Origin of the sequence: Lysinibacillus antri, assembly GCF_003977595.1 — a bacterium.
In the GTDB taxonomy this organism is placed as follows: domain Bacteria; phylum Bacillota; class Bacilli; order Bacillales_A; family Planococcaceae; genus Ureibacillus; species Ureibacillus antri.
Genome location: NZ_RYYR01000002.1, coordinates 172,332 through 217,120, shown reverse-complemented (window position 1 = coordinate 217,120; position 44,789 = coordinate 172,332). Strand labels below are relative to the sequence as shown.

At 36.5% G+C, this 44,789-nt stretch carries 38 protein-coding genes, 1 pseudogene, 1 riboswitch and 1 other annotated feature; of the genes and pseudogenes, 29 read left to right on the top strand and 10 right to left on the bottom strand.

From position 1 onward, the window contains the following. Nucleotides 1–58: 58 nt before the first annotated feature. The 8 genes and pseudogenes from EK386_RS20415 (at nucleotide 59) to EK386_RS02705 (ending at nucleotide 10,300) form a co-directional block, all read left to right on the top strand. Nucleotides 59–919, top strand: a pseudogene (locus EK386_RS20415) (AbrB family transcriptional regulator). A 346-nt stretch (nucleotides 920–1,265) separates the two neighbouring features. Further along, nucleotides 1,266–2,213 carry a dipeptidase gene (locus EK386_RS02735; RefSeq protein WP_126657478.1) on the top strand — a complete coding sequence of 316 codons (948 nt, stop codon included), beginning with the start codon at nucleotides 1,266–1,268 and terminating at the stop codon, nucleotides 2,211–2,213. 265 nt (nucleotides 2,214–2,478) lie between these two features. Further along, nucleotides 2,479–3,864, top strand: coding sequence for an isochorismate synthase (locus EK386_RS02730; RefSeq protein WP_126657477.1), 1,386 nt, complete (start codon nucleotides 2,479–2,481; stop codon nucleotides 3,862–3,864). Further along, nucleotides 3,857–5,572, top strand: a complete 1,716-nt coding sequence (gene menD, locus EK386_RS02725) for a 2-succinyl-5-enolpyruvyl-6-hydroxy-3-cyclohexene-1-carboxylic-acid synthase (protein WP_126657476.1) — start codon at nucleotides 3,857–3,859, stop codon at nucleotides 5,570–5,572. Before EK386_RS02730 ends, menD begins: the two co-directional genes overlap by 8 nt. After that, nucleotides 5,569–6,381, top strand: coding sequence for a 2-succinyl-6-hydroxy-2,4-cyclohexadiene-1-carboxylate synthase (gene menH, locus EK386_RS02720; RefSeq protein WP_126657475.1), 813 nt, complete (start codon nucleotides 5,569–5,571; stop codon nucleotides 6,379–6,381). Before menD ends, menH begins: the two co-directional genes overlap by 4 nt. A gap of 12 nt (nucleotides 6,382–6,393) precedes the next feature. Continuing rightward, nucleotides 6,394–7,212, top strand: coding sequence for a 1,4-dihydroxy-2-naphthoyl-CoA synthase (menB, locus tag EK386_RS02715; RefSeq protein ID WP_126657474.1), 819 nt, complete (start codon nucleotides 6,394–6,396; stop codon nucleotides 7,210–7,212). A 256-nt stretch (nucleotides 7,213–7,468) separates the two neighbouring features. Next, a complete protein-coding gene (locus EK386_RS02710; protein ID WP_126657473.1) occupies nucleotides 7,469–8,758 on the top strand; it encodes a sensor domain-containing diguanylate cyclase in 1,290 nt (429 codons plus the stop codon). Between the two features lie 105 nt (nucleotides 8,759–8,863). Beyond that, on the top strand, nucleotides 8,864–10,300 hold the full coding sequence (locus EK386_RS02705) for an o-succinylbenzoate--CoA ligase (protein ID WP_126657472.1): 1,437 nt from the start codon (nucleotides 8,864–8,866) through the stop codon (nucleotides 10,298–10,300). 479 nt (nucleotides 10,301–10,779) lie between these two features. Here the strand turns inward: EK386_RS02705 and EK386_RS02700 are convergent, their stop codons facing one another. From EK386_RS02700 to EK386_RS20165, 3 genes are all read right to left on the bottom strand, one after another. Further along, nucleotides 10,780–11,754 carry a metal ABC transporter solute-binding protein, Zn/Mn family gene (locus EK386_RS02700; RefSeq protein WP_126657471.1) on the bottom strand — a complete coding sequence of 325 codons (975 nt, stop codon included), beginning with the start codon at nucleotides 11,752–11,754 and terminating at the stop codon, nucleotides 10,780–10,782. A 106-nt stretch (nucleotides 11,755–11,860) separates the two neighbouring features. Further along, nucleotides 11,861–12,094 (bottom strand): membrane protein insertion efficiency factor YidD, encoded by a 234-nt coding sequence (gene yidD, locus EK386_RS02695; protein ID WP_126657470.1) that lies wholly within the window; start codon nucleotides 12,092–12,094, stop codon nucleotides 11,861–11,863. Further along, nucleotides 12,091–12,258: a hypothetical protein gene (locus EK386_RS20165; protein ID WP_158674365.1), complete on the bottom strand. Its 168-nt coding sequence runs from the start codon at nucleotides 12,256–12,258 to the stop codon at nucleotides 12,091–12,093. Before EK386_RS20165 ends, yidD begins: the two co-directional genes overlap by 4 nt. Before the next feature lie 265 nt (nucleotides 12,259–12,523). Here EK386_RS20165 and EK386_RS02690 point away from each other — a divergent pair, with 265 nt between their 5' ends. The 4 genes from EK386_RS02690 (at nucleotide 12,524) to EK386_RS02675 (ending at nucleotide 14,662) form a co-directional block, all read left to right on the top strand. Then, on the top strand, nucleotides 12,524–12,973 hold the full coding sequence (locus EK386_RS02690; protein WP_126657469.1) for a Dps family protein: 450 nt from the start codon (nucleotides 12,524–12,526) through the stop codon (nucleotides 12,971–12,973). Between the two features lie 88 nt (nucleotides 12,974–13,061). Beyond that, nucleotides 13,062–13,376 (top strand): transposase, encoded by a 315-nt coding sequence (locus EK386_RS02685; protein ID WP_126657468.1) that lies wholly within the window; start codon nucleotides 13,062–13,064, stop codon nucleotides 13,374–13,376. A 55-nt stretch (nucleotides 13,377–13,431) separates the two neighbouring features. Beyond that, on the top strand, nucleotides 13,432–13,899 hold the full coding sequence (locus tag EK386_RS02680; protein WP_126657467.1) for an NUDIX domain-containing protein: 468 nt from the start codon (nucleotides 13,432–13,434) through the stop codon (nucleotides 13,897–13,899). Further along, nucleotides 13,883–14,662 (top strand): alpha/beta hydrolase family protein, encoded by a 780-nt coding sequence (locus tag EK386_RS02675; RefSeq protein WP_126657466.1) that lies wholly within the window; start codon nucleotides 13,883–13,885, stop codon nucleotides 14,660–14,662. The genes EK386_RS02680 and EK386_RS02675 overlap by 17 nt, the downstream gene beginning before the upstream one ends. A 234-nt stretch (nucleotides 14,663–14,896) precedes the next feature. On the opposite strand, the gene pckA is transcribed toward EK386_RS02675, so the two are convergent. Beyond that, nucleotides 14,897–16,480: a phosphoenolpyruvate carboxykinase (ATP) gene (gene pckA / locus EK386_RS02670; RefSeq protein WP_126657465.1), complete on the bottom strand. Its 1,584-nt coding sequence runs from the start codon at nucleotides 16,478–16,480 to the stop codon at nucleotides 14,897–14,899. Between the two features lie 185 nt (nucleotides 16,481–16,665). Further along, a riboswitch (SAM riboswitch) is annotated at nucleotides 16,666–16,779 on the top strand. A 254-nt stretch (nucleotides 16,780–17,033) separates the two neighbouring features. Here pckA and metK point away from each other — a divergent pair. Then, on the top strand, nucleotides 17,034–18,230 hold the full coding sequence (gene metK, locus EK386_RS02665; RefSeq protein WP_126657464.1) for a methionine adenosyltransferase: 1,197 nt from the start codon (nucleotides 17,034–17,036) through the stop codon (nucleotides 18,228–18,230). Nucleotides 18,231–18,603: 373 nt separating this feature from the next. Here the strand turns inward: metK and EK386_RS02660 are convergent, their stop codons facing one another. Next, nucleotides 18,604–19,116, bottom strand: a complete 513-nt coding sequence (locus EK386_RS02660; RefSeq protein WP_126657463.1) for a gamma carbonic anhydrase — start codon at nucleotides 19,114–19,116, stop codon at nucleotides 18,604–18,606. A 117-nt stretch (nucleotides 19,117–19,233) separates the two neighbouring features. Between EK386_RS02660 and EK386_RS02655 the strand changes: the two genes are divergently transcribed. Together EK386_RS02655 and EK386_RS02650 are read left to right on the top strand one after the other, a co-directional pair. Then, entirely contained in the window at nucleotides 19,234–20,037 is an 804-nt protein-coding gene (locus EK386_RS02655) for an alpha/beta hydrolase (protein WP_126657462.1), read from the top strand. 169 nt (nucleotides 20,038–20,206) lie between these two features. Further along, a complete protein-coding gene (locus EK386_RS02650; RefSeq protein ID WP_126657461.1) occupies nucleotides 20,207–21,763 on the top strand; it encodes an alanine/glycine:cation symporter family protein in 1,557 nt (518 codons plus the stop codon). A 42-nt stretch (nucleotides 21,764–21,805) separates the two neighbouring features. Here EK386_RS02650 and mnmM read toward each other — a convergent pair whose 3' ends face one another. Next, nucleotides 21,806–22,387, bottom strand: coding sequence for a tRNA 5-(aminomethyl)-2-thiouridylate-methyltransferase MnmM (gene mnmM, locus EK386_RS02645; RefSeq protein ID WP_126657460.1), 582 nt, complete (start codon nucleotides 22,385–22,387; stop codon nucleotides 21,806–21,808). Next, nucleotides 22,387–23,343, bottom strand: coding sequence for a tRNA modification radical SAM protein MnmL/YtqA (gene mnmL / locus EK386_RS02640; protein WP_126657459.1), 957 nt, complete (start codon nucleotides 23,341–23,343; stop codon nucleotides 22,387–22,389). Before mnmL ends, mnmM begins: the two co-directional genes overlap by 1 nt. Nucleotides 23,344–23,509: 166 nt before the next feature. On the opposite strand from mnmL, the gene EK386_RS02635 reads away from it, so the two are divergent. Next, a complete protein-coding gene (locus EK386_RS02635) occupies nucleotides 23,510–24,706 on the top strand; it encodes an MDR family MFS transporter (RefSeq protein WP_126657458.1) in 1,197 nt (398 codons plus the stop codon). 50 nt (nucleotides 24,707–24,756) lie between these two features. On the opposite strand, the gene EK386_RS02630 is transcribed toward EK386_RS02635, so the two are convergent. Beyond that, complete coding sequence (locus EK386_RS02630) at nucleotides 24,757–25,335, bottom strand: transposase (protein ID WP_126657457.1); 579 nt, start codon at nucleotides 25,333–25,335, stop codon at nucleotides 24,757–24,759. 300 nt (nucleotides 25,336–25,635) lie between these two features. Continuing rightward, nucleotides 25,636–25,849: a binding site (T-box leader), on the top strand. Nucleotides 25,850–26,049: 200 nt separating this feature from the next. Here EK386_RS02630 and leuS point away from each other — a divergent pair. From leuS to cysI, 8 genes are all read left to right on the top strand, one after another. After that, complete coding sequence (gene leuS, locus EK386_RS02625; protein WP_126657456.1) at nucleotides 26,050–28,464, top strand: leucine--tRNA ligase; 2,415 nt, start codon at nucleotides 26,050–26,052, stop codon at nucleotides 28,462–28,464. 140 nt (nucleotides 28,465–28,604) lie between these two features. Next, complete coding sequence (locus EK386_RS02620; RefSeq protein WP_126657297.1) at nucleotides 28,605–29,813, top strand: IS91 family transposase; 1,209 nt, start codon at nucleotides 28,605–28,607, stop codon at nucleotides 29,811–29,813. Between the two features lie 12 nt (nucleotides 29,814–29,825). Then, complete coding sequence (locus EK386_RS02615) at nucleotides 29,826–30,077, top strand: hypothetical protein (protein ID WP_126657296.1); 252 nt, start codon at nucleotides 29,826–29,828, stop codon at nucleotides 30,075–30,077. Between the two features lie 379 nt (nucleotides 30,078–30,456). Beyond that, nucleotides 30,457–31,236, top strand: a complete 780-nt coding sequence (gene cobA, locus EK386_RS02610) for a uroporphyrinogen-III C-methyltransferase (protein ID WP_126657455.1) — start codon at nucleotides 30,457–30,459, stop codon at nucleotides 31,234–31,236. A gap of 15 nt (nucleotides 31,237–31,251) precedes the next feature. After that, a complete protein-coding gene (locus EK386_RS02605; protein ID WP_126657454.1) occupies nucleotides 31,252–31,986 on the top strand; it encodes a sirohydrochlorin chelatase in 735 nt (244 codons plus the stop codon). Between the two features lie 15 nt (nucleotides 31,987–32,001). Further along, entirely contained in the window at nucleotides 32,002–32,154 is a 153-nt protein-coding gene (locus EK386_RS02600; protein WP_126657453.1) for a YezD family protein, read from the top strand. A gap of 23 nt (nucleotides 32,155–32,177) precedes the next feature. Beyond that, nucleotides 32,178–34,007 (top strand): assimilatory sulfite reductase (NADPH) flavoprotein subunit, encoded by a 1,830-nt coding sequence (locus tag EK386_RS02595; RefSeq protein WP_126657452.1) that lies wholly within the window; start codon nucleotides 32,178–32,180, stop codon nucleotides 34,005–34,007. Nucleotides 34,008–34,020: 13 nt separating this feature from the next. Beyond that, nucleotides 34,021–35,748 carry an assimilatory sulfite reductase (NADPH) hemoprotein subunit gene (gene cysI, locus EK386_RS02590; RefSeq protein WP_126657451.1) on the top strand — a complete coding sequence of 576 codons (1,728 nt, stop codon included), beginning with the start codon at nucleotides 34,021–34,023 and terminating at the stop codon, nucleotides 35,746–35,748. Between the two features lie 323 nt (nucleotides 35,749–36,071). Here cysI and EK386_RS02585 read toward each other — a convergent pair whose 3' ends face one another. Next, entirely contained in the window at nucleotides 36,072–37,325 is a 1,254-nt protein-coding gene (locus EK386_RS02585) for a BaiN/RdsA family NAD(P)/FAD-dependent oxidoreductase (RefSeq protein ID WP_126657450.1), read from the bottom strand. Between the two features lie 313 nt (nucleotides 37,326–37,638). Here EK386_RS02585 and EK386_RS02580 point away from each other — a divergent pair, with 313 nt between their 5' ends. From EK386_RS02580 to EK386_RS02570, 3 genes are all read left to right on the top strand, one after another. Beyond that, complete coding sequence (locus EK386_RS02580) at nucleotides 37,639–39,249, top strand: putative polysaccharide biosynthesis protein (RefSeq protein ID WP_126657449.1); 1,611 nt, start codon at nucleotides 37,639–37,641, stop codon at nucleotides 39,247–39,249. A 12-nt stretch (nucleotides 39,250–39,261) separates the two neighbouring features. Beyond that, on the top strand, nucleotides 39,262–39,975 hold the full coding sequence (locus tag EK386_RS02575; protein WP_126657448.1) for a pseudouridine synthase: 714 nt from the start codon (nucleotides 39,262–39,264) through the stop codon (nucleotides 39,973–39,975). A 153-nt stretch (nucleotides 39,976–40,128) separates the two neighbouring features. Further along, nucleotides 40,129–41,613 carry a GGDEF domain-containing protein gene (locus EK386_RS02570; RefSeq protein WP_126657447.1) on the top strand — a complete coding sequence of 495 codons (1,485 nt, stop codon included), beginning with the start codon at nucleotides 40,129–40,131 and terminating at the stop codon, nucleotides 41,611–41,613. Nucleotides 41,614–41,770: 157 nt separating this feature from the next. Here the strand turns inward: EK386_RS02570 and EK386_RS02565 are convergent, their stop codons facing one another. After that, a complete protein-coding gene (locus EK386_RS02565; RefSeq protein ID WP_126657446.1) occupies nucleotides 41,771–41,992 on the bottom strand; it encodes a DeoR family transcriptional regulator in 222 nt (73 codons plus the stop codon). A gap of 485 nt (nucleotides 41,993–42,477) precedes the next feature. On the opposite strand from EK386_RS02565, the gene pepV reads away from it, so the two are divergent. Continuing rightward, nucleotides 42,478–43,866 carry a dipeptidase PepV gene (pepV, locus tag EK386_RS02560; RefSeq protein ID WP_126657445.1) on the top strand — a complete coding sequence of 463 codons (1,389 nt, stop codon included), beginning with the start codon at nucleotides 42,478–42,480 and terminating at the stop codon, nucleotides 43,864–43,866. Between the two features lie 19 nt (nucleotides 43,867–43,885). Further along, nucleotides 43,886–44,749, top strand: a complete 864-nt coding sequence (dat, locus tag EK386_RS02555; RefSeq protein ID WP_126657444.1) for a D-amino-acid transaminase — start codon at nucleotides 43,886–43,888, stop codon at nucleotides 44,747–44,749. Nucleotides 44,750–44,789 lie beyond the last annotated feature (40 nt).

The window sequence follows — 44,789 nt, the reverse complement described above, 5'->3', positions numbered from 1 at the left end:
TATAAAATAATAGCCTTCAATCCAAAAAAAGCAGTGGATTGAAGGCTATTCGCCGTGCGTGCCGGAAGGTGCGTTATTTTTTATTTCGGGCTTACGTTCCTTTTTATTTTATCTATTAAAGCTACCGATTCCCTGGTTACTTGGAAGTTTAGTATTTGTTTTTATGTTTCAATTTTTTAGTAAGATTCCGGTGAAGTGGGATGTGCGATTTAGAAATTATGGATTGATGGTTGTTGGCTTTTCAATTGGTCATATTTTTACATTGGAAATATTAAAAAATATTTTATGCTTGTTTCCGTTTATGTTATTGTCTAATATTTTACTCATTTTGTTCAGTATTTTAATGGCGTACGTCTTACATTTATCTAGTAAAGTCGATTTTTCAACGATGCTTGTTGCCAATGTTCCTGGTGACCTTTCTCAAATGATTTTATTTGCTGAGGAGACGAATCGTTTAAATGTCCCAATTGTTACGTATTTTCAAGTCCTTCGAGTATTTTTAGTTGTTTTACCGATTCTCTTCATTGTTACATTACATAGTTCTGGCAATATACCGATTGAGTCAGCTACTACTGTATAAGCTATGGATTTACTTTGGCTTATTCTTTTTTTCTCAGTTAGTCCTATAGCTGTGAAAATGGCAATGAAACTTTATATCCTAGTCCCTTATTTTGTTGGGTCATTAATTTATATGTTACTGTTCAGTCTTTTTGAAATACAAGTACCGAAAACGCCTGATAGTATTGTTTACATTGCAAAACTCTGTATTGGGAGCTATATTGGATTGAGTTTAAAAAGAGAAGCAATTCAATTTTCTACTAAAATCGTTTTTCTAGGAATCGCTTCAACTGCAATTTTCATTTCATTTACATACGTGTTCAGCTTCCCCTTACACGTTTGGTTAAATGAACGTTTTTAGGTTTAGCACCTGCGAATTAGACCAAATGGGAGTTGTTGCTGCATCGATGAATGAAAATATAGCACTCGTCACAATATTTCAACTTTCAATTTATATAGTATGATGTTTAGAACGACCATTCCCAAATCGTTCTAAAACATCGTATTTTTATTTTGTTCCAATTATAAAATGTCACACTAAGAACAAATGCAAATAACATAATAATAATAGTGCCCTAAGGAAATTGTTGATGCTTCGTATGATATAGTAGAAAAGGCAAATCAATTCGAATGTATATGTTTTGATTTTGAGGGACTAGCTTTCAAAATTAGATGATTTTCATAAGTAGAAAGTGGTGACGAATTGAATGGAAGTAATTGATCTACATTGTGATGTATTGGAAAAATTAACTCGTTTTGAAGATGCACAATTTCGCAACGATCCTCGCATTCAAGCGAATCTTACAAACCTTATAAAAGGGCAAATCAAAGTTCAAGTTTTTGCGATTTTTATTTCACCGGATGTACCCCAAGAAAGAAAGTTTTTAGAGGCGGCGCGCCAAATTGAAGCTTTTCATACAAAAGTGTTATGTGAGCCGGAAATGGTTCATATCACGGATTGGCAACAAATTCAAACATTACAAGAGGGGCAAATCGGTGCGGTTTTGAGTTTAGAAGGTTGTGATTGCATTGGAGAAGACCTTACGAAACTAAAATTGTTACTAGATGCTGGAGTCAAATTAGTTGGGTTAACGTGGAATTATGAAAATGCAGTTGCTTATGGGGCATCGGAGAATCCAAAAAGAGGATTGAAGCCCTTTGCAAAAGAAGTGATTCAACTATTAAACGAACGGGATGTCATCATTGATGTTGCCCATTTAAATGAGCAAGGTTTTTATGAATTACTTCCAATGGCAAAATATCTTATTGCGAGTCATTGTAATGTAAGGGCTCTTTGTGATCATCCAAGAAATTTAACAGATAATCAAATTATACAATTAATTCAAAATGGCGGTAGAATGCATGTCGTGTTTTATCCCCCTTTTATTGAAAAAGAAAAGGATACTACGTCCATTGAGAAGCTTGTTGAACATGTTGCCCATTTAGCTAATTTAATAGGAATTGAACATATTGGATTTGGATCAGATTTTGACGGAATTGATCCTTTATCAGTAACCAATTTATCGAATGCCGCCGAATATCGGTACTTAATGCATTCTTTAACAAAGCAATTTACCAATATGGAAATCGAGACTATAGCTAAAAATGGATTTTTAAATTATGTTGCCAAAATTGGAACGCGCATGGATTTATAACATGCGTTTTTTTCTTTTGGAAAATATATTTAAATTACATATGAAAAATCGTATAGATTGTAGTGTTATCAATATTTTATAAGCAAAAAAAATGATATGATAAAAGAGTTGTTTACTAATCAAATAAACTTTACTAGAACTGTTTTGGCGGATAGAATTTTGTATTCTTTACAAATATCCGCATAAGCTAATCATCATCGAAATCGCTAAAAGATGGTAGATAGTTTATTATAAAAAACGATTGCTGAATATGGAGGGAATTTTCATGCATCAAAAGTGGTTTCATACCACTGAAGTAGAAGTGGGAACAGTTAATAGGGCACAAACCTTCTATATTGAAACGATTGAAGTTAGCCGCTTATCTGCACTTGCTTTTTTTGCTGCAGGGGAGAATAAATATAAGGGAAAACGTTTTTTCTGGCAAAACCGTGAAAAAACATTAACATTAGTCGGGCTAGGCCATGCTTACATAATTGAAAATAATGAAGATAACGAACGATTTGATTTAATTGAGGATGAATGGAAGGCGCTGACGAAAAACATCGTAAAAGAAGCGAGTGAACTGCAACCAATTCTTTTTGGTGGTTTTTCGTTTGATCCGAAAAATGATAAAAAAGGCGAGTGGGAAGGTTTTCCGCAAAGTCATTTTGCTGTAGCAACGTATCAACTCGTTCTTCGTAATGATAAAGCCTATGTTAGCATCCATTTAGTGACTGAAAACGAACATAGCTTAGAGGAGTTTGACCGTTTACGTACGGAGCGCGATCATTTAATTCATGCGGCACAAGTAAGAGAATTAAAAAACTACGAAAAGCCTGTCATGACGAAATATGATGAAGTGAACAAAGATAAGTATTTGCAATCAATCGATACAGTCACTTCTTTAATAAAAGATAACTGGGCTCAAAAGGTTGTCATTGCAAGGTCTCTTGAAATGCAATTTGCACAAAGCGTGTCATCTCCACAAGTGTTGTCACAAGTGATGAATGAACAACCGGAAAGTTATTTATTTGGATTAGAACGAGATAATCTGTTGTTCTTTGGGGCTTCCCCAGAAAGATTAGTCAAAGTAGAAAATGGCTATGGCTATTCATCTTGTGTAGCAGGATCCATTAAGCGAGGTAAAACCGCCGAGGAAGACAAACAACTAGGAGATAGCTTATTACAAGATCAAAAAAATCTTGGAGAGCATCGATATGTGGTCGAGATGATTGCTGAAACATTTGCAAAAAATTGTACGCAATTTAAAGTACCGAAACACCCGAAACTATTAAAAATTCGTGATATTCAACATTTATATACACCGGTTGAAGGGAAGCTTTCGAAAGACGCAACAATTTTACAGCTGGTGAAACATTTACATCCAACTCCTGCTTTAGGTGGAGTCCCTCGAATGAAAGCACTCGCGATGATTCGTCAATATGAATCCATGAACCGTGGACTATATGCAGCTCCAATTGGATGGGTTGATTCAGAAGGCAATGGAGAGTTTGCCGTAGCCATTCGTTCTGCAGCATTGGTAGATAATTGCGCCTATTTATATGCTGGTGGTGGAATTGTGGCCGATTCAGAACCGAATTCTGAATATGAAGAAACACTCGTAAAATTTCGCCCAATGTTACGCGCACTAGGAGGTCAGCTGAATGAATGAACGTGAAATCTTAACGAATTATGTTTATAAAGTGGTCGCATCCCTTATGCAAAATGGGGTGCAAGATATTGTGATTAGTCCAGGGTCTCGTTCAACGCCATTAGCCTATGCCTTTGCTTCGACGAAAAACTTAAATATTTATCGACAAGTGGATGAGCGTTCGGCAGCATTTTTTGCTCTTGGTATAGCAAAGGCAAAAGGACAACCTGTCGTATTATTATGTACGTCTGGCACTGCAGCTGCAAACTATTATCCGGCAATTGTAGAAGCAAAATATGCACGAGTACCATTAATTGTGATCACAGCAGATCGCCCACATGAGCTTCGAGAAGTGGGTGCGCCTCAAGCAATTAATCAAATTAATTTGTATGGTGAACATGTGAAATGGGCAGCTGAGTTTCCGATTCCGGATGAAGCCAAACAAACTTTACCTTATATCGAGCGACATGTTGCCCGAGGTGTGTCAATTGCCAAAACTGCTCCATATGGTCCGGTTCATTTTAATGTTCCATTCCGTGAACCACTATTAATTGAGTTTAGTAGCGAATTGCCAAATCAAACGTTCAAAAGTGCTTTTGTAGGGGACATTTCGCCTTCAAAAGAGGCTATACAATTATTATCATCGGTTATTAGCGAAACTGAAAAAGGGTTTGTCATCATTGGTGAGCTTGCTCTTGGTACAGATCTACAGCATATGTGGTCCTTTGTTCGAAAATTACAATGGCCAATTTTAGTTGAAAGTTTATCAAATATGCGTACGAACATCCCGGAAGATTGTCAGCAGTATATTATTTCGACATATGATGCATTGTTAAAAAATCAAAGCTTTAAAAATAAAGTCGTACCAGATACGGTCATTCGTTTTGGCGCACAACCTGTATCCAAATTTTTATCGATTTTTTTAACGGAAACGATGCCGAAGAACTTTATTGTCGTTGATGAAGATCCAATGTTCCGCGATTCAACGGCTGTATCGACGCATTTCATTCATAGTTCATTAGGGCATTGGCTAAATGATGTACAATTTAACAACTCTCTAGAAAGTAACTATTTAAATGAATGGCAAAAAGCTGAAAAAATTGCGACGAAGCACATAAAAGAGTATGTGCAATACGAAACCGATGAGGGAGCAGTGGTTCGTAAGCTTTTAGAAAACTTGCCAACTCAAAGCGACATTTTTGTAAGTAGCAGTATGCCAATCCGTGATATTGATACATTTTTAACACCAACTGAAAAAGATATTCAAATTTTTGCAAATCGTGGTGCTAATGGGATAGATGGTGTGATGTCCACGGCGCTTGGTTTTAGTCAAGGAAGACCAAACCGCGAAATGTATTTATTAATTGGAGATCTAGCATTTTTACACGATGTAAATGCATTAATTGCGACACGTTATCAACAATGTAATATTACCGTCATTGTGTTAAACAATGATGGTGGCGGCATTTTCTCGTATTTATCACAGTCGAGTGTGGAACAATATTATGAAGAGTTATTTGGTACGCCAACAGCTCTGCAATTTAAAGATGTGGCAAACATGTACGACATGGAATATATCCAAATTGACTCTTACAATGAGCTAAATATATTCTTTGATAAAGAAAATGAAAAACCTTTACGACTAGTGGAAATCTTTACAGACCGCCAACAGAATGTAACAGCTCACCGTAAACTTTGGCAACAAATTCATGCGGAGTTAGAGCAATGAAGTTACGTGTGAACGATATAAATGTCCATGTTCACATATGGAATGAACAAGCGGATCAAACAATTGTTATGTTGCACGGATTTACAGGAAGCGTTTCAACTTGGGGGAAAATAGCTGACCTTCTTCCGAAAACATATCGAATCATTGCGATTGATTTAATTGGTCATGGTTTAACGGATGCGCCAGAAGATGTTTCAAACTATTGGATGGAAGAGCAAATTACACTACTGCATGAAACGTTCAAACAGCTGAATCTTTCCACATACACATTGTTAGGGTATTCAATGGGAGGTCGTGTCGCACTATCCTATGCCGCGACGTATCCGAGCCAAATCGAACAATTAATTTTAGAAAGTGCTTCTCCTGGTTTAAAGACAGAACATGAACGACAAGCACGACGATTATCGGACGATGAATTAGCAAATAAAATCATGCAAAATGGCGTACAATCATTTGTTGAAAAGTGGGAAAATATCTCTCTGTTTGAATCACAAAAAAAGCTTCCAAAAGAAGTTCAAGCTGAAATTCGTCAGGAACGCCTAGCACAATGTGAAATTGGTTTAGCGAATAGCTTGCGCGGTATGGGGACAGGTTCGCAACAATCCCTTTGGACAAAGCTAGTAGAAATCGATATTCCGGTAACATTAATTACAGGAACACTGGATCAAAAATTTTGTAATATTGCTCAAGAAATGAAAAAATTACTACTAAATGCAAAACATGTAGTAGTTCATGAAGTTGGTCATGCAATTCATGTGGAAAATCCGACAACATTTGCTACAATAGTAAAGGATGTCATTAACAAATAGGGGGTAAAGAAAATGACTCGTGAATGGACAAGCTTACATACTTACGAAGATATCAAGTATGAGTTTTATAACGGAATCGCAAAAATTACGATTAACCGTCCAGAAGTGCGCAACGCTTTTCGTCCAAAAACAGTTGAGGAAATGATTGATGCATTTTCTCGTGCAAGAGATGACAAAAACGTTGGTGTCATCATTTTAACAGGTGAAGGCGAAATGGCTTTCTGTTCAGGTGGAGACCAAAAAGTACGTGGCCATGGTGGCTATGTAGGAGAAGATGAAATTCCTCGTCTGAACGTATTAGACTTACAACGTTTAATTCGTGTAACACCAAAACCAGTTGTTGCCATGGTAGCAGGTTATGCAATTGGTGGAGGTCATGTATTACATGTAGTTTGTGACTTAACAATCGCTGCTGACAATGCTCGCTTCGGCCAAACAGGTCCAAAAGTTGGTTCGTTTGATGCTGGATACGGTTCAGGCTATTTAGCACGTATTGTTGGACACAAAAAAGCGCGTGAAATCTGGTACTTATGCCGTCAATATAATGCACAAGAAGCTTTAGACATGGGCTTAGTTAATACAGTTGTGCCTTATGAGCAATTAGAAGATGAAACAGTAAAATGGTGTGAAGAAATGCTTCAAATGTCACCAACTGCCCTTCGCTTCTTAAAAGCGGCAATGAACGCAGATACAGATGGACTAGCTGGTTTACAACAATTTGCAGGAGACGCTACACTTCTTTACTACACAACAGATGAAGCAAAAGAAGGTCGCGATGCATTTAAAGAAAAACGTACACCAGACTTTGGTCAATTCCCAAGATTCCCTTGATGAAAAGTTGAAGTTGTCGAGGAGCTAACGCTTGGAACTAGACAATAGGAAAAGCGGAAGGCGTTCGCTCAGCTCCGAAAAAAACTGGGCACTTTCCCATCAAAATTAGTCGTCTCATACATGAGGCGGCTTTTTTAATTCCGACACAAACCGATTTTAATATGATACTATAGAAGGAAATAGAACTTCTTACTTTTTCAAGCTAAGATGTTACTTGCATTTTAAGCATCATCAGCTTAATTAGGAGTGACTGAATGTGAATCAATCCCCTAAAGATCCATTAAGAACAAGTGACTCAAATATTGATTACAAATCACTGTATGAACTCAATACAGATGGAATATTAACGATTAATGTTCATGGTCAAATATATAATGGAAATAAGACAATCGAACAGTTAAGCGGCTATAAAATTGATGAATTGAAATGTAAAAACTTTTTGGACTATGTGATTGACGAAGATAAAGAAGAAGCATCTGACTGTTTTCAAATGGCAATAAACGATGCTTCAAAAGAATGTAGATTTACATTTATTCATAAAACAGGCGAACCCATTCCATGCATAGTTAAATTTATACCAATGGAAGTAACCGATATAGATAAAGGATTATTTTTAGTAATTAAGGATGTACGTCTGTTTGATCAATTATCAAGTAAATATCGTGAAAGTCAGTTAAACTTTAAAATAATTGCTGAAAACGTTCAAGATGTCATTATTTTAATGGACGATCAAAAAAATTATTTATATGTATCTCCTTCAAGTAAAACAATGTTCGGCTTTGATCCTAAAAAGATTAATCAAGAAAAAGAACCGTTCTTTAATATTCATCCCGATGATATTTCTAATCTAGCTAACAATTTTAGAGATGCAATGCAAACTGGAAAAACGTTTAACGTCACTTTAAAAGCGCTACATGAAGAAAAGGGATGGGTATGGACACATATAATGGGAACACCTGTATTTGATGAAAATAATCTATTCCGACATATGGTATTAGTAGCAAGAGATATCACACTGCATAAAGAACATGAAGAGCGTTTAACCTATTTAGCTTTTCATGATGCATTAACAGGTTTACCAAATCGACGTTATTTTGAAAATCAATTAAAGCAATCCATAGACAAGTTAAACATAGAAGGGCAACCATTCACACTAGTCGTATTTGATATTGACGATTTTAAACTGATCAATGACACGTATGGCCATGATGTGGGTGACCAAGTCATTAAAGAGTTCGCAACCCGGATTAAAACAATCATTGGACAAGACGGAATTGTTGCAAGACTTGGCGGCGATGAGTTTGTGGCCATTCTTTATAAAATATCAACAAAAGTAGATGTAGAGAAAATTATTAATAGGATTCAGCAAGAGACAGTAAATGAAATAGTTATGGAAAAACAGTCGGTAACCATCACTTCAAGTATTGGTGCGACAATTTGTACGAAAAAGGATATGGACAATTCTAATTTCTTCAATAGTGCCGATGTTGCATTATATAATGTAAAGGAAAAAGGAAAAAATAAATTCCATATTAATTATTCCTAGATCAAAGCGTGAAAAACTGTTCCGATATAACAGGGGCAGTTTTTTATTTTTGAACACTTAGTATATATTCGGTAAAATAAAAGTACTCAGTAATGGAGGGATCTTATGTATCCAAACTGGATATTACGAAGGGCTTATTTAACTCCCCATCGTACGGGCTTAACTTTTGAAAATGAAAGTTGGACCTTTGAACAAATTAAACAAATTTCCATAAAACGAACATATCAACTTGCGGGATTAGGCATTAACCATCGACAACGGATTGCAGTATTAGGGCCAAGTAAGCCAAGCCTAATTTTTATCATGTATGCATGTATGCACCTTCAATGTGAAATGGTCATGTTAAATCGAAAATTATCTAAATCTGAATTGCAATATCAAATAGAAGATTCGCAAGTAGAGATGGTGTTAGTAGAGGATGAAGATGCTCACTTACTACCAGCGAACACAAATCACTTATTATTTTCAAAAATACTAGAGAGTGCTGAAGAAGCTGTGGAAATTAGTGAAGAGTGGCCAAGCAATCAAACGACAACCATTATGTATACTTCCGGTACTACGGGATTTCCTAAAGGTGTACGCCAAACCGTTGAAAATCATCAATCCAGCGCGGTGTCTTCTGTTTTAAATATTGGATTATCCCATGATGATGTTTGGCTTTGTGCAGTACCGCTATTTCATATAAGCGGTTTTTCAATTCTTGTACGCTCGTTGTTATATGGAAATGAAGTGAAACTCTATCAAAAATTTGACCAAGATGGAGCAGTTCGTGATATTTCTGAAGGAAGCGTAACGCATATGTCGGTCGTTGCAGTTATTTTAGGTAGAATATTGCAAGGTCTAGAAGAGAAGCAGTTAAAAGCATCTCCTCGATTTAAAGTGATGCTTCCTGGTGGAGGACCTGTTCCTGTGAATTATTTAGAACGTGCGCATAAACTCGGCTTAGCTGTATGTCAAACATACGGGATGACAGAAACTTCTTCACAAACGGCTACGTTATCCAATGCAGATGCGCTAAGAAAAATCGGGTCAGTAGGAAAACCGCTCTTTTTTAATCAAATTAAAATTTTAGATGCAACATCACCTAGAACTGAAGGGGAAATTTTAATTCGTGGTCCTCATGTAACGCCAGGATATATTGGTCGGTTTGCTGAAAGAAGTTCTACAATTAATGGATGGTTACATACGGGAGATATCGGTTATTTTGATGAAGAAGGCTATTTATATGTCGTGGATCGTCGTTCGGATTTAATTATTTCAGGCGGTGAAAACGTTTATCCCGCAGAGGTCGAAAATGTGTTAATGGGTCATCCGGCTGTTCGTGAAGCGGGTGTCTGTGGAATTGAACATGAGGTGTGGGGACAAGTACCTGTAGCGTTCGTCGTATTAAAACATGACGTAACGGAAGAGGAATTAATTGCTTTTTGTAAAGAAAAGCTTGCGAAATATAAAATTCCGAAACAGTTTTATGTTGTACAAGCACTCCCACGAAATGCTTCAAATAAATTAATGCGAAGAAAATTGAAAGAGTTAATGAATTAAAGAGGATGAACAAAACAAAAACACATCATTTTTCTATTGAGAAAAATGATGTGTTTTTGATGTGGAGAAAATTGATTTCCGTTACGGGGACGCTTTCAACGGGTCCGGCTTGAGTCCCCACTTTACTTCAATCAACAAGATACTTAGAACAGTAGGATATAATAACACGCTGGTAGTATAATTCAAATTAAGAAAGCGCGGCCTACCACTGTAAGCCGCGAATAACTATAGAAAGCTTAGTTGGCATTATTTTATGTGAGAGGACCTTTCACAAAGCACAAAGACAAGTCGTAGAGACAACTACAAGTTGGCTCTGCGGCTTGTGTGCTTAGTCCTCTCACTACGTCCCCTTTTTTTTGAAACCCCGTTAGTATCTATTGATAGAGAGGATTTTTATCATTTTTAAAGCTGCTATCACAATTTATAAGCACTTATTAGACACTTTCGACGGTTTTATATTCGCTTGCTTTCCGCTTTTCTTAATGCAATGCTTGTTTTAATGTTTCGATATTTTTTTCCATTAGGGTGAAGTAGGTTTCGTTATTTTTAATATCTGCTTCTGTTAAGATGCTTAAGTTATTTAACTGTAATGTATCGGCGCCAATTTCGCTTTGGATTACGGATGCTAGTTTAGAGGATACGTTTTGCTCGAATAAAATATAGTCCACGTCTTTCTCTTTGGCTAACTCTACAATCTCTGTTAATTCCTTTTGTGATGGCTCGCTTTGTGAATTTAACCCGGCAATGGCGATTTGTTCTAAGCCATATTGACCAGCAATGTAGCCAAATGATGCATGGGATACGAAGAATGTTTTATTCGTTGCTTCTGCTGCTAATGTTGAAAAAGATTCATCTAACGAATCTAGTTCTGAGATTAATAGATTGTAGTTGTCGTTAAACAGTGCTTCTTGTTCAGGTAGAGCAGTGACAAGTTCATTTTTAATGGCTAATGCTAAGTCTTTTGCTATAACAGGGGATAACCAAACGTGGGGATCGATATCGCCATGGTCATGGTGTTCCTCCTCATGCTCTTCTTCTTCATGCTCATTTGCTGCAGATGTATGTAAATTTTCTTCAGCAATGCTGTCTGCAGTAGCGACAAGTTTCACATCTTCATTTGCTAGTGTTTGGTTTGCCTTTTCAACAAAACCTTCTAATCCCAGTCCGATATAAAAGAATAAATCTGCATCGGCTAAAGACATCATATCTTTTTGCGTCGGTTCAAAAGTATGTTCATTTGACCCAGGTGGATAGATGGAAGAAACCTCAACATGTTCACCACCAATGCGTTCAGCGAAATAACTGAGTGGGTAAACGGTTGTATAAATTGAAAGTTTAGTAGGTTGGTTTTTAGTATCAGCGGTTTCAATTGTTTTTTCAGTTTCAGTACTATTACATGCAGTCAAAATAAGCGCTACAACTGCAAATAATAGGAAAGTAGATAATTTTTTCATTATCGTGCACATCCTTCTAAATAGTAATAATTACGATTTGTATTTTTTCAACATTTTCAATAATACAGGAAGACTTTAAAAAAGACAATGAAAAAAACCTTCGAATCTATTTTTTTTTCGAAGGCCATTTTTCAGGTACTGGATCAAAGCCACCCGAATGGAAAGGTTGGCATTTTAATATTCGAATTGTAGTTAAAAGAAATCCTTTTATGAAACCATGTTTTTGAAAGGCTTCCAATCCATACTGTGAACAGGTTGGATGAAAACGGCAGGATGGAGGAGTCATGGGTGAAATAAATTTTCGGTAAAATTGAATGAGCCAAATAAACGGATACTTCATTTTTTCAATTCCTCATTGGGTTGAAATCTTTGTCCTGGCTTTGGGTCAATCGTTTGAGTGAATGTGCCTTTTCTTTTATTAATAATGAAAAGAACTGCACCAATAATAATTAGTAAATAAATAATTCCTACTAAAACAATGATTGATAATGTTGTTGCTTCCATTAACTTCACCTCTACTATAGATACTATCATTATAAGGCATCAATCGACAATGAAAGGCGCTCAATTGTGAAGTTTGTTTGCCAAAACGAAAAAAGATGTTTAAATTCATTCATAACGGTAATAGTATTATTGTTCAATCGAAATAAATCCAGTTTAAATTTTTATATTTATCCAAAAATAGTAATGTTTAGCATTCCCTAATGTTATATAATTTTATTGATAATGGCTTTCATACTATATCAAAATAAATTTGAGGTGACAAAACATGGCAAATAAAACATTAATCGAACAATTAAATGATTTAGTCGCAACATGGTCAGTCCTTTATACAAAACTACACAATTATCATTGGTACGTAAATGGTCCTTCCTTCTTTACATTACACACAAAATTTGAGGAACTTTATAATGAAGTGACATTAAATTTAGATGAAGTAGCAGAACGTATTTTGTCTAAAGGCGGAAAACCTGTTGCAACAATGGCTGAGCATCTTGCAATGTCTCATATTAAGGAGGCGTCAGGTGCAGAGGCTACAGAAGAAATGGTCCAAACAACAATTACGGATTTCAAAACGATTATGGCCTTTTTAAAAGAAGCAATGGAACAAGCATCTGAAGAAGGTGATGATCGCACAGAAGATATGTTAAATGCAACATATCAAAGTTTAGAAAAACATGCGTGGATGCTTTCTGCGTTCTTAGGTAATAATCAATAATTAACAATCACGGCTCTTGTATAGAGTCGTGATTTTTTCATCTTCCTGAATAGGTCCTATTTATTCGCAACATACTTACCTAAAAGGAGTGATTTATATCGATACAACGATTTATGTCAATGTCAACAATCAGTCTTATAGCTACGTGCCTTTAGGTGAGCCTTGTGAATTTAAACTTAAAATGGATAGTAAAAATGCCTATATTTTTGAAAAATTATTTTTGCAACTTAACTCATTAGAATTTGAAAATGCTGTTCGTGCTCATATTCCTTATCTTCAATATCATTTAGATGAATCGAATGATGAAATTGATTTACGTTTGAAAAAGATCTATGCGCTGATTCATGAATTTGGTGATGAGCATACAAAGGATTTTGTAGAACAATTACCATATTTCCATTGATTACAAAACATCCCTTCGCTAGACTTATAAGTAGAAATAGGAGTTGAGCTAAGGGATGTTTTCTTTTATTGATCAAAATGGATGCACAGTAAATTTAAGTTTCGATGAGGGACCTTTTGAAATTGAGCCAAAACATGTACTCATCTTGGTTCGCTATAACGGAAAATGGCTCTGTACAATTAACAAAAAGCGCGGCGTTGAATTTCCCGGTGGTAAGGTTGAATTGGGTGAATCATTGCAACAAGCCGCAATACGAGAAGTGTATGAAGAAACCGCCGTACATATTTCAGATTTAAAATGGTTTGCCTATTATGTAGTACATGACAAAGAGCCATTTTGTAAGGCAGTATTTACAGGAAAAGTGGAAAGAATTGATGAGTTTATTGAAGAACATGAAACACTTGGTATGACATGGTTATCTACAGAAGAATTGAATAATCATCCGAATTTAAGTTTTTATATGAAGGATGAAGGAATGAAAAAGATGCTACAGGAAGTGAATCAACATGAAAGAGAATGGTAGTATTGAATCAATTCGCCGTTATCCATCCCCAAATGCCAAGGTAAATTTATTTGAAATTTTGTATTGGTCACAGGGACTTAGAGTAAAAGGATTATTGGCAAAACCAAAAGAAGAGGGTACGTATGACGCTTTATTATATTTAAGAGGCGGTTTGCAATCGGTTGGCATGGTAAGAGCATCGAGAATCGCGCAATTTGCGTCTCAAGGCTTTATCGTTTTTGCTCCTTACTATCGTGGAAATCGCGGCGGAGAAGGAAGAGATGAAGTAGCGGGGGATGACCGGTACGATGCAATCCATGCCGCAGAAGTGTTAAAAAAGTTTGTGGATGTAAAAGACATTCATCTTTTTGGTTTTTCAAGAGGTGGACTAATGGCATTATGGACGGCCATTTTACGAGAGGATATTAAATCCGTCGTAACGTGGGCAGGCGTTTCAAGTGTCACGTCAATGTATATGGAGCGCGTCGATATGAGAAGAACGTTAAAACGAATTATCGGCGGTTCTCCTAATACTGAGCAAGAGAAATATGATGAGCGGACACCACTATTCCAAGCCCATCTTGTGAATGCACCAGTACTACTAATTCATGGTACGGAAGATGAAAATGTAAGTATTAATCAATCCTACGATCTGGAACAAAAACTAATTAGTGAAAAGAAACAGGTGGAAACATGGTATTCATCAGGTTTGGGACACCATTACCCACCAAATGTGAATCGTAAAACCGTTAAAGCTTTATGTGAATGGATGAAGAGTCAATAAAGCGTTGTGTTCGCATGGGAAATCAGACAACTTGAAAAAATAACATGAGTTAACCTAAAAGGAGGTGTCGAGAAAGCACTATTCTTTCTCGACATCTTTGCTCCTGCGGGTAGTAACAATAAATTGTCACTATCCTCGTCGCAAAGGGGGTATTCCAAAAAGTTATTTTGGAATACCCCCTTTTCTATGATATAAGTTATAAAAACGTTATGTCGGATATAGTAATACTAAGTATTATACTAAAGGTCCACCATTTTTCAAAATTTCTTCAGAAACGTTAGAGAATTTTTTGAAGTTTTCTTTGAATAAATCAGCTAAGTAAGCAGCTTTTGTGTCATATGCTGCTTTATCTGCCCATGCATCACGTGGATTTAATACTTCACTTGGAACACCTTCAATTGCAGTTGGAATATTTAAGCCAAATACTGCATCTTGAATTGTTTCAACATCGTTTAAATTACCATCGATTGCAGCATGAACCATTGCACGAGTGTAAGATAGTTTCATACGGCTACCAACGCCATACTCTCCACCAGTCCATCCAGTGTTTACTAAGAATACTTGTGCACCGTGTTCGTCGATTTTTTGACCTAACATTTCCGCGTAACGAGTAGCTGGAAGTGGAAGGAATGGTGCACCGAAGCATGTAGAGAATACTGGTTCTGGTGATGTTACACCGCGCTCTGTACCTGCTAATTTTGATGTAAATCCACTTAAGAAGTGGTACATTGCTTGTTCTTTTGTTAACTTACTGATTGGAGGTAATACGCCAAAAGCATCAGCTGTTAAAAATACGATTGTTTTAGGATGACCTGCTACAGAAGGTGTTACAATATTGTCAATGTAATCAATTGGATAAGCAGCACGAGTATTTTCAGTTAATGAACCATTATCATAATCAGGAATACGTGATTCTGTATCCACTACTACGTTTTCTAATACAGAACCGAAACGGATTGCATTGTAAATTTCAGGTTCTTTTTCTGCTGAAAGGTTGATTGTTTTTGCATAACATCCACCTTCGATATTGAATACACCGTTATCTGACCAACCATGCTCGTCGTCACCGATTAGTTTACGTTGAGCGTCTGCAGATAAAGTCGTTTTACCTGTACCAGATAAACCGAAGAATAAAGCTACATCTCCAGCTTCACCAACGTTTGCTGAACAGTGCATAGAAAGGATTTCATTTTCTGGTAATAAGTAGTTCATAATAGAGAAGATTGATTTTTTCATCTCTCCAGCATATTCTGTACCACCGATTAAAATGATTTTCTTTTCTAATGAAATAATAATAAATGTTTCGCTTTTTGTACCATCCACTGCTGGATCTGCTTTAAATGTAGGAGCCGAAACGATTGTAAATTCTGCAACATGAGAAGTTAGTTCTTCTTCTGTTGGACGGATGAATAATTGATGACAGAAAAGGTTGTGCCAAGCATATTCATTTACTACTTGGATTGAATGTTGTGAGTCTTTTTCAGCACCTGCGAAGCCTTTAAATACATATAACTCATCTTTTTCTTTTAAGTAGTTGATCACCTTAAGGTAAAGGTTATCAAACACATCAGCAGAAATAGCTTGGTTTACACCCCAGTCAATTTTGTCCTTTGAGCTTTCTTCTTCAACAAAATATTTATCTTTAGGAGAACGTCCTGTATATTTTCCAGTTTCAGCAACGACTGCTCCGTCTACAGTTAAAACTGCTTCATTACGTGAAGTTGCTTTTTCTACTAATTGTGGTACAGAAAGTTGAACATGAATATTTCCACCGTTTAATAATTCCTTCAGTTCATTTGCAATTTCTACTGAATTCATCGATTAAATACCATCCTTTTTTTAAGTATTCCCATTTTCATGGGAGTTCAATAATTTTAAAAATAGTATAACACATTGATTTTAATAATCTATACTATTCATAAAATATTTTTTGTTTTTTAAATTTTGATGAACAAAATTGACATTCACTAATTATTTGCGTAAAATGTCGAATTGAACGGATACTCTTATCCCGAGCTGGTGGAGGGTTAAGGCCCTATGAAGCCCGGCAACCTGCATTATTTTTTAAATGCGATGGTGCCAATCTGATGCAAGGGAATACCCTTGAACGATAAGAGTGAAAGGTAATGATAAAATGTCAATTCCTTTTACTCATGTGTGCAAAACCTTGAGTTAAAGGAATTTTTTTTTCATTAAAGACCAAAATGAAATTGAGAATAGATTATTTTCTTTTTTCTAATACACCTTTCTATATCCTCGTGTTAAAAAGCAGCAACGGCTTGGAGTCCAACCATATAGTGCGGACTTAACATGGGTAACGAGTACCGTATCAAAAATGAAGTCTATTATATAGATTTTAGGAGGAAACCAAATGACAAACCGTCGACTGTTTACATCAGAAAGTGTAACAGAAGGACATCCGGATAAAATTTGTGATCAAATTTCCGATGCCATTTTAGATGCCATTTTAACTGAAGATCCAAACGCACGCGTAGCATGTGAAACAACCGTAACTACTGGTTTAGTACTTGTTGCAGGAGAAATTACAACTTCTACTTACGTGGATATTCAAAGTGTTGTTCGTGATACTGTTTCTAGTATTGGCTATACTCGAGGGAAATATGGCTTTGATGCTGAAAATTTAGCTGTTTTAACTGCCATTGGGGAACAATCTCCAGATATTGCACAAGGTGTAGACCAAGCATTAGAATCACGAGAAGGCAATATGAGCGATGAAGATATAGAAGCAATTGGTGCTGGAGATCAAGGATTAATGTTCGGATATGCTTGTAATGAAACACCTGAACTAATGCCACTACCAATTAGTTTAGCCCATAAATTATCGCGTAAATTATCAGAAGTTCGTAAATCAGGAGCAATCTCTTACCTACGTCCTGATGGGAAAACGCAAGTAACGGTTGAATACGATGAAAATAATGAGCCTGTGCGCATTGATACAATTGTTATTTCTACACAACATGATGAAGAAGTAACATTAGAACAAATTCAAGAAGACTTAAAAGTACAAGTAATTCGTGAAGTTGTACCTGCTCATTTACTTGATGAAAATACGAAATACTTTATCAATCCAACTGGTCGTTTTGTAATTGGCGGACCAAAAGGAGATGCAGGTTTAACTGGCCGTAAAATTATTGTTGATACGTACGGTGGTTATGCTCGTCACGGTGGCGGTGCATTCTCTGGGAAAGATCCTACAAAAGTAGACCGTTCTGCTGCTTACGCTGCTCGATATGTTGCGAAAAATATTGTCGCTGCTGGTTTAGCAGATCGTGCTGAAGTGCAGTTAGCCTATGCGATTGGTGTTGCTCGCCCGGTATCCATTGCAGTTGATACGTTTGGAACTGGGAAAGTGGAAGAAAGTAAAATCGTTGAATGGGTTAGTGAACTATTTGATTTGCGCCCTGCAGGTATTATTAAAATGCTTGATTTACGTCGCCCAATCTATAAACAAACGGCTGCTTACGGTCATTTTGGACGTACAGACTTAGATGTACCTTGGGAAAATACTGACATCGCCGTAACACTTAAAGAAAAAGCTGGATTGTAAAAAAACATCCGCCCGAGGCTTTATTTTCATTCAGCGAGTTTGAACTCCTACTGAAGTGGTTACTATTTCATATTCATTTCCCACTTATAGAAGTGGGAGTCTTCTGCTGAATGAAAATAAAAATGCAGGTGGGGTTGTCCCGTCTGCATTTTCTAATTTTAAATAAGAAAGTATAAAATTTTAGATTTAGAGCAGTGTCTAGCTTCAGCGCCCTAGCTCCTTGCGAAACTTCAACTTCCTCCTACGCATGCAAGCATGCTTGTCGGAAGTCGAAAGAATTTTCGGAGCTGAGCGAGGGCGCTTCCGCTTTTCATATAAGATATTTTGAATTCAAATATTATAAATTCATATTAACTTTCTACCTATTATATTGTTACTTTTGAAGAGATTTGTAATATTGTCCTTTTTCAACGTATTCGCGAATGATCCGATCCATATCTTCTCGGTCTTCTGGAGTAATATCGCGAATCACTTTTGCAGGTCTGCCCATTGCTAAAGTATTGGGTGGGATTTTTTTCCCTGGTGGCACGAGACTTCCTGCTCCAATGAAGGCACCTTCACCAATTTCTGCTCCATCTAAAATAATGGAACCCATCCCAATTAACGCGCGTTTCTTTATTACACAACTATGTAAAGTAACTTGATGGCCGACAGTTACTTCATCTTCTATAATTAATGGGTTGTTTGGACTTTGATGCAAGCAACTTAAATCCTGGATACTGCACCTTTTCCCAATAATCGTTGGTGCAACGTCTCCACGAATTACAGTATTAAACCAAATAGTTGTCTCCGCATCAATGGTTACATCTCCAGTGATAAAGACATTATCTGCAATGTAAACAGATGGGTCTATTTTAGGATTTTTATCTTTATAAGGGTAAATCATCGAAAATCTCCTCATTTCTAAGTAATATTATATGGTTATCGTATCAAAATAACTTTAGAATGAAAATATCTTGGTATATACCCATAATTGTGTAGACAATGGGTAGGAGGAAATAGAATGTGGAAATGGGAAACAGAAGGACAAGCAAAAGCTGTTGTCATTATTATACATAGTGCATTTGAACATCATCGCTGGTACGCGTGGTTAATTGAAAAATTACGTGGAGAAGGCATTCACGTCGTTATGGGAGACTTACCTGGACATGGTGAAGAGTCAAAATATTTAAGGTTACATAACGAATCGATCATTGATTATTTAGCTTTTATTAAATTATTGCTGCAAAATGCTTTTCATTATGGCCTACCTGTATTCATTATAGGACATGGTTTTGGGGCAACGTTAGCGATTGAATATTTAAGGAAAAATAAAACTGATTGTGCTGGATTAATTTTATCAGCACCTTGGCTTAGCTTACGTAAAACAACGAAATTGATACCTAACGCCTTAACGGGGATCGGGGCTCTTGCTCCAAATAAAAAGATCTCACTGGCATTTGAAAAAAAATTATTAACACGTAATATGGAGGGTTATGCGGAAATCATCGATGACATACCTTATCACTCAAACGTGACGGGAGGGTGGTATAAAGATATCCAACAATTAATGAAAAATATTACAACTGAACAAGAAAGTAAGTTGTCTCTCCCTGTATTATCATTAATGGCACAACAGGATAAAATTACAGATCCTTTCGTTGTGAAAAAATGGCTGTATACGCAAAACTCCGTCGAATTACAATATAAAGAATGGCCTTATAGTTATCATAACTTATTTCATGACAACGAACGAGAAGAAGTGTTTTTATATACGCGTGATTTTATAAACAATGTTATGAGATCGTTGGGTTATATAGTGAAATAATTTTCTCTCAAATACTCAGTAAATTCGCTGAGTATTTTTTAGCTCGAAACAGAAAAAAAGTACTTTAATTCTATTAAGTTACTAAAAAGCATTGAATTATTTCAATTGATGTAATATATTGAATTTTATAACAATAGTATTATTAAAGCATCTAAGAAGGAGTGGATTTATGGAAAAACTAGTAAGCTTGTTAAATGATTTCTTTTGGGGTCCCTGGTTTATTTATGGGATTTTAATTGTAGGGATCTTTTTCTCTATTCTGACAAGATTATTGCAGGTTCGACACATTAAAGAAATGTTTAGGCTAATGTTTAAAGGTGAAAAATCGGACAAAGGTATATCTTCTTTTCAGGCTATGTCAATCGCCTTATCTGGTCGTGTTGGTACTGGTAATATTGCAGGTACAGCAACAGCTATAGGATTTGGTGGTCCTGGAGCAGTTTTTTGGATGTGGACAATTGCTTTTATTGGAGCAGCAACTGCTTATGTAGAATCGACATTAGCTCAGATTTATAAGGAAGAAAAAGAAACAGAATACCGTGGTGGTCCTGCATTCTACATAGAAAAAGGGATGGGCCAAAAATGGTTTGCAGTCGTATTTGCAATTGCCGCATTACTTGCCATGCTTATATTAATGCCTGGCGTTCAATCAAATGCTATTGCGGGTGCAGTAGATAATGCTTTTGGGATTGAACCTTGGATCACAGGTGCAATTATTGCCGTATTATTAGGTGTTATTATTATCGGTGGGGTAAAATCCATTGCAAATGCAGCGCAAGTGATCGTGCCATTTATGGCTGGTGCCTATATTTTAATGGCGATTGTTATTATTGCGATGAACATTTCAGAAGTGCCTAATGTATTTGGATTAATCTTCTCCAGTGCATTTGGAGCGCAAGAAATTTTTGGTGGGATTATCGGTTCTGCCATTGCTTGGGGTGTTAAACGTGGTATTTACTCAAATGAGGCTGGTCAAGGGACAGGAGCGCATCCAGCCGCAGCTGCAGAAGTATCCCATCCAGCAAAACAAGGGTTAGTTCAGGCAGCATCAGTATATATTGATACATTACTAGTTTGTTCGGCTACTGCATTTATGATTTTATTTACGGGGATGTACAATGTTCACGATGAAAAAGCAGGTGATGATACATTCCTTCATGTCGGTGAATTTAGTTCTGGTGAAATATCTGGTGAAGAACAAATTACATTCGCCAAAGGTATTGAAGCAGGGGCAGCTTATACTCAATATGCAGTAGATTCAGCATTACCAGGATTTGGTGCACCATTCGTTGCGATTGCATTATTCTTCTTTGCATTTACAACTATCATGGCCTACTACTATATTGCTGAAACAAACGTTGCTTACTTATTCTCTGGAAAAGCAGAAAAAATAGGAATTTGGATCGCAAAAATCGCGATTATTGTCATGGCCTTTTATGGAACAGTGCGTACGTCGAATCTTGCTTGGGCGATGGGCGATGTAGGATTAGGATTAATGGTTTGGATTAATGTTATTGCAATACTAATTATTATGAAGCCAGCAATTGTTGCCTTGAAAGACTATGAAGCTCAGAAAAAAGAAGGAAAAGACCCAATATTTGATCCTATTAAACTAGGGATTAAAGGGGCAGACTTCTGGGAACAGAGAAATAAAGAAAAAAACACGATTTCTGCTATGAATAGTGAAAGTCAAGAACGCACTTATGCAGATTCAAATAAAAACTAATAACTTCCTAACCAATTAAAAATAAGAGTTGCTTCCCTCGGATTATTCCGATGGAGGCAACTCTTTTACTTTCTCTAATGCCACAATAAAGGGTGGATCATTTTTTTGATTGATGAACTCGTAACGTAATACATGGACATATTTTTGTGGTAACGAACGGACATAGTGTAGTACTTCATCCCGTTCTTCTTTGCCACCTTCATGACCGTGATAGACAACTAAAATGATAATACCACCAATTTTTAATAGACTTAGGAGCTGTTCAATTGCTTGGACTGTAGTATTACCTTGCGTAACAATTTCATGATCAGCACCTGGTAAATAGCCTAAGTTAAAAATGGCTCCTGCCACTTCTTGATTTACATAGTTTGAAATATGCTGATGTCCATCTAATATAACTTGTGCACGCTGTAGGACACCGTGCTCTGTTAACCGATTCATAGTTGCTGTAACGGCTTGTTGTTGGATGTCAAAGGCAAACACTTGCCCCTCATTACCAACAAGTTGTGCTAAAAATAACGTATCGTGACCGTTACCAGCAGTAGCATCAACAGCAATTTCACCTTCTTTGATAGATTGTGAAAGGAGCGTTTGTGCATATTGTAAGACTCGTTGTAACTTCATTACTTTGCCACTTCCGCTTTATACTTCTTACCTTGCCAACTGCCGCGACGTTCAAGCTCTGCATCAATGCCATTTAAAACTTCCCATTTATTGACACTCCACATCGGCCCAATCATTAAATCAATTGGCCCATCACCCGTAATTCGATGAACAATCATTTCAGGTGGGATCACTTCTAATTGATCTGCCACTAATTGAATATATTGATCTTTTTCAAGGAATTCTAGCATTCCTTTTTCGTATTGTTTGACAAGGGGCGTTCCTTTTAACAAATGAAGAAGATGGATTTTAATCCCTTGAACATCAAGCTTTGCTACTTCACGAGCTGTTTCCATCATCATATCGTAGTCTTCGAGGGGAAGTCCGTTGATAATATGGGTACAAACTCGAATATTATGTTTACGAAGTTTTTCAACACCTTCAACATATGTAGCATAATCATGTGCGCGGTTAATTAAGTTCGCTGTTTTTTCATGAACAGTTTGTAGTCCTAACTCAACCCAAAGATACGTGCGTTTGTTTAAATCAGCTAAATACTCCACTACATCGTCAGGTAAGCAATCAGGGCGTGTAGCAATGCTTAACCCCATGACCCCCTCACATGCAAGGGCTGCTTCAAACTTTTCCTTTAAAACAGGCAGTGGTGCGTGTGTATTTGTATAGGCTTGGAAGTAGGCCATAGTAAGACCATTTTTCCATTTATGCTCCATTTTTTCTTTGATTTTTTCAAATTGAACAGGGATCGGATCGACACGATCGCCTGCAAAGTCTCCGCTACCAGCAGCACTACAAAATGTGCAACCACCAAAAGCTACGGTACCGTCCCGATTTGGACAATCGAAACCAGCATCTAAGGCTACTTTAAATACTTTTTGTCCGAATTCATCGCGTAAATAACGATTCCATGTATAATAACGTTTCCCATCAGATGGGAAAGGAAATTGTTGATCTGACATTTCATTCACTCCTCTACGTTGCTATTCTACCACGTACTTTGGTTAGATGCATTTTTAGAAATTTCCGAATCTATCTTACTATCGTTTTTTTACTTGTACTTCATGAAAAAGAAGCATACTATTATTCTTTGCGTAATTGATATGTTTTTAGATGGAGGAAAAACGTATGCCTAAAAAAGTATGGCTCTTAGTAATAGGAACCTTTATTAATATAACAGGAAGCTCGCTATTATGGCCGTTAAACACGATTTACATGCATGACCATTTAGGGCAATCCTTATCAGTCGCTGGTTTCGTGTTAATGATTAATGCAGGTGCAACAGTTATTGGCAATTTAATTGGGGGCAAATTATTCGATAAAATTGGTGGATATAAAACGATTATGTTAGGAATCTTTATTACGGTTTTTTCATTAATAGGGATTACATTAATGCACGGATGGCCTCATTATGTATGGTTTTTAACTATTATGGGCTTTGGAAGTGGGATTGTCATACCGGTTATGTTTGCTTTAGTAGGAACTGTTTGGCCAGAAGGTGGTAGGAAGGGATTCAATGCCATTTACCTTGCGCAAAATCTTGGGGTAGCAGTAGGACCAGCAATTGGTGGACCAATCGCTGGAAAGAGTTTTGATTACTTATTTGTTTCCAATTTAGCATTGTATATCATTTTTCTATCAATTGCTGCGATTAGTTACCGAAATCTTAATCCAAAACTAGCAAATGAAAAGAAATCTGAACAAATTGGCGAACTTCAACCTTCAAAGAGAAGTTTTTATTCGTTAATCATCTTGTGCTCAGGATTTTTATTAGCGTGGATTGCCTATTCGCAATGGCCAACAACTCTCTCCACGTATATTCAACAAATGGATATCAGTTTAAATGAATATAGTTTGCTTTGGACAATTAATGGTTTATTAATTATTATGCTTCAACCAATTATTAGTCCGATCGTTCGAAAATACGAGCACAAAATAAAAGCGCAATTAGTTTTCGGAATGATTGTGATGATGTGTTCATTCATTGTGATTATTGTGGCGAAAGATTTTAAAATGTTTGCTGTCGCTATGGTTATTTTAACAATCGGTGAAATTTTTGTTTGGCCAGCCGTTCCTACCATTGCGAATATGTTAGCACCTAAAGGAAAAGAAGGAAGCTACCAAGGGATTGTAAACAGTATAGGATCAATTGGAAGAATGATTGGCCCATTTATCGGTGGGATGATTGTCGATAGCTTTAGTATCACGGTTCTGATGCTGTTCTTATGTGTGATGTTTATCATTGCGATTATACCGTGCTTACTGTATGATCGTCCGATGAAGGGTGCCTGGCACGCAAACAATTCTGACAATTCAATTCAATAATAAAAGCGTTGCATAGGGAATTACTCATGCAACGCTTTATTTTGTGAGTACTATGTAATTGGCTGACTCCTTATTTCTTCGTTCTCACAGAATGCAAGATAGGATTTACTACGTTGTTGTGGTATTCGTAAAAATAAGGATGGAAGATAATCTGTATCTACAAAAAGATAAGGAGAAGGAAGTTTGGTTTTGTAGTATCGATAAGAGCTATATGGATAGTGCTCCATCTTTTGAACAATAGGAGGGATGGTAGCGATAGGGTTGCGATGAATATAACGGCTAATCGTAAGTAAAGCTATAGGAGATTTAATAAGATCAGCAAAATAGCGCCGTTCATAAAGTTGTCCAGTATAATGATATTTCTTTTTAAAATAATCACTATAGCGACGATTAATTATAGCCATTACTTTCCCTAAAGGTACTTCTGGGGAGCGAATTAGCAGATGATAATGATTCGTCATAATACAATAAGTAATAATTGTAAATGGGTATTTTTGTCGTGCGTACTGTACAACACGGAAAAACTCTCGGAAGTCATCTACATTGTTGAAAATGTTTTGTCGATTATTGCCTCTCATTACAACATGATTGAAATGATATGGAGACCATATACGTTTTTTTCGAGCCATACTATCGAGCACCTCCAAAGTAATAGATTTAATAACTTCTATATTAAGTATATAAGGATGAATATTTGTGTCAAATTGGTAAAATCTTATGAAAATATCCACTTTCAATAAATGACTTGAAAAATTTCGCCAAATTTTCTAAATGGGTGCATAAATAGGCTTAAAAAAATTTTTTCGTATGAGTGCCAGGCACCCGAACAATTCAGAATTGTTTCTAAATTGTGTGAGTACCAGGCACCATCCAAATCCACCATCTTTACAATTTTGAATATTTCCATTAAAATGAATGCAATGATAAGATGGACGACTATGAGAAGGAATAGTAGATTTTGAAGCTTTTTAGAGAGCTAGCGGTTGGTGGGAGCTAGTAAGTTGAAGGATCGAACTCGCCTTTGAGTCAGTTTTAATGAAGAAAGTAATTAAAACCGTTGAACCGCGTTAAGGAATGAGCCGAGTGATGTGTCACTAATTTGGGTGGTACCGCGGGAGTTTAAAAATATCTCTCGTCCCTTCTATTAGAATGGGACGGGTTTTTTTATTTTTTAAATATTTTGTTAATTTTACCGTATATAGGATAATCTACTTATTAGAGAACTTACAAAACCCAAAGCTATTCACAAAAAGCGTGAAAAATATAGGCAATTGCGTTATTTGTTTCACATGCAGCTAAGAGCTACACCCACGCGGTTTCACAATAATAGAGGAGGCAATACCATGAGTTTTAATCATCAAGAAATCGAAAAAAAATGGCAGCAACATTGGGCCGACAACAAAACATTTAAAACATTAAATGATGGAGCGAAGCCGAAATTTTATGCATTGGACATGTTCCCGTATCCATCTGGAGCAGGACTGCATGTTGGGCACCCTGAAGGCTATACAGCGACAGATATTTTATCCCGCTTTAAACGTATGCAAGGATATGATGTACTTCATCCAATGGGGTGGGATGCATTTGGTCTTCCAGCAGAGCAATATGCATTAGATACTGGGAATGACCCAGCTGAATTTACTGCCCAAAATATTGCAACATTTAAACGACAAATCCAAGAACTTGGTTTTTCTTATGACTGGGATCGCGAAATCAACACAACAGACCCTGAGTACTATAAATGGACACAATGGATTTTCATTCAACTTTATAAAAAAGGGCTAGCTTATATTGATGAAGTAGCAGTTAACTGGTGTCCAGCACTTGGAACAGTATTAGCAAACGAAGAAGTAATCGATGGGAAATCTGAACGTGGTGGTCACCCAGTAGAGCGTCGTCCAATGAAACAATGGATGCTAAAAATTACGGCGTATGCAGATCGTTTAATTGATGATTTAGAAGAAGTAGATTGGCCAGAATCCATAAAAGAAATGCAACGTAACTGGATCGGTCGTTCTGAAGGGGCAGAAGTAACATTTACTTTAGATGGATCAGATGAATTCTTTAAAGTATTTACAACTCGACCAGATACACTTTTCGGTGCAACGTATTGTGTATTAGCACCAGAACATAAATTAGTTGCACAAATTACAACAGCTGAACAACAGACGGCAGTTGATGCATATCTTGAAAAAGTAAAATTAAAATCTGATTTAGAACGTACAGATTTAGCGAAAGAAAAAACAGGTGTATTTACTGGTGCTTATGCAGTGAATCCAATCAATGGTGAGAAAGTACCTGTATGGATTGCGGACTATGTACTAGCAACTTATGGTACAGGGGCAATTATGGCGGTTCCTGCCCATGATGAGCGTGACTATGAATTCGCGCGTGAATTTGGTTTACCAATTATTCCGGTTCTTGAAGGCGGCGATATCGAAAATGAAGCCTTTACAGGAGATGGTCCACATATTAATTCTGATTTCTTAAACGGTTTAGGAAAAGCAGAAGGAATTACAAAGGCGATTGAATGGTTAGAGGAAAAAGGTGTAGGGGAGAAGAAAATTTCTTACCGTCTACGCGACTGGTTATTCTCGCGTCAACGTTATTGGGGTGAGCCAATTCCAGTTATTCATTGGGAAGATGGTACAATGACGACGGTTCCTGAAGAAGAACTACCATTAGTGTTACCGAAAACATCAAATATCCGTCCTTCTGGTACGGGTGAATCACCACTTGCGAACATTGATGAATGGGTAAATGTAGTGGATTCAGTAACAGGGAAAAAAGGTCGTCGTGAAACAAACACAATGCCACAATGGGCTGGATCAAGTTGGTACTTCCTACGCTATATCGATCCAAACAATAGTGAAGCATTAGCTGATCCGGAACTATTAAAACGTTGGTTACCTGTTGATATTTATATTGGTGGCGCAGAGCATGCCGTACTTCATTTACTATACGCTCGTTTCTGGCATAAAGTACTTTACGATTTAGGTGTTGTTCATACAAAAGAGCCTTTCCAAAAATTATTCAACCAAGGAATGATTTTAGGTGAAGGGAACGAAAAAATGTCCAAATCAAAAGGGAATGTTGTAAACCCAGATGATATCGTGAACAGTCATGGGGCAGATACACTACGCTTATACGAAATGTTTATGGGTCCACTAGACGCTTCTGTTGCATGGTCAACAAACGGTCTTGATGGCGCACGCCGTTTCTTAGATCGCATTTGGCGTCTATTTACAACAGATGAAGGGACACTTAGTGACAAAATTCAACCTAGTGCAGATACAACATTAGAAAAGTCGTATCATCAAACAGTGAAAAAAGTGACAGATGACTATGAGCATCTTCGTTTTAATACAGCAATCTCTCAAATGATGGTATTTATTAATGATTGCTATAAAGCAGAAGTGATTCCAACTAATTTTGCAGAAGGATTTGTAAAATTAATTGCACCGATTGCACCGCACGTGGCTGAAGAACTATGGTCAATACTAGGACATACAGAAACACTTTCTTATGAAGAATGGCCAACTTTCGATGAGGCGAAATTAGTAGATGATGAAATTGAAGTAATTGTACAAGTTAATGGGAAGTTACGTTCAAAAGTAAAAATTGCAAAAGATGCATCGAAAGAAGAACTTGAACAATGTGCGAAAGAAGATGAAAAAGTGAAAGAGTTCATCGAAGGTAAACAAATTGTGAAAGTGATTGCCGTTCCAGGAAAGCTTGTTAATATTGTTGTAAAATAAAATAAAATAACATAACAATAGAAAAAATCGGATGTGAATGTAGTGTTCGCATCCGATTTTTTAGTTGTTTAGGAAATTATAAAATTCCGCCCTGTGGATAACTTTTCCTAGTAAAATAGTATCGAAGGGAGCTGTTGGATATGCAATTTAATCATCGAGGTATTATTAGACGAATACTAAAAGATCATTTTGATGGGTTTTGGAAACTCCACCATAATCTTTTTCCAGCAGCTTACCAGAAAGATATTGAAGAAATCGTGTTAAAGGCGATGCGATGTGGGTCACCTGATTTAGGACATATTCGTTATGAATGTCTAGGGTGTCCAGGTGAGACGAAGCCAGTATTCATCTACTTCTCATGTAAAAGTCGATTCTGTAATAAGTGTGGGAAGAAATATACAGACGAGTGGTCAGAGAAACAACAGGAGCTTGTTTTTAATGTCCCTCATCGCCATATGGTTTTTACGATTCCTGAAGAACTTCGTCAAGTCTTTTTCCAAGACCGAAAAAAACTGAACGAACTAAGTCAGTTAGTTGCCGAAGTTTTTGAGTATTACTTTCAAAGACGTAATAAGAAACTTCAATTAACACCTGGAATTATTACAGTTATCCATACATTTGGACGAGATTTAAAGTTTAATCCCCATATTCATGTGTTGATAACGGAAGGGGCAATGGATTGTCATCGTGAATGGCGTCCATTAGAATACATATCTTATGAATATTTACGCAAATCATGGCAGAAGATTGTCATGGATTCAATGAAGAAATGGTTTCCAGATAACCTAAAAGTAAAGGCACTAATTGATGATTTATATAGACGCTATCCAAAAGGGTTTTATGTAAATGCAGAGAAAAAAATGAAAAATGCGAAAGGAGCGGCGAAATATATTGGTCGCTATTTGGCACGCCCAGCTATAGCCGAGTATCGTATTCTAGGTTATGATCGTGAACATGTGACATTTTGGTATGAAGATCATCAAACAGGAAAAAGAATTGTGAAAAAACAATCGATTTATCGTTTTCTCTATAATCTAATCCAACACATCCCGCCCAAGCATTTTCGTATGGTTGGACGTTTTGGGTTATACAGTAGAAGAAGTTATGAAAAAGCTAGTCAGGCAATGAATCTCTATGAGTTTGTTCGAACAAAACAACTCTCATTATGTCTTCAAAAAATGCCAAAAAGAAAAAAATCCTATCGAGAACGAATGATAGAAGCGTTTGAAAAAGATCCATTTTGGTGTTCCCATTGCCATCGGAAGATGGATTTAGTAGAAGTATGGCATGCCGATCACGGACTCCTGTATCATTATATGCAAGACGCAAAGTCCATCTATAAAACGTAAGGAGAAGATGAAATGTCAAAGAAAAAAAGTGAAGAACTGCAAGAAGACCCACTAGCTTGGTTAGAAAGTGATGATCCATTTGGATTAAATGAACCAATCGAGCTGGTGCCTTTTGTGTGCACGGAATGTAAACAAATTGATGAAGTACCGGCATATATTATCGGAGAATTTATGGTAGATAAAAGACCTGGAGAGCCAGTGATATTAGAGTGCCCGTATTGTAACGGTGAAATGTTTGAAGCGAAAAAGGACCCAAGCGAATAATTATGCTTGGGTCGTACATAAAGACGCGTTAGCGTTTTTGTTCCTTTTTCCTTAATTCCGACTGAAATAATAGTAATATTTTGAAAATATATTGACTAATGATTCCTTTAATATTATTATGTATACCAGATTACTCAGAATTAGGGAAAGATAACAAAATCACGAATTGCCTCAAAACCAGGAGAGAAGTTTGAGGTGATTTTTAGTAATTGGTTTTGAATATTTCGGACGAATGTCAAAAAATTACGAGAAGGTACATATTTGAATTTCGATAAAGGAACTTTTCATTCAAAAAACAGAGTTGACCAATAAGATTTATAAAGTTTATTATAGAACTATTATAGTTTGAAAAAGAGAAATTTCAGCAAGGGGGTTCATAATGGGAAAAGTATATATCGTCGGTGCAGGACCTGGAGATGTTGATTTAATCACGGTAAAAGGATTGAAGTGTATTCAAAAAGCCGATGTTATTTTGTATGATCGCCTTGTGAATAAAGAACTTTTAGAGTATGCAAAACCAAATGCAGAACTAATTTTTGTAGGAAAACTTCCAAAGTTACATGGTGTTATTCAAGAGAGAATTCACCAGTTACTTGTGCAATATGCAAAACAAGGGAAAATCGTTACACGACTTAAAGGTGGAGATCCCTTTGTATTTGGGCGCGGAGGTGAAGAAGCTGAAGTGTGTGCCAATGCTCAAATTCCTTTTGAAGTTGTCCCAGGTATCTCTTCAGGTATTGCTGCACCTGCTTATGCGGGCATACCTGTAACGCATCGTGATTTAGGTTCTAGCTTTGCCATTGTGACAGGTCATATGCGTGAAGGAAAGGAAGATTCGATTCATTGGAAAGGGTTGGCGGAATCAGTTGATACGTTAGCCATCTATATGGGTGTTGGGAATTTAAAATATGTCACAGACCAGCTCATGAAGTATAAACGGAAGCCTGAAACCCCTGTTGCATTGATTCATTGGGGTACGACGATTAACCAAAAAACAATCGTAGGAACATTGGAAACGATTGTTCACATTGCAGCAAAAGAAGAAATTAAAAATCCAAGTATGATCATTGTTGGTGAAGTCGTAAATTTACGTGAAAAAATTGCATGGTTTGAACAAACGCAAAAAATCGAAAGTTTAGTAGAAGAGATTCCTGTTTAGAAGGTAGGTTAGAGAATGCAAGCAGTGTTATATGTTGCCCACGGAAGCCGAGTGAAAGCTGGATTAGAAGAAGCAATCGAGTTTATTAAAACGGTAAAACCGATGATTGATTTGCCAATACAAGAAATTTGCTTTTTAGAACTAGCAGAACCTTCTATTTTACAAGGTGTAACTGCATGTGTGGAAAAAGGTGCAACAAACATCGCCGTTATTCCCATTTTACTACTATCTGCAAATCATGCAAAACAAGACATCCCTTTAGAAATCGAAAAGGCAAAAACGAATTATCCTTTTGTTTCATTTTCCATAGGTAGTCCCCTAGGTATACACGAAAAGCTAATTGATAGTTTACATAAAAGAGTAGTAGAAGCTGATTCTACAATTCAAAGTGAAGATGTAGAAGTTTTATTAATTGGACGTGGTAGCAGTGACAATAGTGTACAACACGATCTTCAACAGATTGCAGACAATTTAAAAATTCAATATCACTATGCAAATGTCAATATATGTTTCTTATATGGTAATGGACCTTCTTTTGATGAAGTATTACAACAATTAACAGTCAATAAAAGCAACAAACAAATTTTTATGATTCCTTACATTTTATTTACAGGATTATTGAAGTTAGGTATTCAAAAAAAAATCGTACAACAAGGTATAGAAAAGGTTGTACTTTGTAATTGTTTGGGATATGACGAAAACGTTCGTGATGTGTTAATTGAAAGAATAAAAGAAACGATAGCTGTGTAGGGGGAGTTTTTTAATATGGATAAAGATAAAAAACAAGAAAATTTTGAGCAGGCCATTGCAAGCTTGAAGGAAATGTTACGAACGATGAATTATGGTTCGATAACATTAATTGTACAAGATAACATCATTGTACAAATGGAAAAAAATGAGAAAATTCGATTGAAATAATTTGGAAAAAAGAGGTGTAAGAAGTGAAGTTAGAAGTTAATAATAGTCCTTTTAATGAACAACAAGTTACGCAGCTAAATGAATTAATTCGTTCATTAACAACACAACAAAAAATATGGTTAACAGGTTATTTAAGTGCCACTTCATTAGAAATTAATGTGGGAACAGTTGAACCAAACCAAAGTTCAGTTGCAGTTGTCCCAGCACAAGCACCAGCTGCAGTTCAAGCAAAAGCAAAAGACATTACCGTTTTATTTGCTTCTCAAACAGGTACTGCTCAAGGGTTAGCAAAAAAGTATGGTGAACAGTTAAAAGAATTAGGTTTTGAAGTAAATGTTTCTTCCATGAGCGACTTTAAAACAAATAACTTAAAAAAGCTTGATCATTTACTTGTCATTGCAAGTACGCATGGTGAAGGAGAGCCACCTGATAATGCGATTTCTTTCTATAATTTCTTACAAGGAAAACGCGCGCCAAAACTAGATCATGTAAACTATTCAGTTCTTTCATTAGGGGACAGCTCATACGAATTTTTCTGTCAAACAGGAAAAGATTTTGATGCACAACTAGAAAAACTAGGAGCAAATCGCATTGTAGACCGTGTCGATTGTGACCTTGACTTTGATGAGCAAGCAACAGCGTGGTTTGAATCCGTTAAAGGGAAATTGCAAGAAGGAGCAGTAGAGCAAACGTTATCTGAAAAAGAGGCAGCTTCTACAGTTTTAGCGATTCCTGCAACAGAATATTCACGTAATAACCCATTCCATGCAGAAGTGTTAGAGAAAATTAACTTAAATGGTGAAGGGTCAAATAAAGAAACAATTCACTTAGAATTATCGCTTGAAGAATCAGGATTAACGTATGAGCCAGGGGATAGTTTAGCAATCTTGCCTACGAATAACGAAAACTTAGTCAATTCATTAATCCAAGCATTAAGTTTTGATGCAAATAAATCCGTTACTGTTGGAGAAAATGTTGTCTCACTTCAGGAAGCATTAACAAATGTACTTGATATTACAACGTTATCAAAACCAGTATTAGAAAAAATTTCAGAATTTACAGCAAACAATGAACTGCAAGAGTTATTACAAAATCGTGATGAATTAAAACAATATATTTATGGTCGTGATTTATTAGATGTAGTGGAAAAATTCGGTCCATTTACGTGGGATGAACAAAGCTTTGTAACTACTTTACGTAAATTACCTAGCCGTCAATATTCGATTTCTAGCTCTCAAGCAGCATATCCAGAAGAAGTACACGTAACAATCGGTGCTGTACGCTATGAAGTTGACGGTAGACAGCGTTTAGGTGTTTGTTCGACTGAAATCGCAGACCGTATCGAAGTTGGCGATAAAGTACGCGTCTATGTGCAACAGAGTCCAAACTTTAAATTACCATCGGATGAAACGCCAATTATTATGATTGGCCCAGGTACAGGAATTGCACCATTCCGTTCATTTATCCAAGAACGTGAAGAACGTGGGGCACAAGGGAAGTCTTGGTTATTCTTTGGCGACCAACATTTCGTTACAGATTTCCTTTACCAAACAGAATGGCAACGTTGGTTAAAAGATGGCGTATTAACAAAATTAAATGTAGCTTTCTCAAGAGACCAAGAAGAAAAAGTATACGTTCAACACAAAATCGAGCAACATGCCCAAGAAGTGTATGAATGGCTACAACAAGGTGCTGTTGTGTACGTTTGTGGCGATAAAGATCATATGGCAAAAGATGTACACGAAACGTTGATCAATGTCATTGCGAAACAAGGGAATAAGTCAAAAGAAGAAGCAGAAGAATATTTAACAGAACTAAAAGCGCAGAAACGTTATCAACGAGACGTATACTAAGGGGGACGTAAACATGGTAGAAAAAATTGTATTACCACCTCAAGAAGGTAAACCTAGTGATGTGGAAGAAATCAAAATCGAAAGTAATTACTTACGAGGTTCTTTAGTAGAATCAATGGCGGATGAAACAAGTGCGGGTATTAGTGATTGGGATAACCGATTAATGAAATTCCACGGTAGTTATTTACAGGACGATCGTGACCAACGTCTAGAACGTGAACGTAAAAAGCTAGAGCCAGCGTATCAGTTTATGGTGCGTGTTCGTATGCCAGGTGGCGTTTCAACTCCACAACAATGGTTAAAATTAGATGAAATTTCTGAAAAATACGGCAACAAAACAATTAAATTGACTACTCGTCAAACAATTCAATTCCACGGTATTTTAAAATGGAATATGAAAAAACAAATGCAAGAACTAAATAGTGTGTTGTTCGACACGTATGCTGCTTGTGGTGACGTGAATCGTAATGTTATGAGTAATTCTAACCCACATCAGTCACAATTACATCAAGAAACGTTTGAACTAGCAGCAAAAATCAGTGAGCACCTATTACCGCGTTCAAATGCCTATTATGAAATTTGGTTAGATAAAGAAAAAGTGGTAGATACACAAGAAGAGCAAGAACCAATTTATGGTGAGTTATATTTGCCGCGAAAATTTAAGATCGGTATTGCAGTCCCACCAACAAACGATGTCGACGTGTTCTCTCAAGATATCGGATTAATTGCCGTTGTAGAAAATGACGAGTTGATCGGCTTTAACGTGGCAATTGGCGGTGGTATGGGTATGACACATGGTGATACGGCTACATATCCACAATTAGGTCGATTAATTGGATATGTACCAAAAGATGATATCGTCAATGTATGCGAAAAAATTATGACAGTTCAAAGAGATTATGGAAATCGTTCTGTTCGTAAATATGCTCGTTTCAAATATACAGTCGATCGTTTAGGATTAGACAATGTCAAAAAAGAAATTGAAAAGCGTTTAGGCTATGAATTTGAAGAAGTAAGACCATATTCTTTTGACCATACAGGTGACCGTTATGGATGGGTAGAAGGGGAGAATGGAAAATACCACTTCACTTTATTTATTCAAAATGGTCGTATTAAAGACATTGAAGGTTATCCTTTAAAAACTGCTCTACGCGAAATTGCCCTTATTCATAAAGGGGAGTTCCGTATGACAGGAAACCAAAATATGATTATTGCGAATGTGGCACCTCGAGCGAAAAAGAAAATTGAAGAACTGATTGAAAAATATAATTTAACAGATGGTAAAAATTATTCAGCTCTTCGTCGAAATTCAATGGCTTGTGTAGCTTTACCTACATGTGGGTTAGCAATGGCAGAATCAGAACGTTACTTACCTTCTTTAATTACGAAACTTGAAACAATTTTAGAGGAAAACGGACTTCAAGAGCAAGACATTACAATTCGTATGACAGGTTGTCCGAATGGCTGTGCCCGCGCAGCAATGGGTGAGATTGGCTTTATCGGAAAAGGCCCAGGGAAATATAACATGTACTTAGGTGCAAGTCATGAAGGATCTCGTTTAAATAAAATTTATAAAGAAAATATTGGGGAAGAAGAGATTTTAGCATCGCTTCAGCCAATATTTGAGCGTTATGCAAAAGAACGTCTAGACGGAGAATACTTCGGTGATTTCGTTACTCGTGTTGGAATTGTAGAAGCGGTAACAGACGGTCGTGATTTTCATAATAAAGTAACAGTATAAGAGGTTTGAAAAAAGGTTGCGATTTTTGCAACCTTTTTTGTTTTTGGGTGAGTTCGCAAAAAGTGGCTCTTAAAAATTTTCTTTGTTACTATATACTAACGAAATGCTGAACAAGTATCGTTTAGTGAGAGGACTATGCACACAAGCCGCAAAGTCACGTTGTACGTGTCTTTACGACTTGTCTTAGTGCTTTGTGAAAGGTCCTCTCACATCTAGTAAGGACTACTAAATCTTATGTATTTTTTTCGCGGCTTACAGTTGTAGGCCGCGCTTCATAATTAAGGTTATACATTTTTCTTTTAGGATAGTCCCAATATGAAAATTTATATGGACCCTGCACTCATACCAGCAATTCTGCCGGTAACTAGGGCGCTTGTGATGTTGTAGCCTCCTGTATAGCCGTGTATATCTAATATTTCGCCACAGAAAAATAGACCTTGTTTCTTTTTAGATGCCATTGTTTTCGGCTCGATTTCTTTTACCGATACACCACCACCTGTGACAAACGCTTTGTCTAATGGTAATGTGCCATGGACATCCATTGTAAAGGAAACGAGTTCATGGGCAAGTGTGCGTAATTTATCTTGTGAAAGTTCTGCGAAAGTCAAAGATGGATCGATATTCGTACGTTCCATTAAAAATAATAACCATCGTTCAGGAGCGAGCCCTTTCCAGACATTTTTTACTGACTTTTTCGGTTCTTCCTTTGCTAATTTCGTTATATATTGTAAGCACGTTTCTTCGTTGTATTCTGTTAACGTTTGGATGCGAAGCTGGACAGGTGCTCCGCCATTTTTTTTACGTTCCTTCACAATAAACTGACTACAACGTAAAATAGCAGGGCCACTTAAGCCAAAGTGGGTAAAGAGCATGTCCATTTGATGCGTAACGATCGATTTTCCTTTTTTGTTTAGAACAGAAACTGCCACATCTCGCAATGCTAAACCTTGTAATTCTCGAGATTGAATAAAGGACTCTTTTGAAGTGACAGGTACTTCTGTTGGGTAGAGCTCTGTCACGGTATGGCCAGCACGTTCTGCCCAAGGATACCCATCTCCGGTAGAGCCTGTTTGAGGGACTGCTTTTCCTCCGACAGCAACGATAACACGATTGGATAAAATTTCTGTTCCATCCGATAGACGGACACCTAACACTTTATCATCATTCATTAATAATTTGCTCACTGTTGTATGTAGTCGAATTTCTACTTGGAGCCTTTTTAATTCCTTTATTAGCGCATCTACAACGTCTTGTGCGCGGTTTGAGACAGGAAACATACGACCATGATCTTCTTCCTTCAACGTCACTCCAAGACCTTCAAAAAATTCTATGATATTTTCGTTGTTATAGACAGTAAACGGACTATAAAGAAAACGACCATTACCTGGGATATGTTTGATGATTTCATCAACAGATAGCCGGTTTGTAACGTTGCATCGTCCGCCACCAGATATCGCTAATTTTTTCCCAAGTTTATTTCCTTTTTCAATTAATAGTACTTTCTTATTTTGTTCAGCAGCAGCAATCGCGGCCATTAGACCTGATGGACCTCCGCCAATTACAATTACATCAACCATTTTTATTCTCACTTTCTGTACACGAGTTAAGTTCATTTGGAAAATCTTAAAATCATTCAATAAATTGTTATGTTGTACACCATATTATACATAAATATGAAGAAATTATTTGAGTAAATCGACTTTCACATGTAAACTAACATGTAGATTGTTTTTTGCAACTTTTTTATAGGAAGTTCGTCACTAGTTTGTTGACAAGCTTTTCGTTTCATTGCATGCGTTAAATCTTTTTTGGGGCAAAAGAAGCAAATTTAACGAATGTTTATACATACAACTTTTTACTTCGCAATTTCATAAAGATTGGAATGTTTTTATGTCTTCATTAATGAAAGGAACTGCGATCTTAACAATTGGATTGTTTTTATCGAAAGTTCTAGGGTTAATTTATATTTTCCCATTTTATTCAATTGTGGGAAAAGAAAATATCCCTTTATACTCCTATGCTTACATTCCCTATAGTATCATGTTGTCGATTGCGATATCAGGGTTACCGTTAGCAGTGTCAAAATTTGTGTCAAAGTATAACGCAATAGGAGACTATGAGGCGGGGCGACGACTTTTTAAATCGGGCGTTCTAGTTATGAGCATAACGGGCCTTCTTTCTTTCATCCTATTAAATCTATTAGCAACCCCTATAGCCAATATTGTTATTAAAGATGAAGAGCAAATGTTTACAGTTGAACAAATTGCTTCGGTTATTCGTTGGGTTAGCTTTGCATTGCTTGCTGTTCCTATTATGAGCTTAATAAGAGGTTTCTTTCAAGGCTACAATCATTACATGCCTACATCCGTCTCTCAATTAGTAGAACAAATCGTTCGCATTATGGTGTTACTTGGGGGATCATTTGTTGTTGTTGTATTATTCAAAGGTACACCAGAAACGGCCATTAAGTTTTCGGTGTTTGCAGCTTTCGTTGGTGCGATTGGAGGTTTATTCATTCTTTACTACTACTGGAAAAGGTTAAAGCCAGAATTGAATGAATTTCTTCAAACATCTGTACCTTCAGAAGAACTATCGTATAAAAATATTTACAGAGAAATTTTACAATATTCAATCCCAATTGTTTTTGTTGGGTTAGCGAATCCATTATTTCAATTAGTAGATATGCTTACGTTTAATAGTGCAATGAACTCAATTGGCTTAGCAAAAGTAACCGATCTGTATTTAAATATGTTGAATTTTTTAACCCATAAAATTGTGATCATACCAGTGATGTTAGCTACTGGCTTTTCAATGGCATTAATTCCGACGATTACAAATTACTATACGTTAGGAGAATTTAATGCTTTAAGAGCCGCAATGAATAAAACGTACCAAGTACTGTTGTTTATTACAATACCGGCTAGTATCGGGATCACGATATTAGCTACTGATATTTACCATGTACTTTATGAACAAGACGAGATGGGTGCCATGGTGCTTGCGCATTATGCACCAGTTGCTATTTTATTTGCTCTATTTTCTGTGACAGCGGCTATTTTACAAGGGATCGATTATCAGAAATGGATTATTTTTAGCTTACTAACAGGGATATTAGTGAAGCTTGTATTAAATCAACCACTCATCAAATTAATGGAAGTGGACGGGGCTATTTTAGCAACTACAATTGGTTATTTAGTTACAATCGTAATCAATATTGCTGTCATTCACCGTGTCCTACAATATCGTTCAAAATTGGTGTATAGAAGAGTGATATTAATCTGTATATTAACGTTGATTATGGCCATTGCTGTATTCCTTACAAATAAAGGCTTGTATCTTATTGCCGAACCATCAAATAAACTGATTGCGGCGCTCTATTTATTACTTTGTATGGGCGTAGGGGCAGCTGTCTATGGATATTTATCTTTCCGATTAGGTTTAGCACAAAAGTTATTGGGTGAAAAATTAACGAAACTAGCGAATAAATTTGGTTTTAAATAGGGCGGTGTAACTTTGCGTTTAGATAAATTATTGTCAAATATGGGATTTGGATCTCGAAAAGAAGTAAAGCAATTATTAAAGCAAAAAGCAGTAACGATTGATGGAGAAGTTGTTAAAGATGCGAGTATTCATGTAAACCCGGATGTGCAGCATGTTAGTGTGTACGGTGAGCATGTACAATACACAGAGTTTATTTATTTAATGATGAATAAACCACCAGGCGTCATCTCAGCCACTGAGGACAATTATGATAAAACGGTCATTGATCTGTTGGACCCACTCGCGCAGCACTTTAAACCATTCCCAGTAGGACGTCTAGATAAAGATACAGAAGGCTTGTTATTAATTACAAACGATGGTCAATTAGCACATAATTTACTTTCACCGAAAAAACATGTGCCTAAAACGTATTATGCAACGATTGATGGAGTTGTTACAGAGGAAGACGTTCAGGCGTTTAAACAAGGTGTCGAACTTGACGATGGGTACGTCACAAAACCTGGACATCTTGTCATATTAAATTCAGGGAATCAATCTGAAATTGAATTAACGATTCAGGAAGGTAAATTTCATCAAGTGAAGCGAATGTTTGAATCGGTAGGGAAAAAAGTAACGTATTTAAAACGACGATCGATGGGGAATTTACACCTTGATGAAACGTTAGAACTTGGGGATTATCGAGAGTTGACAGAAGAGGAACTTCAATCACTTATGAATAACCTATAATAAAAGAAGGCGTTCTAATAACTCATTTATTAGAGCGTCTTTTGTTTGAATCTAGTATTTTATGCGGAGCAAGTTGCAAAAAAGTAATTTGAAAATTACAATTTTAAAGTAGAGATAAAGTAACAAGTTAAATTGACATAAGGATATGACTAAATGAACAATTTGAGAATGAAGCTTTTACTTGGATTAGTACTATTTGCAATCATTGTTGTTAGTACCATTTCGTATATTAACCGCCAAATGTTAATAACGGATATACAAGAACAAGAAGTGAGTAATAGAGAATTAATAGAAGATCATATTCTCAATGACATGCGTTCTGTAGATATCGCCCATTATTATTTAGATATCGAAATATCAAGAGAAATGGAACAATTTTTAAGAGATATGGTGAAAAAGTATGAAATGAACCCAAATGTAATGGATTGGGATCTTGAAGCGATGAAGGGTAAACAAGGTTTTGAAATTTACATACTTGATGAAGCCAATACTGTTATACATACGACATTTCAACAAGACTTAGGATTAAACTTTTCTGCCTGTTGCACCGAATTTTCATCATTGTTAGATCATCGTAGAAAATCGGGATTGTTTTACTCGGATGGAATTGATGTTTCTACTACAACGGGGGAAATAAATAAATATAGTTATTTGGGTACACCAGATGATAAGTACCTTTTTGAACTAAGTGTTAGTACGAAGACAATCCCTGTATTTAGACAATTTAATTTTGTACGGACAGCAAATTACTTAGTTGATAAATATGAAGATTTGCTAGACGTAAAAATTATGAATGCGGGAGGATACTTTTTAAATGATGCCCTTGTAAAGACTTCAGTGACATCCGTAAAAGATATGCCTACGAAGTTTAAAGAGCATTTTGAAAAAGCTCGTATGACGATGGAGCCTGTTGAATATACGATTGAAAAAGAGGGTGGACTGATCGAAACATTCCGATTTTTACCGTATGAAGCAACGCATCAACGGGGAGATTCTACCAAAAGGGTAATTTATGTTAAATACGATAACGGCCATGAATTAGCATTATTAAAACAGAATACGGAACAATTTTGGAAGCTATTAACCATATCTTTCTTTATTTCCCTATTTATGTTAATGGTTTTTATTAAAATATTATCGAAAACCTTTAATTTAGCGAAGTATGATCCATTAACGGGTGTTCATAACAGAGCATCCTATATGAATTATATAGAAAAATTAACTGGATGGAATCGAAAATCATTTGGACTTTTGCTCGTGGATTTAGATAACTTTAAAAAGGTGAATGACAAGTTTGGACATGCAAAGGGTGACGAAGTATTAATGGAAGCAGCTAAGCTCCTGCAAACTGTAGCGAAAAAACAAGGATTTGTTGCGAGACTAGGTGGGGACGAGTTTGCCATTGTTATACCGAATGCTTCAGAAGAACATTTAAATCATTTCGCGAGTGAAGTAATAAGAAGTTTCCGTGGGTCAAAAAATAAAAATTTACAAAGTGAAATATGGGAAGTTCTCTCAGTTAGTGTGGGTGGCACCCTTATAAAAACGGGAGAAGAAGGGCATAAATTGTTTAATCGGGCCGATGAAGCACTTTATAAAGCAAAAAATGCAGGTAAGGATCAATATGTTATTAACTGAATAAAAAGAAAAAGAATGACCCCGACGAAAGGTCATTCTTTTTTATACTGAGAAGAATAAATAATTTTCCATAAATTTTGCAATGTTGAATTTTGATTTCCGCATATGTGGGTAAACCGTGTTTTATATTGCGGAATAAACTATCTATTCAAAAATTCTAAGATGTCATTTTAACTTTCTTCTTCGTCGTTGTCCATTTACCACGACTTGGACTAATAACCAAATCGTTGAAGGCTAACACATTCAAATCTCTTTGAATGGTGCGAGGAGTGATGTTGAACTCTTCGACTAAATCCTGTGTAGACACCGTCCCCTTATTAAGGATAAACATGTACACGTCTTTAATACGATTAAGCATTCTATCCGTAGTTGGTTTCATAAATGAACCACTCCTTCGATCTTAATTCTCATGGCAAAGACTAGCAAAAAGACAATAGCAGAGGTTTGCTCATTCGGCTGTTTAAATTTCTGCCTTAGACATCCCCTTTTTATTTAATTTTTTTGTCAAACTATTAACTTGACAACGCCATTATATCAGTAAACTATTAATTTTTCCATAATTCTCTGTCAATTAATATAATTTTTACAATAGTTTTTATGCAAATATAGAAAGATTAAGTAATATTGAAATGTTCTGTCATTTGGGTCAGGCTATGACATTTCTAAATGATACGCTATACGAATGTGGAATTATGACTAAATTGCTTGTACTTTCCGTTAGAAAGAGTAAAATATCGTTATCTCACTCTGGAGTAATGATGGTGAATGAAAAGTTTTTAACAATTTAATTCGAGTTAATGAACAAAGCGCAACTCAAAACCAATTTTGCCAATGCGAAATTAATTATTTTTGGAGGTCGAATAAATGGATTGGTTGAAACTTGCACAATCTCGACAGGATGAATTACTTTCTGAATTGAAACAGTTAATTCAAATTGAAAGTGTACTGGATGAATCGAATGCTACAGAAGACGCGCCATTTGGTCCGGGTCCATTAGAAGCGTTACAATTTATGCTTAAAAAGGGTGAGGAACAAGGTTTCATTACGAAAAATATCGATAATGTAGCAGGTCATATTGAAATGGGACAAGGGGAAGAACTTATTGGTCTTTTATGTCATGTTGATGTGGTACCTTCAGGAGACGCTTGGACGTATCCACCATTTAAAGGTGAAATCAACAATGGAAAACTATATGGACGTGGTGCAATTGATGATAAAGGACCTACAATCGCGGCTTGGCTCGCAATGAAGCTGGTAAAGGATGCAGGGATCAACTTAAAAAAACGTGTGCGGATAATCATTGGAACAGATGAAGAGAGTGGTTTCCGTTGTGTGGATCGTTATTTTAAAAAAGAAGAAATGCCTACGATCGGTTTTGCTCCTGACGCGGATTTCCCTCTTATTAATGCCGAAAAGGGGATTGCCTTATTAGATTTTTCACTTAATCAACAAATTACTCGTGAGGAACAACTTGTCGCATTTCAATCTGGTAGACGTTCCAATATGGTCCCTGATGTAGCGAAGGCCATTGTTCAACATGTCACGAGTGATCTCATAGAACAGTATGAAGAATATTTACAAAAAAATAGTTTGCAAGGGTCAATAAATAAAGATGGTGACAAATATATTATTACGGTAAACGGTAAGTCCGCACATGCGATGGAGCCAGAGAAGGGTGTAAATGCTGGTGTATTACTTGCAAAATTTTTAAAGGATCAATTAACGACGAAAGCAAGTCAACAATTTGTTTCGTTTATTGTGGATGTATTTGATGGAGATCACTTTGGTACACAACTGAATTTGAATCATCATGATGACATGTCCGGTCAAACAACATTAAACCCAGGTGTTATTTTATTCCATCACGAAAAGGGCGCTAAAGTCCAAGTAAGTTTAAGATATTCTGTTACCTATCCGTTTGAGGAAAAAATAACAGTGGCTGGGAAAAAAGTCTCTGATTATGGGTTTGCTCTCGATGTCATTTCAAATTCATCTCCACATTATGTACCTGAAGAAGATGAACTAGTACAAACTTTACTTTCCGTATATAGACGGTATACAAACGATTTGTCAAAACCTCTATCTACTGGTGGGGGTACCTATGCGAGAGTAATGAAAAAAGGGGTTGCTTTTGGCATGCTCTTCCCTGGCGAGCCAGATGTTGCTCACCAAGCAGATGAATTTGTTGTAATTGACAACTTGATTAAGGCTGCAGCTATTTATGCTGAAGCAATTGTTGAGCTAGCTAAGTAATTTTGAGAGGGGAATATTGATGGGGTATACATTATGGAACGATAAAATTGTAAAGGATCATGAAGTCGTTATTGATAAGGAAGATCGGGGTTATCAATTTGGTGATGGCGTTTATGAAGTGATTAAAGTATACGATGGTGAAATGTTTACAGCAAAAGAGCATATCGACCGTTTTTATGTAAGTGCCGAAAAAATTCGTCTTACGATTCCTTATACAAAAGATAAACTACACAAACTGTTGCACGATTTAATAGAAGCAAATGAATTAAATACGGGGAATCTGTATTTTCAAATTACAAGAGGTACTGCACCGCGTCTTCATCAATTTCCAGGCGATACGATACTTCCTGTGTTGACGGCAAATGTAAAAGAATCACCACGACCTTTTGAAAATAAGGAAAAGGGCGTAAAGGCTACTTTTGTAGAGGATGTTCGATGGTTACGCTGTGATATTAAATCATTGAACTTACTGGGTGCCGTTTTAGCGAAACAAGAAGCCCATGAAAAAGGATGCTATGAAGCGATTTTACATCGCGGGGACATCATAACAGAAGGATCGTCTACAAATGTATTTGGAGTGAAAGATGGGATTCTTTATACGCATCCTATTGATAATCTTATACTAAATGGTATAACGCGCGGTGTAATTTTAGCATGTGCGAAGGAGATTGGGCTTCCGGTAAAGGAAGAAGCCTTCACAAAAGCACAAGTTCTAAAAATGGATGAAGTGTTTGTTTCCTCGACTACTTCTGAAATTACGCCGGTAACTGAAATTGATGGAAATCCAATCAATCACTCGCAAATTGGTGAGTGGACAAAAAAATTACAAAAACAATTTGAAACAAAAATTCCACAATCTTTTCAAGTGAAGAGTATTGAATAGGATCAATTTAGTGGCTAGTTCGTATGTGTTACGGCTATCC

Coding starts and splice junctions, on each gene's coding strand:
- EK386_RS02735 (WP_126657478.1), top strand. CDS start 1,266: ATGGAAGTAATTGATCTACATTGTGATGTATTGGAAAAATTAACTCGT.
- EK386_RS02730 (WP_126657477.1), top strand. CDS start 2,479: ATGCATCAAAAGTGGTTTCATACCACTGAAGTAGAAGTGGGAACAGTT.
- menD (WP_126657476.1), top strand. CDS start 3,857: ATGAATGAACGTGAAATCTTAACGAATTATGTTTATAAAGTGGTCGCA.
- menH (WP_126657475.1), top strand. CDS start 5,569: ATGAAGTTACGTGTGAACGATATAAATGTCCATGTTCACATATGGAAT.
- menB (WP_126657474.1), top strand. CDS start 6,394: ATGACTCGTGAATGGACAAGCTTACATACTTACGAAGATATCAAGTAT.
- EK386_RS02705 (WP_126657472.1), top strand. CDS start 8,864: ATGTATCCAAACTGGATATTACGAAGGGCTTATTTAACTCCCCATCGT.
- EK386_RS02700 (WP_126657471.1), bottom strand. CDS start 11,754: ATGAAAAAATTATCTACTTTCCTATTATTTGCAGTTGTAGCGCTTATT.
- yidD (WP_126657470.1), bottom strand. CDS start 12,094: ATGAAGTATCCGTTTATTTGGCTCATTCAATTTTACCGAAAATTTATT.
- EK386_RS20165 (WP_158674365.1), bottom strand. CDS start 12,258: ATGGAAGCAACAACATTATCAATCATTGTTTTAGTAGGAATTATTTAT.
- EK386_RS02690 (WP_126657469.1), top strand. CDS start 12,524: ATGGCAAATAAAACATTAATCGAACAATTAAATGATTTAGTCGCAACA.
- EK386_RS02680 (WP_126657467.1), top strand. CDS start 13,432: ATGTTTTCTTTTATTGATCAAAATGGATGCACAGTAAATTTAAGTTTC.
- EK386_RS02675 (WP_126657466.1), top strand. CDS start 13,883: ATGAAAGAGAATGGTAGTATTGAATCAATTCGCCGTTATCCATCCCCA.
- pckA (WP_126657465.1), bottom strand. CDS start 16,480: ATGAATTCAGTAGAAATTGCAAATGAACTGAAGGAATTATTAAACGGT.
- metK (WP_126657464.1), top strand. CDS start 17,034: ATGACAAACCGTCGACTGTTTACATCAGAAAGTGTAACAGAAGGACAT.
- EK386_RS02660 (WP_126657463.1), bottom strand. CDS start 19,116: ATGATTTACCCTTATAAAGATAAAAATCCTAAAATAGACCCATCTGTT.
- EK386_RS02655 (WP_126657462.1), top strand. CDS start 19,234: ATGTGGAAATGGGAAACAGAAGGACAAGCAAAAGCTGTTGTCATTATT.
- EK386_RS02650 (WP_126657461.1), top strand. CDS start 20,207: ATGGAAAAACTAGTAAGCTTGTTAAATGATTTCTTTTGGGGTCCCTGG.
- mnmM (WP_126657460.1), bottom strand. CDS start 22,387: ATGAAGTTACAACGAGTCTTACAATATGCACAAACGCTCCTTTCACAA.
- mnmL (WP_126657459.1), bottom strand. CDS start 23,343: ATGTCAGATCAACAATTTCCTTTCCCATCTGATGGGAAACGTTATTAT.
- EK386_RS02635 (WP_126657458.1), top strand. CDS start 23,510: ATGCCTAAAAAAGTATGGCTCTTAGTAATAGGAACCTTTATTAATATA.
- EK386_RS02630 (WP_126657457.1), bottom strand. CDS start 25,335: ATGGCTCGAAAAAAACGTATATGGTCTCCATATCATTTCAATCATGTT.
- leuS (WP_126657456.1), top strand. CDS start 26,050: ATGAGTTTTAATCATCAAGAAATCGAAAAAAAATGGCAGCAACATTGG.
- EK386_RS02620 (WP_126657297.1), top strand. CDS start 28,605: ATGCAATTTAATCATCGAGGTATTATTAGACGAATACTAAAAGATCAT.
- EK386_RS02615 (WP_126657296.1), top strand. CDS start 29,826: ATGTCAAAGAAAAAAAGTGAAGAACTGCAAGAAGACCCACTAGCTTGG.
- cobA (WP_126657455.1), top strand. CDS start 30,457: ATGGGAAAAGTATATATCGTCGGTGCAGGACCTGGAGATGTTGATTTA.
- EK386_RS02605 (WP_126657454.1), top strand. CDS start 31,252: ATGCAAGCAGTGTTATATGTTGCCCACGGAAGCCGAGTGAAAGCTGGA.
- EK386_RS02600 (WP_126657453.1), top strand. CDS start 32,002: ATGGATAAAGATAAAAAACAAGAAAATTTTGAGCAGGCCATTGCAAGC.
- cysI (WP_126657451.1), top strand. CDS start 34,021: ATGGTAGAAAAAATTGTATTACCACCTCAAGAAGGTAAACCTAGTGAT.
- EK386_RS02585 (WP_126657450.1), bottom strand. CDS start 37,325: ATGGTTGATGTAATTGTAATTGGCGGAGGTCCATCAGGTCTAATGGCC.
- EK386_RS02580 (WP_126657449.1), top strand. CDS start 37,639: ATGTCTTCATTAATGAAAGGAACTGCGATCTTAACAATTGGATTGTTT.
- EK386_RS02570 (WP_126657447.1), top strand. CDS start 40,129: ATGAACAATTTGAGAATGAAGCTTTTACTTGGATTAGTACTATTTGCA.
- EK386_RS02565 (WP_126657446.1), bottom strand. CDS start 41,992: ATGAAACCAACTACGGATAGAATGCTTAATCGTATTAAAGACGTGTAC.
- pepV (WP_126657445.1), top strand. CDS start 42,478: ATGGATTGGTTGAAACTTGCACAATCTCGACAGGATGAATTACTTTCT.
- dat (WP_126657444.1), top strand. CDS start 43,886: ATGGGGTATACATTATGGAACGATAAAATTGTAAAGGATCATGAAGTC.